Here is a 56,388-nt window from a genome sequence, read left to right as displayed (position 1 = left end):
ACGTTCAGTAACGAGATCACCACGCTATCGGCAGCCACCGACAAAACCCGAAGGGAGGGAGCGCGGATTCCCCCGCCGGCGAAAGCAGGCGGCCCCATCCGCGCGGACCTGATGGCGGGAATGATCAGACAGTCCCCACGGTCTGTTGCCTCGCTTCCCGGGACGCGGTTCCTAGCGGGTGAGGATGCTGATGCCGATCATGCGTGCGCCGGTCTCCGTGCGCGGGCGGTGCGAGCTGCCGGGCGCGAAGACCACATAACTGCCCGGCCCGAGGCGCTGTCCTCGGTCGATGAGCTCCCCCGACACCACGTAATAGCGTTCCTCGCCCTCGTGCACATCCACCTTGGGCCACTCCGTCCCCGGAGCGAAGTCGTACATCCACCCGCGCGCCCACTCCGTGGCCGGCAGGCCCCGCCGAACGATCCCGGGAACGACCTCCACCGGTTCAACCTCGTCAACGTGCAGGACCTGGACATCACTGAACTCGTGCGTCATGTAGCCAATCGTCACGGGAGGTCGCGCTTTGCACCAGTGTCAGGAATGACGCCGGCAGATACTTTTCTGTCATGAGTCTTCACCAGGTGGTCGCCCTGGTGCTGCCGCCGCAGTCCACGTTCGAGCTGGCGTGTGCCGCCGAGGTCTTCGGCATGAGCCGGCCCGGTCTACCCGCCCACTACGCGTTCGACGTGTGCGCGGAGCGCCCGGGCGCCGTACCGACCCTGGCCGGGTACGACATGGCGGTGAGCCACGGGCTGCTGGCCCTCGAGACCGCGGACACGGTGGTGATCCCCGGCTGGCAGCACCGCGAACAATCCGCCCCGCCCGCCGTGATCGACGCGATACGGCAGGCCCACCGGCGCGGCGCCCGCATCGTCGCGATCTGCTCCGGCGCATTCCTCCTCGCCCAGGCGGGACTGCTGAACCACCGCAGGGCGACAACCCACTGGCGGATGGCCGCCGAACTCGCCGCCCGCTTCCCGGATATCCAGGTCGAGCCCGACACCCTCTACATCGACCTGGGCGACATCGCCACCAGCGCGGGCACTGCCGCCGGCATCGACCTGTGTCTGCACCTGGCCCGAACCGATCACGGCGCGGCCCACGCCGCACAGATCGCCCGGCACATGGTCATGCTGCCGCATCGCGAGGGCGGGCAGCTGCAGTACGCCGCTCCACCTCATGCCGACCGCCCGGCGGAGTCTCTGGCCCCCGTCCTCGACTGGGCCACCGAGCGGCTGCACGAGCCCTTGACCGTCAGCGACCTCGCCGCACAGGTCAACACCTCAGCGCGAACCCTCGCCCGGAGATTCGCCGACCAGCTCGGCATCAGCCCCGGCCGATGGCTGCTCCAGCAGCGTGTCATGACGGCTCGCGCCCTCCTGGAAGAGACGGACCTCCCCGTGGAGACGATCGCCACCAGGGTCGGCCTGTCCTCAGCCGCCAACCTGCGCAGGCGCTTCCACGCCATGGTGCACACCACGCCGGCCGCCTACCGACGCTCCTTCGGCCGCCACACCAGCGGCACGCAACCGAGCGGCTGAGGCATGCCGCCGCTGGGCGCGGTCACCGCCATGATCAATGAAGCGGCACGGCTGCGGAGCGAAGGCCGGACGCCGGAACGGCGGAGACGGTTCAGGCGCGGGTGGGCTCGCCGGCCTAGGCGATGGCCGAGGCCAAGCTGGGCCGGTCGGGCAGGTCGCGCTGCCGGCGCAGCGGTCCCGTCAGCAGGATCAGCCCGGTCAGGGCCAGCCCGCTCATGATGATCCACATGGCGGGGCGGACTCCCAACGCGGTGCCGAGCGCCCCGCCCAGCAGCGCGCCGAGCGGGATCGTCCCGTAGCTGACCAGTTGCATGCTCACCGTGGCCCGGCCGAGCAGGGCGTGCGGGCTGTAGGTCTGCCGGAAGCTTCCCTTGAGCACGTTGCCCACCGCGGCCCCGGCACCGACAACGAACCCGCCGGCAATCGTCAGCGCCAGCCCCGGCCCCGGTGCGGTGAGCGGGATCAGTAGCCCGAAAGGCGCCGCGCCCAGCTCGGCGGCGAGCAGGGTGCGGGCCGATCCGAAGCGACGAGCCGGCGCGGTGGCCGAGACGGCGCCGAGCACCCCGCCAAGGCTCGTCGCGGCGGCGAGAACGCCGACCGCACCTGGGCTCACCCCGACCTCGCGGACCAGGAAGACGACCAGGATCGACTGATAACCGATCAGCCCTATGTTGCTTGCGGCCGAGAACACGGTCAGCACACGCAGATAGGGGTCCCGAGCCACAAACCGGAGGCCCTCGCCGATCTCCTGACGCAGTGTGCTGCTTCGCCGGGCGCGTGGGAGGCGAGGCCGGCGGGTCCGGATCGCCAGCAAGCAGAGCGCCGAGATCAGGAAGCTCGCCGCATCGACGAGCAGCCCGTTCACCGCGCCGGCGAGCTGTGTGATCAAGCCAGCCACGCCTGGACCGCCGACCTGGGCGGCGGCCTCGGTCGCCTGTACCTTGGCGTTGCCCTCGGCCACCTCGCCGCGATCCAGCAGGGACGGCAGATAGACCTGGTAGGCCGTCTGGAAGAAGACACTCGCGGTGCCGGCGCCCAGCGCGACGGCCAACAGATGACCGATGGTCAGCCGATCCAGCCAGGCGGCGACCGGGACGCTGAGGAAGAGCAGCAGGCTGGCCAGATCGCAGGTGAGCATCACCGGTCGGCGCGGCAGGCGGTCCACCCAGGCGCCGGCTGGCAAACCGATGATCAGCCAGGGCAACCAGGCCGCCGCGGAGAGCAGCGCCACCTGGAAGGTGCTCGCGTCGAGCGTGGCGACCGCGACCAGCGGCAGGGCCACGCTGGTCACGCTGCTCCCCAGCTTGCTGGCGATCTGGCCGATCCACAGCAGCCGAAAATTCCGATGCCGGAACAGGCCGTCCGGCCGGCGAGGCGCGCGGGGATCGCGCGGCGGTGCGGATTCGACGGCGGTCACGGCTGTGCCGGTACGCCATGGGCAAACAGGAAAACCGGCTCGCGGGTCTGCCCGTCATCGGGCAGGTTCCGCTGCTCCCACCGGTCGAGCACCGCGAGGATCTCCTGCTCCAACTCGCCGAGTTCGGCAGGAGTCAGGTGCAGCCACTTGTCGACGGAGAAGGCCGCCCCGTTCCATGCGGGGCGTTCCTCCCTGGTGGCGTGCCAGGCGCGAACCAGGCTGACCTGCCGGTCGAGACCGAGCGAGACCGCTGCGTTGGCCACCACTTGGCCGGCCGGGTCGTCGTCGAAGTCGCCGGTCACCCAGCGGAGCGTCGGTGCGACCAGCCGCCACCAGCGCTCGCGGCGATCCTTGGCGAGTTCCGGCGCCTCCACGATCAAGCCCGCAACGCCGAGCACCTTCAGGTGGTGGCTGATGTTGGCGACCGCCTGACCGGTCCGGTCGGCCAGAGCGCTCGCGGTGGCCGGGCCGTAAACCTTGAGCATGTCCATGAGGCGCCGGCGGAGCGGGTGCGACATTGCGGCGAGCACTCGGGAGTCGGTCACTTTGGGAAGGTCTGGATCCGTCACAGGATCATGGTGATACCTGCAACAGAAGTTGTGCAACAGATATTGCGCAATGGTTTTAGGGTTGCGGCGATCGGCCGCACGGCCTGACGCATCATCCCCGCGTCGGTAAACTCGCCGCGCAACGCCTCGTTCTCGATGGAGACAGCGACCGACATTCAGCTACCGCCCGCCGTGGAGGTGGTGTGGTGGCGCCGCTCCGGCCGTCCGCGCTAGGGGGGCAGAGGCCCACCGTGCCCCCGAGGCGGATAGGGGTTCCTTTGACGGACAGCACTGTCGCCTATCGAGGCATCCGCCGTTGAGGTGAGTGACTCGTCCGCCGTGCCTGCTCAATCGATGGTGAGGTTGTTCATCGGGGCGGGCATAGGACATCCGGCAGCCCCGGCGGCAGGATGCGGCGCTCGTCTTGGCTGAGGTCGCCTCCGAGGACGTTGCACAGGTGGCGCTGCCAGAGCATGGGGTCGAGCCGGAACATGTCTACGTGCCCTCCGTTCATGGGGTTCCTCAGCAGGGCCTTCCCGCCGTCGGCCGATGCCAAGAAGCCTTGCTTGTCTGCGAAGTCGTAGGACTCGATGTCGATACGACCAGGGTCCGCCGCCGACATGAAACGTACGGAGTTCCCGTTGGCCAGGAAGAATCCGGAATCCCCCCAGCCCCCGATCTGCCACCTGTTCGGCTCCAGCGGCCCGAGCGGGCCCAGCACCCTTTGCGGTCGGCGGCGGTCTTGCACCGACCACAGCTCGATCATGGAGCCTCTGGTCAGCACGAGGGCGAGGCGGCCGCTGCGATTGACCACGGCGGTGAGCATGTCGGGGCCCAGCCGGATCCGCAGGTCCGGGTTCTCTGTTCCCGTGCGCAGATTCACGGCGCGCAGGGTGTGGTCGCCGAGGTTGACGAACTGCACATGCCCCGGCTCGGGAAACAGCGGCTGTGGGAAGAACTCCGTGGGATCCACCCCGTCAATGCGGAGATCGCGTATGTCGAGCGGATTGGACAGGCGCCGGCCATCGCGGGCATTCCAGTGTTCGACCACTCCTCCGGAGGCCGTCACCAGTTCCTCATCACTGATGAAGAAGAAGCTCACCAGTTCTCGCTTCCCGTCCTTGCCCATAGGGGGCATGCGGGTGGTGAACTCGGCCACCGTGCGCAGGTCTGGTAGGTCCCGGATCGTGATCCTGTTGTGGTCGGCCACATCGGCCAGCAGCGTTTCCGAGCCGTTGACGGCCAGTTCCTGCTTGGCGTCCGGGGGCGTGGTGGCGTCATTGCGGACCTCGGCGAGGGTTCTTTCCTGGCCCTCGGTCTCTCTGACCGACAGCCTGTCGCCGTGCTCGCCCAAGCGGACCACCATCGTTTTCCCGTGGTCGAGCAGCTTTGGCGGGCTGAAAGCCACGGCGCCGTCTTCAGCGATCATCCTCCATCCGGTCACCCCGGTTTCGCTGCGGTGGACCACGATGGGATCGCCGGGATTGCCCAGGAGGGGTCCGACCTTGTCACCGTAGCTGATGCTGGAGGCCCCGAAGAACCGTTGCGGGTGCTTGCCCGGCCGGGCATCGAGGAGCGCCCAGTTGCCGTTACCTTCGTTGATCGCGATGTGCTCGCCTGTTTGGTCGATGGCGGGGTGGCGGCATGAGCTGTAGTCGCCGGGGGGCGTGTAGCGGGTCAGTTCCCGTCCGTCTGCCACGCGTGCGGCCCGGTAGGTGGCCTTTCCCCCGCCGGTGGTGCGGCCCCGGCAGACAACCAGCACACCGCCATCGGCTGAGACATCGGCCGCGTCCAGCCGCTGACCCGACGTGCTGTGGCGGTCCTCCAGGTCACGTATCTTCCCGGTGCGGATGTCGAGGGACACCACGGAACTGGAGAGAATATCCACCGTGCTGTCGCGCCGCACGGCCACGAGCGTGTTCTCGTCCGGGCCGAACCACACCTGCTGCAGGGGAGGCAGGCGCTGCGGCAGCGTCCGAAGTTGCTGCGTCGTCACGTCCCACACCCGCAGCTTTCCGTCCAGTGCCACCGCGGCTACCTGGTCGGCGTTGGGGGAGAAGGCGGCGACGCTGAAGGAACCCTGCAGTCCTCCGAGCGTGACTTGCGTGAGTTCGCCGCCGCGCAGGCGGCGCGCCGGGCCCACGATGATGTCGTTCGCCGTGGGGCGCACATCGTGCCAGACCACCGAGCCCTGCCCCTTCAGTATGTAGGCGATGCGCCGGCCGTCTCTGCTGACCAGGGGGGCGAACACGTTGTCGGCGAGGTTGAGATGCTTGCGCAGCACCCTGCCGCTGGCGTGGCGGACGAACAGCGTCGCGCGGCCGAGCCCGGACGTCGCCAGCGTCACCGAGCCGTCTGCGCTCATCGCGACGTCCTGGGTCGGCCCTTGGACACCGGTCAGCGCCCATGCGGCGTCTTTGAACTGGTCGTATCGGCGCAGCAGCGCGCTGCGGGCTTCCTGCGTCGGCGCGGTCTTGTAGGCCGCGATGGCGGCCAGAGCTGCCAGCCCTGGGTCGGTTGTGGCGGTTTCCTGGGTGAGGCTGGCGATTGCACGTGAGCGTCCCTCCGCTGCCCGCTCCGCGCTGACCTGCATCTGGTCACCGAGGAAGGTACCCAGGCCCACGATCAGCGCGGCCACCAGGGCCAGCGCGGTCCACACGGCGCGGGTCCGTCGGCGCCGGGCCCGCTGCCGGCGGCGGGCAAGCTCCAGGAACTCACGTTGCTCTTCGGACAGTTCGCTTTCACGCTTGCCCAGCCACTGATCGAGCGCCGCCAGCTGCGCTGGCGCAGGCAACGCAGATCGTTTGGGGTCCTTCCAGCGCCGTAGGTCATGGTCCAGTTCCGCCCGCGCGGTCAGAAACGTTCGGTCGTCTTCCACCTGCCGCCGCAGCGCGGGCCAGGCCATGATCAGTGCTTCATGGGCCAGTTCGGCGGTTTCCGGTTTGTCTTTGCCGCGGTCCAGCACCAGCAGTCGCCGCCTGGCGAAGGCTTCCGCGATCTGCCAGCCCTGCTCGCCTGCTTCCGCACGAGTGAGTGTGCGCCGCACCGGCATCTGCCGCTCGCCGCCGGGCGGCACTTGCACCAGGCCGGTGAGCAGCCGCTTCGCTGCGGCCTTCACCTCTGCCTGCTCGCCGACGCAGTCCTTCCAGGCCTGGTCGGCGTGCTTTTCCAGTGCTTTGAACACGCCCCCCATATCCTCGTATGCCTTGTTTCGCAGGTAGCCGCCGTCCGCCTTTTCCCACAGCTGCTGCAACACGAAGCCCAGCAGAGGGAGGATTCCCGGCTCGGCGCCCGCGTCGTCCAGGATGCGTCGCACGAGCCCCGGTTCGTATGCCACGGGCGGCTTGACGGGCTTGGTGATCACCTCCTGGAGCTGGTCGCGTGCCATGGGGGTGAGCGGAAGTGTCAATCCGCCGCGCAAGGCGGGCCCCAGGCGGGGGTGCTTCAGAACCGCGTCCATCAAGTCGGACCGCAGCGTGACCAGGACCCGCAGCCCGCCGACCGGATGACGCTGTGGGAACAGCAGGTCGATGAGCTCGTCGATCTCGGTTTGGGTGCGGTTCAGCAGCGCTTCGGCCTGGTCGAGGACGACCAGGAGATTGACCGAGGCTGTGCCCCAGGCGCGGTGGAGCGTGTCCGCTATCCCCTTGTCCTTGAGCCAGCCCTCGACCTGGTCGGCGCTGTGCGCCCGCGCGGGCCCGTGCCGCTCGGACTGGACGGCTTCGAACAGCTCGGTGGCAAGCGCAGACCGCGGAGAGGAGATCCGCCCGGCGTTGACCACCAGCACCTTGTATCCGGCATCCCGCATCCGGGGCACCACACCGGCCAGAGCCAGCGACGACTTGCCGCAGCCTGAAGGCCCGTACACCGTCACGGTGTGAGCACTGCGCAGGGCGGTGACGACTTCTGCGATGTCGCCATCGCGTCCGCAGAAGACGTGGCCGTCGTTTTCCCGGTAGGTTTCCAGGCCGCGGAAGGGTGAGGGCGGGCGTACGGCGGGGCCGAGGGTGGGAATCTCCCGCACGATGGTCTTCGTGCGCAGCGCGTAGGCCTGCTGGGCGTCGCTTTCGGGCTGTGCCGCCACCAGCAGGCCGACCACCGCACGCAGTGCGTTGTCCCAGACGGGACTGCCGCTGAAGCCAGGCTTGACGTGGGCGGCCTGCCCGGTGGCTCTCGACAGCTGCACCCAGCCCTCACCCGTGGCGCCGACGAGCTTGCCCTCAAACCAGATCCCGCCCGGCGCGTCGCGGGTGAATCCCACCGCGCGCACCTGGCCGCCCTCCACCTTGTCGGGGTCGGCCATGGGCAGCGGATGAGTGCCGGGGATGGGCTCCGGCAGCCGCAGGACAGCGATGTCGCCGGTCCGCTCGGCCCTGATCGGCACCCAGTTCTCCACCCGGGCCAGCCATGCCGGGCGTGGCCCACCGCTGACCGGGGGCGGGGCCAGCGGAAGCTCCACCGTGACCGGCGTCCCCGTGGGCACAGGCTCCTGCCGGGGCTTCTCCAGTGCGTCGGAGACCACATGGGCGCAGGTCAGCACCAGGTCCGGTGTGATGAGAAAACCCGCGCCCCCCAGCGCGCCGTGCTGCCCTTTGATCTGGACGATCGCCGCAGCCAGGTCTTCATCCGGGCTGTCTGACCATGTCCGTCCTGTCTCCGCCATCGCGTCCCCTCCGCTCCTCACGGCAGATACAGATCGGATCAAGCCCCCGCTGGCTCGTCAGTTGCGCCTCGGGCGTCGCTACGGTTCCACGTCAAACTCACCGAGAAATTGGCCGCGGTTGCCGTGCTCGCGATGACGACGTCCGCCTCGGCCGACAGCGAGACCCCGAACTCCAACACGATCTCATCCGGCGCGTTGGCCAGTCCTCGCAACCGCGTGACAAAGCTCTCCGCCACAGGGCGGACAGTTTCCAGCATCTGCCCGAGCGACCGCTCGGCCCGCGCTATGGTGCGCCCGCCCCTGCCCACGCGGACAAGAGCCTCATCGACCTCGCGGATCTGGACACGGACAACCTCGTCACTGCCGTCGCCCACGGGCACTTCCACCGTGTGCACAAGACGGTCATTCATAGCATCCTCCAGTGTCATGCGGCCAGATCGATGGCGGTGAAGTCGACCTCTTTGAGGAGCGGGTCGAACGGGTCGGGCTCGCGGCGCAACTCGTCGGTGGCGTAGGCGCCGAAGCGGCTGATGTGGGCGCGTAGATAGGGGGCGATCTGGCCGAGCTGGTCGGCGGCGATCTGCCTGCCTTCGGCGACCAGGTGGCACGCTGGGCCGGTTTTCCTCGCTCGAGGGTGTGAAGACCACATGCAGCACCCGCGCCGACGTCAGCCGCTTGAACTGCGGATAGGCGGTGCGCTCAATCCACGTCACCCCGGGCCGTCCCTCGCCTTCACCCCAGCCTTCAGACGCCGAAACCGTAGCCACGATCAAGACAGAGAACCCGGCAGTTCACCAAACCGCAACAAAACCCGTGCAGAGAGTCACGTCACAGCCGAAAGACGAAGACGCTCCCCACCAGCCTCGCTGCTTCTTTCGGGCTTATCTTGTCTGCCCCCTCGCTAGCCTCCTCCGTCGCATGCCGAACCGCGCGTCGCCGGTAGTAGTGGCGGGCCGGCTCGAGGAACTCGTTGATGATCAAATACTGAGAAAACCCGCAGCGTGTCGAGATTTCCGCCGATAAGGTGCGCTCGTGGACACTCTGGAAAGTCTCGTCATCACCAGGCGGCTACGAGTTCCTATCGGCACCCCCGCCGGCTCCACACCGGGCTGGGGAGAGGTGGCCGCCCGCCAGCTCGACGCCGCGCTGCTGAGCGTCGGCTTCACGTGCTCGGCTGCCCTGCTCGAACGGCTGTCGCGGTTGCCCGGCGAGACCGTGGTCGATCTCGGCGTACGCATCCTGGCTGCCGTCCGCGGCCTGGTCGGCGACCACGTTCAGCACAACGCGTACTTCATCGATTTCCCCGCAAACGTGCCCGACACCCTGGAGTTCTGGGCCGGCCTGCTGCGCGAGGCGCTGCTCGACCCGGTCGCCGCCGCGCGCGTCCAGTCGCCGACGCTCGACCTGCTGACCCTGCCGGGCTACGGCCGCTACCCGCACGCCTACGCCGATCTGCTGGCGGCGCACGCCGAGCTGATCCCGCTGGCCGGGGACCGGGTGACCGTGCTGGAGTTGGGCGGGAGCCTGGAGTCCGAGGCGCGTGAGCTGTACTTCTCGCTGGCAGGCTCTGAGGTGCCGCTGGCCGCCGAGGATCTGGCGGCCCTGCACATCTTGGCTTCGTTCTGCGCCGACGAGCCGGAGTGCGTCCCCGTTCGCGAAAACCGCGCCATCGTCAACGAGGTACGGCTGGCCGCCGGCCGGCCGCTGCTCGTCGACACGGTGACCGACGTGCTCCGGCTCGCCTGCGGCTGCTCCGGAGGCGACGTCACGCTGGCCACTCCTACCAGGTTCCGCTCGTTCCGCCGTGCCGAGCGCCGCGCGTTCCTGCAGGCTCTGGACGCGGTCGCCATCCCGGCCAAGCTCGGCGACGTGCACCGCTACAGGGAGCAGTGGAAGCGGCTCGGCGAGCGGCTGCACCCCCACGAGTACCCGCAGTTCCCGCGTGCCGCCCACGTTTTCGAGGTGGCCAGGGGCGTGCGCGAGGCCGCTAGCTTCGACAGCAGGGTCGAGGCCGCCCTGTCGACGGGCCGTACCGCCGACGCCGTCGAACTGCTGGAGAACGCGCCCGGCGCGCTGCTGCGCCGCCTTGACCACCTGCTGCGGACCGGCCCGTCGGCGTCGGCCGTACTCGACGCCGCGGAAAGAGCGGCGACGGGTGCCTCCGGCCGCGTCCTGGTGTCCCTGCGCGAGCACCTGCAGAACCGGCTCGCCCCCGCCGCCGGTCGCGTCTTCACCAACCGGTACGGCAGGGCGTGGACGGCGCCTGACACCCGCGCGCCGCTTGAGCAGGAGGTCCTGTCGCGGGCGCTCGCCGTCCTGGACGAGGAGATCACCCGCCGCCTCGGCGACCCCGGGGAGCTGATCGTCGATCCTGACGTGCTCGACGTCGCCCTGCCACTGTCCGGCAAGGCCGTCTCGCCCGGGCTCGGCATACTGCCCCGCGGCTCGCTTTCGCGGGTGGACGGCGAGCTGCTCAGGTTCTTCGTCCACTGGCGCCAGGCCGAGCGGCGCACCGACTACGATCTGTCCGCGCTCATGCTCGACGCCTCCTACGACAATCCGACGCACATCTCGTGGACGAACTACACGAACGGCTTCGCCGAGTACTCCGGTGACCTCACCGAGGCGCCCGCGCCCCACGGCGCTTCGGAGTTCATCGACATCCGGCTCGCCGACGCGACCCAGCCGATCATCATCCCCCAGGTCAACGTCTACGCAGGTGAGCAGTTCCACGAGGCCGCCGAGGCGTTCTTCGGCTACATGACGCGGGACGCCGAGCAGAAAGGCCGGCCGTTCGAGCCGCGTACCGTGCGGATGAAGTCCGACCTGCGCGGCTCCGGCCGGGTCGCGCTGCCGCTCGTCTTCCTTCGTGGTGACGACGGCGACTGGCGGGTGAAATGGCTGCACCTCTACCTGAAGGGGCATCCCGGCTTCAACCAGGTGGAGGGCAACCGGGTCACCGCCTCCCTGCTGGTGCGCTCGATCGTGGAGCGCGACTACCTGCGGGTCCGCTATATGGCCGACCTGCTGCGCGCGAAAGCGTCGTCGGCCGGGCACACCACGTACATCGGGCTGGAGGCTCCGGACGATCTGCCCGCGGGGTCTCGGGCGTACACGCCCGCGACGCTGCATGAGCTGATCCCCGCCTGATACGGTGGGGGAACCGTGAGGCCATGGGTGAGCTTCCTTCTCCATTCTTGATTAGAAGCTTCTAGTTCTCCCGCTTTCCTCGCGTTCCGGTCGTGAGGCCATTCGAGGGCTTCCTTCTTACCTGGTTCGATTCCAGGTAGGCCCTGGGGGGCCTACTGGCATATCTAGCTCCCGAGCTTTCCTCACGGCCGGTTGGCTACGACGGGGTGGGCATGGCGGCTGCGCCGCCGCGCCTTCACGTGTGTCGGGCACCCTTGGTGCCGGCACCCCGCGGGGCGCGCCACTCGCCACACATAGCCCTGAAGGCAGGTCTCGGGACCGGGGTCGGAGGTGGCGGCGGACGCGGGCGCGGCGAGGATCGCGGCGGGCCCGTGGTAGGACCGGTGACCTCGCCGTATCAGGACAAGAATCTGGTGACGCAGGATCGTCGTATCGCCCGTACGACCGTCCCGCTGACCCACGAGGAGGCGGACAAGACCGAGGTCAAGCCCCTGGTGGGCCTGGTCAAGAACGCCTCCGGTGACGGCGTGACGCTGGGGCTGGGCGGGCAGAAGGCAGAGAAGGCCGAGACACCCCCGCAGGGTTCGGCCGAGAGCGTGGGCATCGTGGCCGCAGCGGTGATCTTGTTCATCGCCTTCGGGTCACTGGTGGCGATGGGCCTGCCGATCGTGACCGCACTGCTGGCGATCGCCGCCGGCATCGCCCTGATGAAGCTGGTGGGGTACCTGGTCCCCTCACCGGATTTCACTGTGATCCTCGCCGCGATGATAGGGCTCGGTGTCGGCATCGACTACGCACTGTTCATCGTGACCCGCTACAAGGACAGCCTGCAGGCCGGTGACGAGCCCGAGACCGCCACGGTCAAGGCCATCACAACGGCCGGTCACGCGGTCCTGTTCGCCGGCACGACCGTCGTGATCGCGCTGCTGGGCCTGATCGTCATGGAACAGCGGCTGATGACCGGAGTAGCCGTCGCCACGTCGGTGATCGTGCTGGTGACGATGATCGCCGCGGTGACCCTGCTGCCGGCGTTCCTGGGCTTCGCCGGCCACAAGATCAACTCGCTGCGCCTGCCCCGTCGCACGTCCCGCCGCCAGAAGGCCGCCAGTGCCGCGTCCCGGGAGCGCATCAGCGGTTTCGAGGGGCTACCAGGCCGGACTCGTAGGCGAGGACCACGAGGTGGGCGCGGTCACGGGCATGGAGTTTGACCATGGCCCGGTTGATGTGGGTCTTCGCGGTCAGCGGGCTGATCACCATGCGGTCGGCGATCTGGTCGTTGGACAGGCCGTGTGCGACCAGGACGACGGCTTCGCGCTCGCGGTTGGTCAGCTCCTTCAGCACCGTGTCGGCGCCTGGGTGGAGCGGCTGGGTGACGTAGCGGTTGATCAGCTTGCGGGTGATCGACGGTGCGAGCAGGGCGTCGCCGCGTGCGGCGACGCGAACCGAGTGCAGGAAGTCTTCCGGCAGGATGTCCTTGACGAGGAACCCGGCGGCGCCGGCGCGCAGCGCGTTGAAGACGTACTCGTCGAGGCCGTAGTTGGTCAGGATGACGACGTGCACCTGGTCCAGGGTCGGGTCCGCGGCGATGCGCCGGGTCGCCTCGATGCCGTCGACGACCGGCATCTGGATGTCGATGAGCACGATGTCGGGCAGGTGCTGCTTGGCGAGAGCCAGGCCCTCCTTGCCGTCGGCGGCCTCGGCCACCACCTCGATGTCGTCCTCGAGGTCGAGGAGCGCGCGGAATCCGCTGCGAATGAGCGGCTGGTCGTCGACCAGCAGGACACGGATCATGGCGTTCGGTCCACTGGAAGCTCGGCTTGGACGGTGAAGCCGCCCTCGTCGCGGGGTTCGGCGCGCAGGTGGCCGCCGAGGGCGGTGACGCGTTCGCGCATCCCGAGCAGTCCGATGCCGGGCATCGGGGCGGTGCTCGGCGCGGCCTTGCCGTCGTCGTCGACGCGTATGGCGAGGGCGTCCGGGCGGTAGTCGATCCGGACCGAGGCCGTGGCGGCGGCGGCGTGGCGGGCGACGTTGGTGAGCGACTCCTGAACGATGCGATAGGCGGTCCGGTCCACCGCGGCCGGCACGTCGCGTCGTTGTCCTTCGATCGTCAGCGTCGTGTCCAGTCCGCTCGTACGGGCCCGTTTCACCAGTTCCGGTACGTGGTCGAGACCACGCGGCGGGGTCGTGTCGTCCTCGCGCAGCGCCTCCAGGGTCGCTCGCAGCTCCCGGGTCGCCTCCCGAACTGCCTCCTGGATCGCCAGCAGAGCCTCCGGCACCTGCTCGCCGCGCTTGCGGGCCACGTGGACGGCGACTTCGGCCTGCACCTTGATGACCGAGATCTGGTGGGTGAGCGAATCGTGCAGCTCCCGCGCGATGTGCAGCCGCTCCTCGTCGGCGCGGCGCCGCGCGGTCTCCTCCCGGGTGCGCTCGGCCTCGTCCGCCCGCCGCTCGGCCTGCCGCAGCGCTTCCCCCGCGGCACCGGCAGCGATCAGCCAGGCCACCTCGAGAGCGCCTCGAGCCTGCGCGAACGCCTCGCCCGTGTCGTGCAGGCCCGAGGCCAGGGCCGCGAGCGGGAGAGCGGCCAGCACGGTCACGCTCGCCGCCACCGTGACGATGCGGTGTCCCGCCCGCACGGCGGCGTACACCGCGAACAGGTACGCGACGGCAGGCACGTCGAAACCGGCCGCCTGGTAACCCACCGCGCACAGCCCGGTGACGGCCAGGACCGGAACCGGAGCGCGGCGGCGCGCGGCCAGCGCCAGGCCGCCGGCTGTCAGCAGCGCGTAGCCGAGCAGGTCGAGGTTCGTGGCGGAGTGCTGCCCGGACAGCCCGGTGACCAGCAGCGTCGCCGCCACGCAGACGGCGATCGCCCAGTCTCTGACACCGGCCTGGACACCGGACCATCCTGTACTCATGCGCGCACCTTAGCTGGATGTCTGCGCGGACGACTCCTGCGCGCGGATGATCGTCCGGCTACCGCACACGCGGTACCTTCGCGGCTCCTGCGGCGTCCGCGGTAGCCGGCTGCGGCATCGGCGGCAGCGTGAATTGCCTGCGTCCGCTGGACGACCGGCGGTGGGTGCGGCGGACATGATCAGACGACGTCCACTCGCAGGAGGAGAAGGAACACCTCATGTCAGTCCGACTTGTGCTTGCCGTGGCCGGAGCCACCCTCATTGAAGGTTTCCAGCTTGCCGCACCGGCGGCCGCGCACGTCTTGGTCCAGCCGGACCCCGCCAGTGCTTACACCTTGACCGCCGGGCGCCTCTGGTCCTTGGTGGCCGCGCTGCTAGGGCTGGCCGGCGTGGTCATCGGTGGGCTGGCTCTGGCCCGCTCCGCTGGTCGTATCGGCACCGGCAACGGGCGAAGGGGGGCCATCGTGGCCCTGGTGGCGGGGCTGGCCGGCGCGGTCATCGGCGGGCTGGTTGTGGCCGCCGCCGACGGTGGTCCCGGCACCGGCTACGGAATAGTCGGGGGCTTCGTGGCCCTGGTGGTCGGGCTGATCGCCACGGTCCTCGGCGGGCTGGTTCTGGCCCGCTCCCGTCGCACCGGCATACGATCGGGACTCAACTAGCCGAGCGTAGTCGCGGCTCGGTGACCGGCGCTTCTCGGTTCCTGATCGGTCTGGTCACCTGTTTCGCCACGCACGACGGCATCCCCGCCGTCCCACGCGCCGCGTGGTGCCGGTAGGTGCTGGGCGGCATTCCGACCAGCTCGGTGAAGCGAGTGCTGAAGGTGCCCAGCGACGAGCAGCCGACCGCGAAACAGACCTCGGTGACGCTGAGGTCGCCACGACGCAGCAGTGCCATCGCGCGCTCGACGCGCCGCGTCATCAGATAGGAGTACGGCGACTCGCCGTAGGCGAGCCGGAACTGGCGGCTGAGGTGCCCGGCCGACATGTTCACGCCGCGGGCCAGCGCCTCGACGTCCAGCGGCTGCGCGTACTCCCGGTCGATCCGGTCGCGGACGCGGCGCAGCCGCGCGAGGTCGCGCAGGTGCTGCGCCGCGGCGGGTCTGCTGGTCATCTGCGAGATCGTGCCACATACGAAGGATGAATGCGCACTCGACCCTGTTGCACACGCCCCTTTACCGGTCGAGACGAGTCAAAACAGACGAGAGAACTCGTCTCACGGTGTCCGCGAGGACCTCGGTCAGGTGCCAACGTAGGCCGCCAGGTGCTCGCCGGTGAGGGTGGAGCGGGCGGCGACGAGGTCGGCGGGTGTGCCCTCGAAGACGACCCGGCCGCCGTCGTGGCCGGCGCCGGGGCCGAGGTCGATGATCCAGTCGGCGTGCGCCATGACCGCCTGGTGGTGCTCGATGACGATGACTGACTTGCCGGAGTCGACGAGCCGGTCGAGCAGGCCGAGCAGCTGCTCGACGTCGGCGAGGTGGAGGCCGGTGGTCGGCTCGTCGAGGACGTAGACGCCGCCGTTGGCGGCCATGTGGGTGGCCAGCTTCAGCCGCTGCCGCTCGCCGCCGGACAGCGTAGTGAGCGGCTGGCCGAGGCTGAGGTAGCCGAGCCCGACGTCGGCGAGCCGGCCGAGGATGGCGTGCGCGGCCGGCGTACGTGCCTCGCCGGCGCCGAAGAACTCCTCGGCCTCGGTCACCGACATCGCGAGCACCTCGCTGATGTCGCGGCCGCCGAACGTGTACTCGAGCACCTCGGCCTGGAACCGCTTCCCCTCGCACTCCTCGCAGGTGGTGGCGACGCCGGCCATCATCGCCAGGTCGGTGTAGATGACGCCGGCGCCGTTGCAGGTGGGGCAGGCGCCCTCGGAGTTGGCGCTGAACAGCGCCGGCTTCACACCGTTGGCCTTCGCGAACGCCTTGCGGATCGGGTCGAGCAGCCCGGTGTAGGTCGCCGGGTTGCTCCGCCGCGAGCCGCGGATCGCGCCCTGGTCGACCGCCACCACTCCGTCCCGGCCCGACACCGAGCCGTGGATCAGCGAGCTCTTGCCCGAGCCCGCCACCCCGGTGACGACGACAAGCACCCCGAGCGGGATCTCGACGTCGACGTCCTGCAGGTTGTGGGTGTCGGCGCCGCGCACCTCCAGCACCCCCGACGGCGTCCGCACCGACGGCTTCAGACAGGCGCGGTCGTCCAGGTGCCGCCCGGTGAGCGTGCCGCTGGCCCGCAGCCCTTCGACGGTGCCCTCGAACACCACCTCGCCGCCCTCGGTGCCGGCGCGCGGGCCGAGGTCGACGACGTGGTCGGCGATCGCGATCGCCTCCGGCTTGTGCTCCACGACGAGCACGGTGTTGCCCTTGTCGCGCAGCTGCAGCAGCAGGTCGTTCATCCGCTGGATGTCATGGGGGTGCAGCCCGATCGTCGGCTCGTCGAAGACGTAGGTGACGTCGGTGAGCGACGACCCGAGGTGGCGGATCATCTTGGTGCGCTGCGCCTCGCCGCCCGACAGCGTGCCCGACGGCCGGTCGAGGCTGAGATAGCCCAGCCCGATCTCCACGAACGAGTCGAGGGTGTGCCGCAGCGTCGCCAACAGCGGCGCGACCGACGGCTCGTCGAGGCCGCGGACCCATTTGGCCAGGTCGCTGATCTGCATCGCGCAGGCGTCGGCGACGTTGATCCCGCCGATCCGCGACGATCGAGCCGCCTCGTTGAGCCGGGTGCCCGCGCAATCAGGGCAGGTGCTGAAGGTGACCGCCCGCTCCACGAACGCCCGGATGTGCGGCTGCAGCGCGTCGACATCCTTGGACAGGAACGACTTCTGGATCTTCGGGATCAGGCCCTCGTAGGTCAGGTTGATGCCGTCGACCTTGATCTTGGTCGGCTCCTTGTGGAGCAGATCGTGCAGCTCCTTCTTGGTGAACTTGCGGATCGGCTTGTCCGGGTCGAAGAAGCCACAGCCCCTGAAGATGCGGCCGTACCAGCCGTCGACGCTGTAGCCGGGGATCGCGAGCGCGCCCTCGTTCAGCGACTTGCTGTCGTCGTACAGCGCGGACAGGTCGAAGTCGGTGACCGAGCCCATGCCCTCGCAGCGCGGACACATGCCGCCGGTGATGTTGAAGTCGCGCCGCTCCTTCACGGTCTTCCCGCCGCGCTCGAGTGTGACCGCACCCGCTCCGCTGATTGAGGCGACGTTGAAGGAGAACGCTTGGGGCGAGCCGATGTGCGGCTGCCCGAGCCGGCTGAACAGGATGCGCAGCATCGCGTTGGCGTCGGTGACGGTGCCCACCGTGGAGCGGGAGTTCGCGCCCATCCGCTCCTGGTCGACGATGATCGCCGTGGTCAGCCCATCGAGCACGTCGACCTCGGGCCGCGCCAGCGTCGGCATGAAGCCCTGCACGAAGGCGCTGTACGTCTCGTTGATCAGCCGCTGCGACTCCGCGGCGATCGTGCCGAACACCAGCGAGCTCTTACCCGAGCCGGAGACGCCGGTGAACACCGTCAGCCGGCGCTTCGGGAGCTCGACGCTGACGTTCTTGAGGTTGTTCTCGCGCGCGCCGTGCACGCGGATCAGATCGTGGCTGTCGGCAACGTGCAGCTCAGGCGACTGCGTGTCCGTACTTTTGGCCATGCTAATTGTGTCTCCATTAGGGGTCTGTACAGGTCGGGGCTGCGATTGCCGTACGGCTCAGCGGAGCTCGTTGATGCGGATCAGGTTGCCCGCGGGATCGCGGAAGGCGCAGTCACGAATGCCGTACGGCTGCTCGGTCGGCTCCTGGACGACCTCGGCGCCGCCGGCCTGTACCTTCTCGAAGGTGCCGTCGAGGTCGGCGGTGGCCAGAACGATGCGGGCGTAGGTGCCCTTGGCCATCATCTCGGCGATGGTGCGGCGCTCGGCGTCGGTGACGCCGGGGTCGGCGGCCGGGGGCTCCAGGACGATGGACGTGCCGGGCTGGTCGGCGGGACCGACGGTGATCCAGCGCATCTTGCCGTTTCCGACGTCGTTGCGGACCTCGAAGCCGAGGGTGTCGCGATAGAAGGCCAGAGAGGCGTCCGGGTCGTTGTGCGGGAGGAAGGTCCAGTGAATGGCGATGTCCATGCCGGTCAGGCTAGTTGCGGCTCGGGGACCGGCGCTTCTCGATTCCTGATCGGTCTGCTCACCTGTCAGCCGACCGCGAAACGCCGCGCCCGCGTCCACTCCGACCATGTTCTCGATAGGCGCGGCAGCCTGTCACAGCCCCTGGGCAGCTGCTACGTGCTCCCGCCGAAACCCTGATCGGAGGGCCGCCAGGTGCTACGTCGTGCCCGGGATCATCGCCCGGACCGCGATGTTTATCGCTGTCCTCGCGGACGGGTCGTGGTGCGTCTACCGGGTGAAGTGAAGAAGGATGAGTTGCGCTGTCACCGACCGCGGCGGCCGGGGCGCTCCTCGGTCAGCGGTCTTCGCGCTCGCGTGGCCGAGCATCGCCGGCCGCGGCCTTCTTGAGCCGGGCGTTCTCCTCTTCGAGTGCGCGCAACCGCTCCTCGACGGCCGGGGAGCTCGAGGCGAGTTGCGTCTGAGTGGCCGGGGCGACCTGCTCGACCGCGGGAGCGTCGTCCTCGTCGCGGAGCTTGTTGGTCTCCTTCTTGAGAATCCGTAGAGACTGTCCGACGGCCTTCGCGGCGTCCGGCAACTTCTTGGCGCCGAAGAGCATCACGAACACCACAGCCACGATTATCCAGTGCATTGGGCTGAGTGAACCCATGACATCGCTCCCCTTCTGGTCGCTACCGGGTGCTGACCAGAGTATGCCTTCACCCTCTGGACGTACACTCCCGGCCATACCGGACACGGTCTCCGATTGCCTCTCACACGCGTCCGGCGACGTGCGCGCGGGGAAGGCGCACCGGCGCCCACAGCATAGGGGCCCGCGCGCATACCCCGCCCTCGCCTGGCGCGTCGATTGTCATCGAACACGCGTTGATTGCTATATTGCGCAACTGTACAACCAAAGTGGGAGCAGGGTTGAGCACTCGACAGGTTCACAGCCAAGAGAATCTCCGTCTCCCGCCCCCGGACGGCGCGGGAGACGGCACGGTCTGAGGCCCTTCCGACCATAGGGGCGGGTCAGCACACCCGGCGCCGTTCGATCGGCTGAGATCTCTACAGCGTGGCTCTTGGTCAGGCGCGGCGGCCCTGGCCCGATCTCTGGAGTAATACGTGAGCAGCGGGCATGTCGACGCACCGCCTTCCCCTCCCGCTGACACCGCGGCTCCCCGCCGTAGACGCTGGCTGTGGTGGCTGGTGGCGATCGTCGCGACGATCGCACTGGCGGTCGCGGCCGTCACGTACGGCGCCTACCTCAAGCTGAGCAACAATGTCAGGCACATCGACGTCAGCACTGACGATCTGAGCCCCACTCGCCCGCCCAAGGCCCCGACGAGCGCACTGAACGTGCTGATTGTCGGCTCGGACCAGCGGGACGGCAAGAACGCCAAGTATGGTCACCGGATCTCCGGGCAACGCACCGATACGATCATGCTGGCGCACATCTCCCCCAAACGGGACAATGCCATGGTCATCAGCTTCCCCCGGGATTCGCTGGTCCAGCTCCCCGCCTGCCGCGCCAAGGGGAACCTGATGGGCCAGCTCCCCCACGTGGGGATGATCAACGAGTCGTTCGCCTTCGGCGGGATCGCCTGCACCTGGAAGACCGTCGAGGCACTCACCGGCATCCACATCGACCACTTCGCCACGGTCGACTTCACCGGCTTCAAGGACATGGTGAACGCGCTCGGCGGCGTGGAGGTCTGTGTCCCCGAGCCGATCCACGACAAGAAGGCTCTCCTCAACCTGCCCGCCGGACGGCAGACCCTGAAGGGCGAAAAGGCGCTGGGCTACGTCCGGGCCCGCTACAGCCTGGGTGACGGTTCGGACATCGGCCGCATCCAACGCCAGCAGATGTTCATCGCCTCCATGGTCAAGAAGGTCATGAGCGGCCAGACGCTCACCGACCCCGCCAGGCTGTTCGGCTTCCTGGACGCGGCCACCAAGTCCCTCACCACCGACCCGAAGCTCACGGTGGGCGTGATGAAGGACCTGGCCGACAGCGCCCAAGGCCTGACTGCCGGGCAGATCCGCTTCATCACCGTTCCCTGGCGCTACTCGATCAGCCACCCCGGCCGGGTCGAGTGGGTCCAGCCGCAGGCGAAGAGGCTGTTCCAGATCGTCGCGGCGGACAAGAACATCGCCGGTTCCGGAGTGAAGGGCGGGCAGAGCAAGATCCCGCGTTCAAAGGTGCACGTCGAGGTCCGCAACGGCACCAGCCACGGCGGCCTGGGCACTCAGGTGGCCGCGGCGCTCGAACAGCGCGGCTACCATATCGTCAAGGTCGGCGACGCCCGGCGCAAGCCGTATCCGAATACCACGATCCTGTACTCACGCAACGGCGCGTCCGGCGTTCCCACGCTCTCCAAGGACCTGAAGACCAGCACCGCCACGCTGGTCGGCCGCGCGTCGACCTCCCGCCTCATACTGACCGTCGGGGACGACTGGAACGGCCTGCGCACACTGCGCGTCGACGACGACGAAGCGTTGCGCGGCTTCGACGCCACCCAGGACTCCTGCGCCGCCACCAAGGCCAAGTGACCCCGGGTGGCTCCGGTCGGTCAGCACCAGGTGTACAGGTGCTCGGGGCGGCCGGTCGCGCCGTACCTGAGTGTCATGGCGACCCGCCCGGATTCGGTGAGGCCCGCGAGGTACCGCTGCGCGGTGGCCCGCGAGACGCCGATCCGGGCGGCGATCTCCGCCGCCGACAGCGCGTTCTCGCTGGCCTGCAGGATGTCGGCGATCAGGCGGACCGTGACCGGGGAGTGGCCCTTGGGTCCGCGCGCCGCGGCCTGATCGGCGCGGTGCAACGCGCGCATCGCCTCGTCGATGGACGACTGGTTCATGCCCGTCGCCGACCCCAGCAGGCGGCGGTAGCGCGCGTACCCCCTGAGCCGGCTTCCCAGGTCCTGCGCGCCGAAGGGCTTGATCACATAGTGCAGGGCTCCCCTGGACAGGGCGGCGCGCACGGAGGCGGCGTCGTTGGCCGCGGTCAGCACGATGACGTCGGCGGACAGCACGCGGATCAGGTCGAGCCCGGACCCGTCGGGGAGGTAGACGTCCAACAGGACGAGGTCGGGGACGAGCCGGGCGGCCATGTCCGCCGCCGCGGCGGCGGTGTGGGCCTGCCCGGCCACCCGGAACCCGGGGACGAGCTCGACGAACCCCGCATGGACCTGGGCCACACGGAAGTCGTCGTCGACGACGAGCACATCGATCATCTCAGGACCCCCGGTAGACGAGCGAGGAACATGGTGCCATCCCGTCCGGACCGCGGCGTACGGCCGGGCGGCTCGGAGGTCGGCGCCGCCCCGGCGCGCTCCGCCTCGCCCACTGTCACGACGGCTCCGCGACCGAGGACGATGTCTCCGCCGCGGGCCCGGGCGACCTGGCGCGCCAGCGCCAGGCCGAGTCCGCGCGGCCGGTCCCCCGTTTTGGTGGTGAAGCCGTCTTCGAACACCGCCTCGGCGAGCTCCGGCGGGACACCCTGCCCGGAGTCCGTCACCGTGACATGCAGGTCGTCGCCGTCGCGAAGCAGCTCCACCTCGACGTGCGCCGGCCGGTCGGGACCCTGGTGGGCCGCCTCGAGCGCGTTGTCGACCAGGTTCCCGACGACCGTCGTCACGTCCAGAGGGCTGACGATCTCGCCGGGCGCCCAGCTTCCCGGTGCCACGATGAAGCGGATGCCGCGCTCAGCCGCGACGGCGGCCTTGGCCGCGAGGAAGGCCAGCAGGTAGGGGTCGGTGATGACGTCCCCTGCCGCGCCGGGGACCGCGGCGAGCGGCTCCACCGTGAGCATGTGCAGGTAGTCCGCGGCCTGCTCGTGGTGGCCGAGTTGCAGCAGCCCCGCGACGGTGTGCATCCGGTTGGCGTGCTCGTGCCGCTGCGCCCTGAGCGCGTCGAGCAGGTCGCGTTCCGCGTGCAGTTCCCTGGTGAGCTTCTCGAGGTCGGTTCGGTCGCGCAGGGTCAGGACGGTGCCGAGCTCCCGGCCTTCCCTGCGTACCTGCCGCCGCCCCACCACGAGCACGCGATCGTCCGCGACGACGAGCTGGCTGGCGGCCTCGTCGGTGCCGGCGAGCGCGGCCTGCAGCCGGGGCGGCAGCGGCAGGTCGTGAAAGGGCTTGCCCAGGACCCCCGGTGACTCCTCCCCCAGCCCGAGCAGCCTGGCCGCCTCGACGTTGCACACGGTGACCCGGCCTCCGGCGTCCACGGCGAGGACGCCCTCACCGATCCCGTGCAGCACCGCCTCCCGCTGCGAGATGAGCTCTCCGAGCTCGGACGGCTCCAGCCCCAGCGTCTGGCGGCGCAGGCGGTGGCCGATCGCGGCCGAGCCGACCACCCCGAGCAGCAGCGCCGCCCCGGTGAAGAGGGCCGCCAGCACGAGGACCCGCCCCACGCGCAGGTGGATCTGCCGGACGGGGAAGCCCACGCTGACCTCGCCGACGATCCTGTGGTCCGCGGTCCGCAGCGGCACCTTGCCCCGCGCGGACAGGCCGAGCGTCCCCTGCTCGACCGTCACCACGTCGTGCCCGGACAGCGGGCCCGACGGGTCGGTGCTGACCCGCCTGCCGATCAGCTCCGTACGTGGGTGCGACAGGCGGATGCCGCGCCGGTCGGTGACGACCACGAACAGCGCCCCGGTGGCCGCCCGCACCGCCTCCGCCCTCGGCTGGATCAGGTGCGTGGGGTCGTCCCGCGCCGCGGCCGCCGCGACGGAGGGGTCGGCGGCCAACGCCCGGGCGACCGACACCGCGCGCTCGCCGTACTGGACGGTCAGCTCATCGCGCATGAGCCACGCGGCCAGCGCGAAGCCGGATCCCGCGACCAGCATGACGACGACGATCTGCAGCGCGAGCACCTGATGGGCGAAACGGAGCGAGCGCACGCGTGCACGTTAGCCGAGGTGATGCGCGGAAGGACCGTGCGCGTAAAGCGTAAAACCCATGAAATCGCGATTAACAGCGCGAAACACGGCTTGCGCGGCTTAGCTGCGCAAGGGTTCACCGCGCCCCGGCCGCTCCGTACGGTTCCCGGCCATGACATCCGAAACATCTCCAGGTGGGCCGGTGATCGAACTCGTCGGCGCGACGAAACGATTCAGGTCCGCGTCGGGCGGCGTGCACACCGCCGTACGCGATCTGGACCTCACCGTCGCGGCGGGCGAGTTCGTCGCCGTCGTCGGTCCCACCGGGTGCGGCAAGTCCACCACCCTCTCCCTCGTCTCCGGGCTGGAGCCGCCCTCGCACGGCCGCGTCGCCGTGAACGGCCGGGAGGTGACCGGCATCCCCGACGGCGTCGGGTACATGTTCCAGGCCGATGCCGTGCTGCCGTGGCGCACCGTACTGGACAACGTGGCCCTCGGGCCGCGCTACCGCGGCGCTACCACGTCCGACGCCCGCGACCGCGCCCGTGACTGGGTCGGCCGGGTCGGCCTCGGCGGGTTTGAGGACTACTACCCGCACCAGTTGTCCGGCGGCATGCGCAAGCGCGTCGCCCTCGCCCAGACTCTCGTCAACGAACCGCGGATCCTGCTGATGGACGAGCCGTTCTCCGCCCTCGACGTGCAGACGCGCGGGCTGATGCAGGCCGAGTTGCTGCGGCTGTGGTCCGGCACCGGCGCCGCGGTCGTCTTCGTCACACACGACCTGGAGGAGGCGCTGGTCCTCGCCGACCGGGTCGCCGTGATGACCGCGGGGCCCGCGACGGTCAAGCAGGTCTTCGACGTACGGCTGCCGCGCCCGCGCGACGCGGAGGAGATCCGGCTGACCTCCGACTTCCTCGACGTCTACCGCGAGGTCTGGGAGTCCCTCCGCGAAGAGGTCCAGATCACCAGGGAGAGGATGTCCGGCCGTGTCGCATGACGTCGCCCTGCCCGGCGCCGCCGCACCCATCGATGAGGATCTCGCCGTGTCCTCGGCCCGTGCCGCGGTGCGGCGGAGGAAGCTGACCGTCACCGGCGTACGGCTGCTGCTCGTCGCCGTCTGGCTCGGCTCGTGGGAGCTGTCGGCCACATACCTGATCGACCCCTTCTACTACTCGAAGCCGTCGGCGATCTGGGGGAAACTCGTCGCCTGGTTCACGCAGACGACCGCCTTCGGATCCATCTGGACGCAGATCTCGTACACGCTCCAGGAGGCGGTCGCCGGGTTCGCGCTCGGCGGCGTCGCGGGCGTGCTGCTCGGCATCGTCCTCGGGCGCAGCCGGTTCGTGGCCGACGTCCTCGCCCCGTTCATCAAGGCGGCCAACGCGATCCCCCGCATCGTGCTCGCCTCGCTGTTCGTGATCTGGTTCGGGCTCGGCATGTCCTCCAAGATCGCCACCGCGTTCATCCTGGTGTTCTTCGCGGTGTTCTTCAACGCCTTCCAAGGGGCCAGAGAGGTCGACCGGGGCCTGGTCAACAACGCCAGAATCCTCGGCGCGGGCCGCGCGCAGATCCTCTGGACGATCGTGGTGCCGAGCGCCACCTCCTGGATCCTCGCCTCGCTCCACTCGGCGTTCGGGTTCGCCATCATCGGCGCCGTGGTCGGCGAGTACTCGGGCGCGGACAAGGGCCTCGGCCTGCTGATCAACAACGCGCAGGGCACGTTCGACTCGGCCGGCATCTACGCCGGAATGATCATCATCACGGTGATCGCGCTCGTCGCCGAGTGGCTGCTGACGCTGCTCGAACGCCGCCTCCTCCGCTGGCGGCCCGCCGCCTCCGGCTCCCACGACGTACAGATCTGACCTACCTGAAAGGCGACCCCCCACATGAAGAAGTACCTCGTGCTCACCACCGCGGCCCTCGTCGTCGCCGGCGCGGCCGGCTGCGGCGAGTCGGCTCCCGGCACCACCGAGCAGGTCAAGATCATGGTCGGCGGCATCGACAAGGTCATCTACCTGCCGGCCAAGCTGAGCGAGCAGCTCGGCACCTTCACCCAGGAGGGCCTGAACGTCCAGCTGCTCACCGAGCCCGCCGGAGCACAGGCCGAGAACGTGATGCTGTCCGGGGACGTCCACGGCGTCGTCGGCTTTTACGACCACTCCGTCGACCTGCAGGCCAAGGGGAAGTGCGTGAAGAGCGTCGTCCAGTTCGCCGACGTCCCCGGCGAGGTGGAGATCGTCGCCGCGGACAAGGCGGGCGCCATCACCGGCCCCAAGGACTTCGCCGGCAAGAAGCTCGGCATCACCAGCCCCGGATCGTCCACTGACTTCCTGACCCAGTATCTGGCGGTCAAGAACGGCGTGGCGCCCGAGTCGTACACCCGGGTGAAGGCCGGGGCGGGCGCCACCTTCATCTCGGCCATCGAGAACGGCGGCATCGACGCGGGCATGACCACCGACCCCACCGCGGCGCAGCTCGTGACCACCGGCAAGGGCAAGGTGTTCATCGACATGCGTACCAAGGAGGGCACCCGGGCGGCGCTCGGCGGGCTCTACCCGGCGAGCTCGTTGTACATGACCTGCGAGTGGATCGACGGACACAAGGAGACCGCGCAGAAGCTGGCCAACGCCTTCGTGCGCACGCTTCGGTGGATCAACGCGCATTCCGCGCAGGAGATCGCCGACAAGATGCCCGCCGAGTTCAAGGGCGCCGACGAGACGCTGTACGTCAAGGCGGTCAACGACTCCAAGGGCATGTTCACCGCCGACGGCATCATGCCGGACGACGGCCCGAAGAACGTGCTGGAAGTGCTGTCGGCGTTCAATCCCGACGTGAAGGCCAAGAAGGACCAGATCGACCTGTCCAAGACCTTCACCACCGAGTTCACCTCCAAGGTCCCCCAGTCCTGACGAACGCTCTGTGTCACGGCGGCCGGACGCCCACCCGGCCGCCGTGACCAGTGTCAGCCCCTCATCCGCCGCCGTCGCCGGCACATCGAAGAATCGACGAACGCCCGCCGATGCCCGCTTTCACACCGACCTCTGGACCGGCGGTCAGCGGCCTGGGCAGCTGAAGGGTTGTGGGGAGGGCGGAACTGCAGAGCGCGACGGCGCCCGGCCCCCCGCACGCGTGACCTCGCCTACGCCGCCTGGGCGAACCTCGTGGGGAACGCCGTCGTAACCGGCGGGGCGGTGTGCCGGCCGCGGCCGGTGTGAGGGCACACACCGGCGGTCGCGGTGTGTGGAGGTGATGTCGCCGCGACGGTTGACCCTGACGCAGGGGCAATCTCCCAGCATGGTGGCATGACCACGAAAACCAGTGCGGTGGAGGCCGCCGGCCTGCGCAAGTCGTACGGCGACCACGGCGACGATGGGGAGCGGGCCGAGAGAGGCGACAGGACGATGCGGCACTTCACGATCCACCACGACGGCGTCACGATCCCGGTGTCTCGCGGCGGCCGGGGACGACCGCTGGTCCTGTGCCCCGGGCTGAACTCGACGCAGGCCGACCTGTACGAGCTGACCGAGCTGCTGCGGCGCGACCACGATGTGGTGACCTTCGACCTGCGGGGCCATGGCCTCACCTCGGCCGCCGGCCTGTACTCCTTCGAGGCGTTCCTCAGCGATCTGGCCGCCGTGATGGCGGAGCTGGGGCGCCTCGACCTGGATGCGGTGCCCGTGCTGGTGGGCTACTCGCTGGGCGCGGACCTGGCCGTGCACTATGCCTCCGAGCATCCTGGTAGCGTCGCCGGGCTTGTTCTCATCGACGGGGCGAACCCGGTGCCCGAACCGTTCATCACCGAGGCCGTCCTGCCGGAGCTCCGCGCAATGTGGGAGGACATGGCGACACAGCAGGAGGCCGTGCGGGGCACCGCGCGTCAGGTGTTGCTCACCGCCCAGGAGATTCTCGACCTGAATGTCGAGATCGATGCGGTACGGTCCGAGATCTTGGACCGGTACCAGAAGATCGACCGGCCCATCAGCATGATCATGTCGACCTCGATGGCCGGCGACAACGGCGAAGGGCATGCGTCGCGGTTCAATCAGAACTGGCGTGCCGGCGTCGAGCGGCTTGGCCGCGAGCGGCCGCACATCGCCACGTCCTGGCTCGACGCCGACCACGGGCTGGCCTTCACCCACGCCCCGGAGATCGCCCAGATCATCCGGAGTACACATGGCCCTGTCGGCCACACCCGAGGAGACTGGCGGGATGCTGACCATCGGTGAGCTGGCGTCGTACGCCGGAGTGACGGTGCGCGCGGTGCGGCACTATCACGCCAAGGGGCTGCTGCCGGAGCCGGAACGGGACCAATCCGGCTACCGCAGGTACGACGCCGGCTCCGTGATCGAGCTGATCAAGATCCGGACTCTCGCGCAGGCAGGGGTCCCGCTGGCTCGGGTGCGGGAGCTGCTGCGGGCCGATGAGGAGGAGTTCGCCGCGGCGGTCGCGGACATCGACAAGCGGCTGCGGGCCGAGATCCGGCAGCGGCAGCGGCACCGGGAGCAGATCGCCCGGCTCGCCGCCGGGGACAACCTGATGCTGCCACCGGAGGTGGTCGGGTATCTCGACCACCTCCGGGTGCTCGGGGTCGACGAACGGATCGTCCAGGCAGAGCGTGACGGCTGGATCCTGCTGGCCGCGCACTCACCTGAGCGAGTCCCGGAGTGGATGGCACGCAAGCGGGAGCAGATCACCGACCCGCAGCTCATCGACTTCTATCTCACCCTCAGCCGGGTTCTCGACCGGACCGCCGACGGCCCACGGCTCGTCGAGCTGGCCGACGAACTAGCCGTCTACATCACGCGGTTGGCCGACGAACAGGGCGAGAACTACGTTGACGACACCGACATCGAGCCATCGCTGGTCAAGCTGATGGACACACTGGCGTTCGACACTGTGCCGCCGGCCCGTCGGCTGATCGAGCTGCTGAAGAAGGGAGGCTGGACCGGCTGGACCAAGCTCGAGCGCGTGGACCCACACGGGATGCGACAGGAAGACACCGCGGTGCGGCGTTCCGGGCGCTATCGGTGACGGCGGGCGGGCGGTTCACAAGGTCGTGACCACGGTCATCGCCGGCGTCGTGCGAGAACCGCTGGTGCTTCGTCCCGTACGAGCTGGACGGAGGGCATGCCGGGGCTGTGGAACACTTCCCGGATGCTGACGACAGACGACCGGTCATTCGCGGTTTTGCTGCACGCCTACGGCAAGGCCACCGACACTCCCGGCCATTTGACGGCGCTTCTGCACGGAGACGAATCCGCCCGGCGGGCGGCCCTGGACCACCTCAACAGTGCCGTCATTCACCAGGGCACGCCGTGGACGGCCACGGCGTCCGCCGCGTTGGCCGTGGGGCGGATCCTTCGTGACCCGTCGATCGCCGGTCCGGATACGGCCTGGCTGAGACGCGATCTGCTGAGCTGGCTGGCCGAGGTCGGCGAAGCCGCCGTGCCGTACCAGGGCGACCTGGCCGCCGATGCCGCCCCCGGAGGGCGGGACATCAGAAGCGAGATCGCGCGGATCGCCGCCGCCTCCAGCGACGAGGACGTGTACGACGACATCCTCGAGGATCCGCGGCGTGAGCGTGCGATGTGGGCGATGATCCTGCTCGATTGCCGGCAGGCGGCGAGCCGGCTGGCAGACGTCGTCGAGCATTGCCTGGCCGACGCGGATCCACGGGTGCGGGCGTCCGCGGCATCCACGGCGACCCGGCTGGTCCGCGCCGCCGAACTGGCATCCACGGCGCCGTCGCCCCGGCCTCGGCTCGTCGTACGGCTGACCCGGCTCGCGCGAACCGCCGATGCGGCCGAACGGGCCGCGCTGGTTCTCGCGCTCGGCGACCTCGGCGCCGCGCCACGCGACTTCCTCGAGGACCCCCACCTCGGGGTGCGGGCGTGTGCGGCCCTGGCGCCCGCGCTGGCCGACCACCCCGCCGCCGTCGATGTGATCATGGGCGCGTTGCAGGACCCGGAGGCCACCGACCGCTGGTTTCCCGACGGATTGCCACAGATTGTCGGCCGGTTTCGCGGCACGCTGCTCAATGCCGCTCTGGAGCGGGTGACCGGCTTCGCCGAGCTCCTTCCGGTGGCACTCGCATTCGCGCGGCTGACGGACGGGTTCGAGTGGATCCTGTTACTGCTCAAGGCGTTTCCGGAGCCGCCGGTCGAGCTGGACGACGCCCAGCGGGCGTACCTTGCGGCGCTGGCGGACAACGAATCACTGTGGAATCTGTCGCTGGGCGACATCCGTAAGGTGTTCGAGCGGATCCGGCTCCCGTACGACCGGCAGGCGTGCCGGGCTCTCGCCCACGCGAAGGACAGCCGCGCCTGGCTGCGGGACCACGGGGTACGGCTGTCCACCGTGCGCGGCGAATGGCTGGTGACCGCCGAGAAGATCGTGGCCGACCACGGTGGCGCGGAATCAGACGGGCTCGGGCTGGCCAAAGCACTGCTCCGCCTCGCGGGCGCGCATGCCGCGTCGGGGCATCGGGAGCGGGCCGTGGCGGCCGCGGCGGAGGCGGTGCGGATCTCTCTCCGGCTCACCCCGCCCGACGCCCACATGATCCGGGCGTTGACCGAGTACGGCCGACACCTGGGGGAAGCCGGCCGCGGCGGCGACGCGTCGGCCGCAGCGGAGCGCGCCCTCGCGGTCCACGCCCGGATGCCGAGGCCCGCCCCGGCCAATTTCGATCTCGCCCAGGCGTTGACCGGCCTGGGCACACTGGCCGCCGACCTGGGCAGGAGCGACGACGCGCTGACCGTCACCGTCTCCGCGGTGGAGGTGCTTCGGCGTTTGGAAAACCCGGTGTATCTCGCTCCGGCTCTCGCGGACCTCAGCCGACGGCTATGGGAGGCCGGACGTGGAGATGACGCTCTGACGGCCGCCGATGAAGCCGTGCGGACCTTGCGCGAGGTGGCCGGAACCAACCTGTTCGCCCGAGCCGACGCGTTGAAGGACCTCTGCGAGATGCTCAGCGATCTGGGCCGATGGCTGAACCCCGTCGACGCGCTCACCGCCGTTGAGGAGGCCGTCGCGGCGTGCCACGAATACGTGGCCGATCGCCGGGCGGCGGCGAAGGCGAGCGTGACAGAAGAGCCGGATCTCGCCGACGCGCTGACCGGTCTCGGCCTGTGCCTGACACGGCTTGGCCAGGTGGAGCAGGCCGTCGACGCCACCGCGGAAGCCGTGTGGATGCACCGTCGCCTGGCGGACGATCTCCCGGTTGTCTTTCAGCCCCATCTCGCCCGCGCTCTGACCGCGCTCGCCGCCTCTCAGTACGCTCTTGGAGAGCATGAGCATGCGTTGGCGGCCGCGCGGGAGGCCGCGGACCTCTGCATGGCATGGCCCCGGCCGTCGCCGGGGTTCTTCACCACGCGACAGCGACAGGATCTCGATCTCCTCGCCGACGTCTTCGACGATCTCGGCCGAGGTGAGGACGCCGACCGGATACGCCGTCACAACACTCGCGCGTAGTCACGCTGACCTTCCGTGGGTCCAGGTTCCGGGTGGCGGGGATCGCCCCGTCACGGATCCGCACGGGCGGGGGCGGGAGCCGGTCGGCTCGCCGTCCCCCATGGCCACGTGGGTCGTGCCGGCAGGGTAGGCGACCACCGCAGCTCTGCCAGCGCGGGCGACACCACCATCCCACCCGGCTTCGGCAGCGCCGCCACACCCGGCGGCGCGGGAGCGGCGGGACCCTCCGGCTGGAGAGTGACGAGCTCCCCGAATCCGGTCGTCATGGCCATCACAAGCGGCGTGGGCGGCGGACGCGTTTTGAAGAGATTGGGCCGGCCGGACATCTGGCCGAGCCGACCGGCGCGACGACATGTTGACCTCACCTGTCGATGGCTGCCACACTCCACCAAGTGGTTGGTTGAGAATGGAGGTTTGCGGATGAGCAAGCGTGAGGCCCTGATCGTCGCGGCCTATGAGGCGATCGCGCGGGAAGGGTTCGAGGGGCTGCGCTTGAGGGCGGTGGCCGCGCAAGCGGGCATCGATCACTCCACACTGCATCACTACTTCGGCACCAAGCAGGATTTGGTGGACGCGGTCGTCGACCACGCGACCGGCCAGGTGCGGACGGGTACATCCGCGGATGGCAGCCGGGAGGAACGGCTGTGCCGCCACCTGGGCATGGTCGGCGCGATGATCGCTGAACGACCGGAGCTGCACATCGTGCTCAGGGAGTTGGACCTGCGATCCCTGCGCGATCCGCGGACCCGTGCCACGGTCGCCGCTCACGAGGAGGGCTGGCGGTCCAGCCTCGCCGGGTTCGCCGGAGACGAGGTCGAACTGATCATCGCGACTGTGAAGGGGGCCAGCTTGTGTCCCGAGGAGGCTCCTGCCGTACTCAAGAGTCTGTGTGAGCTGCTTTGCGGAGGCCGGCCGTGCACGTTCTGATCATCGGAGGTGGGATCGGCGGACTGTGCCTGGCGCAGGGCCTCAAGCGGGCAGGGGTCAGCGCGACCGTGTACGAGCGGGACGCCGCCCCTGACGCGCGGCTGCAGGGCTACCGCCTCAACATCGAACCCGTCGGCAGCCGGTCGCTTCACTCCTGCCTGCCGCCTGAGCTGTGGGACCGCCTGATCGCCGCCTCGGGCGATCCCGGACCGGGCATGGGCGTTTTCGACGAACGGCTTCGCGAGCTGATGCAGGAGCGCAGCAACGCCGGCCGTACCTCCCCGGTGGAGTCGGCGCACGCCGTCAGCCGGGTGGCGCTGCGCGAGATCCTGCTCGACGGGGTCGATGTCAGGTTCGGCAAGGAGTTCGTGCGTTACGAGCAACTCCGGGGCGAGGTCGTCGCGCATTTCGCCGATGGGAGTACGGCAAGCGGCACACTGCTCGTCGGCGCCGACGGCTCGCGATCGCGGGTGAAGCGCCAACTGCTCCCCGGTGCCGGCCAGCGCGACCCGGCCGCCTTCGGAGTCGGCGGCAAGCTGCCGCTGACCCCGGAGGCCGACACGTGGCTGCCAGAAGTCCTGACCACGAACAAGAACATGATCCTCCCGCGGCGGGACTTCCTGTTCACGGCCGCGTTCCGGCCTCGGGTGGGCGAGGGGTATCTCATGTGGGCGTTCGTCGCCCACAGTGCGACGTATGCGGGCCAGGAGCCGCACGGGTTCGTTCTGGAGCGGAGCCGCCAATGGCATCCGGATCTGCGTCGGCTGATCGCGGAGTCGGGCAGCGTGGAGCTCTTCGACTTCCGCGCGGCGGCCAAGGTCAAGCCCTGGGTGACGACGAACGTCACGCTGCTCGGCGACGCCATTCACAACATGCCGCCGGTCGGCGGGCTCGGCGGCAACACCGCACTGCGTGACGCCAGCACCTTGCGTGACGCGCTGACCAGCGGGACACCGCTGATCGAGGCGGTGCGCGGCTACGAGGCCGAGATGATCTCCTACGGTTTCGCGACCGTGGGGGAGGCCCTGATGTACCTGCGGCTGGCCACCGTCCGTAGCCGCCTGGTGCGTGGCGCTGCGCGCGGCTTCTTCCGCCTCTGCAGTGCCATGCCCCCGCTTCGCCGGGCCATCTTCGACGGCTAGCGCCGTGACCGGCAAGGGTTTGAACGTGGCGGCAGCGATCACCGACCCGCCACAGGCAGTCAAGCTCCTGCGTCAGCCGTGGCCGGCCGGGCGGGAACGCGGGCGACCCTGGAACGACGAAGGGGCACGGCCGCCGGGCGGCCGTGCCCCTCCAGTAGCGGCAGTCCTCAGGCCAGGGCAGGCTCGGAGGAACCGCCCGCCTTCCTGACGGGTGCGTCGTCGAGGGGCTGCGGCGGAGCCGTGAAGACGGCCTCGTCAAGGCGGTTCTCGGACCGGCCGACGAGGACCGGGACGACCATCTGGCCCGCGACGTTGGTGGCGGTGCGGATCATGTCGAGGATCGGGTCGATGGCCAGCAGCAGGCCGACGCCCTCCAGGGGCAGGCCGAGCGTGCTCAAGGTGAGGGTCAGCATCACGATCGCGCCGGTCAGGCCCGCGGTGGCGGCGGAGCCCACCACCGAGACGAACGCGATCAGCAGGTAGTCGCCGACGCCGAGCGGGACACCGAACACCTGCGCCACGAAGATCGCAGCGAGCGCCGGGTAGACCGCCGCGCAGCCGTCCATCTTGGTGGTGGCGCCGAACGGCACCGCGAAAGAGGCGTAGTCACGGTCGACGCCGAGCCGGTCGGTGGTGACGCGCTGGGTGAGCGGCATGGTGCCGACGGAGGAGCGGGAGACGAAGGCCAGTTCGATGGCGGGCCACGCGTTGCGGTAGAAGGTGAGCGGGCTGACCTTGCCCACGAACGCGAGCAGCACCGGGTAGATCACCAGCAGCACGATGAAGCAGCCGACATAGACGGCCACGCTGAACTTCGCCAGCGGGGCCAGCAGGTCCCAGCCGTAGGTGGCGACGGACTTCCCGATCAGGCCCGCGGTGCCGATCGGAGCCAGACGGATGACCCACCACAGGGCCTTCTGGACCAGTTCGAGGACCGAGCGGCTGACATTCAGGAACGGCTCGGCCTTCTCGCCGACGGCCATGGCCGCGGCACCGAAGACGACTCCGAGGAAGACGATCTGGAGAACCTTGAGCTCGGTGAACGCGGTGACGATGTTCGTCGGGACGATGCCGGTCAGGAAGTCGAGCCAGGTGCCGGCGCCTTCGAGGTCGACGGCCTTGGCGCCGTCGGTGGCGAGGGTGACGCCCTGGCCGGGGTTGACCAGCAGGCCGAGGCCGATGGCGGCGGCCACCGCGACCAGCGAAGTGATCATGAACCAGAGAAGCGTCTTGCCGGCCAGCCGGGCCGCTCCGTTGACGTTGCGCAGGTTGGCCACGCTGACGACGACCGCGGTGAAGACCAGCGGCGGCACCGCGAGCTTCAGGAGCTGGACGAAGATCTTGCCGACCTCGGTCAGGGTGTCGGTGAGCCACGCGACCTCGCCGGCGCGGGCGACAAGCCCGAGGGCGACACCGACGAGGAGACCCAGCAGCAACTGCAGGGAGAAGGAGAACTTCTTCACGAAAGAGACTCCGGAAAAAGGGGCACGCCGAAAGGCGACACGGCATGCGGGTGAGGAAGGGGAGGGTCGAAGGCGTGTTTCAGCAACACAGATCGCCGTCGAGGCGGCACAGATCGACATGCAACCGCTCGACAAGCCACACGATGACCACCGAGAACCTCACGAGCCGCTACAACATCTCGCCCAGAAGCCCCTATTCCAGATCTTTGGTGTGATCTAAGTCACAGCACGCCGCCCAGCGGAGATGGCTATTCGATCCTGGAGTGGGCGTCCCTTCTCGTGGCGCGGTACGCCAGGTACTCCTCCCTGACGCTGGAGCGCGACAGCTTGCCGGTGGGGGTGCGCGGCAGCTCCTCCCGGAACTCGATCATCCTGGGGTGCTTGAACCTGGCGATCCTGGGCTCGCAGTGCTTGAGCAGCTCCTCGGCGGTGACATCGGCGCCCTCGACTGCCTGGACCAGGGCCACCGCGACCTGGCCCCACTCCTCGTCGGGAACACCGATCACCGCGACGTCGGCCACAGCGGGGTGCTCCAGCAGAGCCGCCTCGATCTCAGCTGGATAGATGTTGACCCCGCCGGAGACGATCAGGTCCGTACGGCGGTCGCAGAGGAACAGGAAGCCGTCCTCGTCCAGATAGCCGATGTCGCCGGGGGTGTACCACTCGCCGCGCATGCTGGCGGCGGTCTTGGCCGGGTCCTTCCGGTACTCGAATCCGCCGAGCGAGGACTTCACGTAGATCAGCCCCGGCTCCCCCGGCGGCAGCTCCACGCCGTTCTCGTCGAGGATCCGCGCCTCGAAGCCGGGCGCGGGGCGGCCGACGGTGCCGGGGTGGGCCAGCCAGTCCTGCGGCTTGACCGCGAAGGCGACCGTCGACTCGGTGGAGCCGTAGTACTCATAGAGCACCGGCCCCCACCACTCCATGATCGCCCGCTTGACCGCGACCGGGCAGGCGGCCCCGGTGTGGACGACCTGACGCAGCGAGGACACGTCGTACCGCTCCCGCACCTCGGCCGGGAGCTTGAGCATCCGATGGAACATCGTCGGCACCATCATCGCGTTGGTCACCCGGTACCGGGCGATCAGCGCCAGGATCTCGGCCGGGTCGAAGCGCGGCGCGATCACCACCGTGTGCCCGAGGTGCAGCGCGAACTGCGTGTGCGCGCACGGCGACGCGTGGTACATCGGCGCGGTCACCAGGTGGACGGCAGGGCCGGGCCGCAGGTCGCAGACCTCGCCGAGGAACCAGACGGAGATCGGGACGAGATCCTCGGGCGGGGCGCCGGACAGCGGCCGCTGCACGCCCTTGGGGAAGCCCGTGGTGCCCGAGGTGTACCACATGACGCTCCCGGCGGTGCGGTCGCCGGGAGGCGCGGACGGCTGCCCGGCGGCGAGCTCCGCCAACCCGATGTGGACCTCGGCCGTGCCGGCCGCCTGCCGTACGGCCTGTTCGTGGGCCGCAGTGGTGATCACGATCTTCGCGTCGCAGTCGCCGAGGATGTAGCCGATCTCGCCCGCGGTGAGATGCCAGTTGATCGGGACGTGGTAGAGGCCGAGCTGCGCGGTCGCCATCAGGACGGCGACCGCGTCCAGGCCGTTGGGCAGCACCCCGGCGACCACGTCGCCCCGGCCGAGCCCGCGGGCCCGCAGGCCGTGGGAGACCCGGTTGACCACGGCGTGCAGGTCGCCGTAGCTCGTCACGGCGCCGTCCACGTCGATCACCGCGCGCCGGTCCGGGTCGGCTTCGGCGATCCGGTAGAAACCGGCGAGTGCGCTGTCGTCGGGCATGTCAGAGCTCCAGCAGGTCCGCGAGCCGAGTCCGTGGACGCAGGCCGGGCCGAGCAGTACATCGTCGGTTTTGGCCCGCTTGTAGTAGAAATGCACCTCCCGCTCCTCGGTGAAACCGATCCCGCCATGTCGGCAGGAGGCTGTCGCGGGCGGTCATAATGCACGCCCGGCCGATGTACGCCTGGACCGCGGCCGCAGAGCGCCTGCCCGGTGGGGCGGTCGCTCGGCCGTCTCGGCGGTGTCAGGCCGATCCGGGGACGCCCCGGGCTGCTCCTGGTGACGGCCTTGAGACCATGGAAGGGAACCGCGACCGGAGGAGCCCTGTGATTCCTTTCGCCCAGTGGCGCGCGACCGCAAGCGACCCCGTCTTCAGCGGATGGCTGCGCTCGTCCAGCGAGCCCGACTGGACGGCCGTGGTGACCCACGCCTTCGCCGCCGCCATCACCCGTGGCGAGGCCGACATGCGGCACTACCTTGAGCAGGATTTCCAGTTCGTCGACGCCTTCACCGCGCTGCTCGGGGCCGCCGTGGCGAGCGCCGACTCGTTCGAGGCCCGGGTCCCCATCGGCCGGTTCCTCGGCCTGGCCGTGACCGACACCGAACGCGGCTACTTCCAGCGCGCACTGGCCGCGCTCGGCGCGGATCCGGTCCCGGAGACGCTGGAGCCGGTGACGGTGGACTTCCGCGCCCTCATGGACGAGACGCGCTCCAGTCAGCGATATCCGCTGATCATCGCGGTGCTCTGCGTGGCCGAGTGGACCTACCTCGGCTGGGCGAGCCGGGCTGTCGTGCCGTTCCCGGAGAACTTCGTCCACCGCGAGTGGATCGAGTTGCACGACGGGCCTGAGTTCCGTGCCTGGGTGGACTTCCTCCGCGGTGAACTGGACCGTCTCGGCCCCGGCCTCACGGAGGCGGAACAGCGGCAGGTCCTCGACGTCTTCCGGCGCACCGTCCACCTGGAGCGCCGCTTCTTCGACATGGCCGAGGATTCCTCGGGCCCGGCCCAGGAGTAGTGGGCGCCCGAACCCGCCCCCAGCTCTCCGCTGCCGACATCCCTCCAGTTGCCGATTCGGCAACAAAGGTTGTCAACATTCAGGGCGCGGCCGGAACATCTCCCTGAACGGAGGGACGCGGAGGGAACACGCGTGACCGCACGGACAGACCAGGCGGTGACCGCCGCCCCCACGCCGGCGTCGTCACCGAGACGAAGAAGAAGGAAGAAGATACGGCAATGACCGATGACCTGAGCGGCCTGTCGGCCGAGCAGTACTGGGACACCCGCTACGCGGAGAGCGACCGGATCTGGAGCGGGAACCCCAACGCCGCCCTGGTCCGTGAGGTCACCGGCCTGGTACCAGGCAGAGCCTTGGACCTGGGCTGCGGTGAGGGGGCCGACGCCATCTGGCTCGCGCAGCAGGGATGGCATGTCACCGCCGTCGACATCTCCCAGGTCGCCCTCGATCGCGCGGGCCGGCAGGCAGCGGCCGCCGACGTGGCCGATCGCGTCGACTGGCAACGGCACGACCTGGGCACGACCTTCCCCGCCGGCGTCTTCGACCTGGTATCCGCCCATTTCCTGCACTCCAACGTCGAGTTGCCGCGCGAGAAGATCCTGCGGACCGCCGCCTCGGCGGTCGCGCCCGGCGGGATGCTTCTCATCGTGGGACACGCGGGGCTTCCGCCCTGGGGGCACAGCCACCATGCCGACATGCGCTTTCCCACGCCTGACGAGGTTCTCGCCGACCTCGACCTCCCGGACGTGGAGTGGGAGGTGCTGCGCAGCGAGGAGTACGAGCGCGTCCAGAACGACCCCGACGGGCAGCCGGCCGCCCGTACGGACAACGTCCTCAAGGTCCGGCGTCTGACCGGCTGAGCCGGCCGGCGGTGGTGATCCGCTGACGCCCGGGAACCGGCGGCCTGTCGCCGACCCGGGCGTCGGCTTTTTCTGAGATCGGAAGCCGGCCGCCGCGCCGGTCGAAGGCCGCGCGGCCGAGCCGGCCGAGGACTCCTTCGCGCATACCCTGCCCGGCTATGGTATTAACTCGTACAGCAGTGTTCGAGTTAATGAGGATGCCATGGTCCACAGCTCCCCCGCCGTCCATCACGCGCCGCCGGACCCGCGCCGGTGGCAGGCGCTGACGCTGATCAGCGTCGCCCAGTTCATGCTGATTCTCGACGTCACCGTGGTGAACGTCGCCCTGCCCGACATCGGCGCCGACCTCGGCCTCGGCCGCGCCACCCTCACGTGGGTGGTCACCGCGTACACGCTGTTCTTCGGCGGCCTCATGCTGCTCGGCGGGCGGCTGGCCGACCTGTTCGGCACCCGCCGTCTGATGCTCACCGGTCTCGGCGTCTTCGTGCTCGCCTCGCTGACCTCAGGTCTCGCGAGCGATGCCGCCCTGCTGGTCGGCGGCCGGATCGGTCAGGGCGTCGGCGCCGCGTTGCTGTCGCCGGCCGCACTGGCGACCGTCACCACCACCTTCCACGGCGCGGAGCGCAACCGGGCGCTCGGCGTGTGGGCCGCCATCGGCGGCGCGGGATCGGCCATCGGCGTGCTCCTCGGCGGAGCGCTCACCGCCGGACCCGGATGGCGCTGGATCTTCTTCATCAACGTCCCGGTCGGCCTGACCGTCCTCGTGGCGCTGCCGCTGGCCGTCCGTGCCCGCACCGCACCGCCCGAGCGGCAGCGCGTCGACCTGCCCGGGGCGCTGCTCGTCACCGCCGCCACCGCGTCCCTGATCTACGGCCTGGTCAACGCTGGGGACGCCGGCTGGGGTGACGTGCTCACGGTGGCGGCTCTGGCGGCCGCGGTGATCCTCTACACGGTGTTCACGATGATCGAGCGATCCGTACGCAGCCCGCTCATGCGCGTACGGCTGCTCGCCCAACGGCCGGTCCTGTCCGGCGCGTTCCTGATGCTGGTCGCCACCGGGCTGTTGATCGGGCTGTTCTTCCTCGGCTCGTTCTACCTGCAGCGCCACCAGGGATTCAGCGCGCTGCTCACCGGCCTGCTGTTCCTGCCGGTCGCGATCGGCACCGGGGTGGGAGCGCACCTGGGCGGCCATCTGGTGGGGCGCCTGGACGGGCGCGTCCCCGCGGTGACCGGCCTGGCCTTGGCCGCGATCGGCACCGGGCTGGTCGCCCTGTTCGGCATGTCCCCCGGCGTCCTGGTGACGGGCCTGGTCATCGCCTCGATCGGGCTCGGAGCGGTGTTCGTCTCGGCGACCACCACCGCGCTCGCGCTGGTGGCCCACCACGAGTCGGGGCTGGCCTCCGGCGTCGTCAACACCTTCCACGAGCTCGGCGGGGCGATCGGCGTCGCGGTGGTCTCCAGCCTCGCTGCGCCCAGCCTGACCGGCCATGGCCTCACCGGATTCACATCCGCGTTCACGGCCTGGGCCGTCACCGGGGTCGTCGCCGCGCTCGTCGCCATCGCGCTGGTGCCCTCGGGCAGGCTGCCCGTCCTCGACGGACCGCACGTCCACTGAGAGGGGTCGCGTCCCGACATCGCGTACGGTGATCTCCGGGCAGGGCACGACGTCCACCTGCCCGAAGACCCGTAACGATCAGGAGCCAGGTCCATGACGCCTCCACGGCAGCGGCCCACGCCGCCCGCGCGAGCCGCGCGGCGCGCCGACGCCGAGCGGAACATCGCGGCGATCGTCGCGGCGGGACTCGACCTGCTGACCAAGGATCCGGACGCGAGCACCGCCGACATCGCCAAGGCCGCCGGGGTCGGCCGGGTCACGCTGTACGGGCACTTCCCCACCCGGGAGGCCCTCCTCGAAGCCGTGCTCGACCGCGCGGTCGCCGTGGCGAACACCGCCCTCGACGATCCCGCGTACGACGAGCTCCCCGCTCAGGAAGCGATCAGCAGGCTGATCGTGTCCTCCTGGGAGCTCCTCGACGGAAACCGTCGCCTGCTGGCCGCCGCCGACCGCGTCCTGCCCACGGAACGCATCCGCCACTATCACGACGAGGCGCTCGCCCGCGTCGAGCGGCTCATCCTCCGCGGCCAGGACGAGGGCGTCTTCCGTACGGACCTGCCCTTGACCTGGCTGGTCGCGCACTTCTACGCCACCCTGCACAGCGCGGCCCAGGAGGTCGACGCGGGCCGCCTCGACCTCGCCGACGCGGCTCAGGTGCTGAACGCGACCCTCCGCTCCGTCCTGATGGCCGACCGGTAGGCGCCTACTGGTGCCCCTCCCGCCCATCTTTGCCCCATCGCGTCGCCCAGGGCGGCGGCTTCACCTGGGGAACAGCGCGGGGTGGGCCGCCACGAAGTCCCGCACGCTCGACGCCGGCCTTCCTGTGATCTTTTCGATGTCACGCGTCGCGCGGTCGTAGCGCCCTTCCGAGTGAAGGCGCGCCATGGTGGCGAGGTGCTCGAAGACGTGGTCGGGCAGCCCCAGAGCGCTCAGTTCCCGATCGACCCATTGCCGATAGGGCACATCGACGTACGTGACCGGTCGGCCAAGCGCTTCGGAGAACTCCGCCGCCATGGCGTTCATGTCCTGCGATCGCGGCCCGGTCAGCTCGTACACCTTCCCGATGTGCGGGAACGGGTACGCGAGGACGGTCGCGGCCACATGGGCGACGTCCCCGGCGGCGACGGGCGAGGTACGGCCGGAGCCGAAGGGCAGCCGGATCGTGCCGTCCTTCGCGATCGAGGACACGGCGAAGGTCATGAAGAGCGGGTTCTCCATGAACACGGTCGGCCGCAGGTGCACAACCGGCAGTCCGGACCAGTCGAGGACCTGTTCGGCCAGCCAGTGCAGCCGCTGCTGCGTCGACTCCGCGGTGCTCGTCAGATTCATCTGGGAGACGGTCATCTGCGAGATGTTGACAAGCACCTCCACGTCCCCTTGCTCGCGTGCTGCAGCCGCAGCGGTGACCGTCGCGTCCACGTACGCGGCGGACACGCTCATGCCGAAATAGACACGGCGACAGCCGGCCATGGCAGGGGCTACGTCCGCGCCCCGGGTGAGATCGCCGACCACAACCTCGGCCCCCATCGCGCGCAGCGCCTGGGCCCGGTCGTCCTCGCGACGGACGAGCGCGCGTACGGGCAGGTCGTGCCGCCGCAGGATCTCGACCACAGTCCGGCCTACCGCTCCGACGCTCCCCGCCGCGCCGGTTACGAGAATCGGCCGCGCATCGGACATCGCCCTCTCCTCACCGGGATCACCGATTCAGCGGGATCAGCGGTCCGCTACCCACGCTCGGCCATCCGGATCCTCGCCCCGCGGCCGGCGGGACGCCGACATCGGGCAGCGGCGGAGCCGCTCCCGGTGAGCGCCGAAAGGGGTGTGGGCGGCCCGCCCCGCCTCGCCGGACGGGCACCGGCCAGGGCTGGTGCTATGGCTGGTAAAGGTACGGCGTGGTGGTGCTCAGGGGGACGAACCCCAGCCGCTGCAGGATGGGCCGGCTCTGGTCGGACGCATCGACCTGCAGGTAGCGGTAGCCGCGCTCGGCCGCGATGCGGGCGCGGAAGGCGACCAGCGCGCGATAGATACCCCGCCCTCGCCAGGCCGGCGCGGTGCCCCCACCCCAGAGACTGGCGAACTGGGTGCCCGGGTGCATCTCCATCCGCGCCGCGCTCACCGGCACGTCACCGGCCATGGCGACGGCCGCGGCGACCGTATCCGGCTCCTCGGCCAGTTGCTCGAGGAATCGCTGCATGAACTCGGGCCGCGCCGTGCCGAAAGCCTGCTCGTGGACATCCGTCATGAGCTCCGCCCCAGCGGCGTCGGTGACCGGAAGGAGGCGGATCTCGTCAGGGAGTTCGACGGCGGTCGGCAGGTCGCTGACCTCGGCCACCATCAGCGTCTCTTCCGGCTCGGGAACGAAACCGGCCGCCCGCAGCCGCCCGGGAAGGTCATCGGGGCGGTCGTGCGCGTACAACTTCCACTCGAACTCCCGCCCGATCGAGGTGAAGTAGCGCACCTGGGCCGCGATCGCCGCATCGGCGGTGGTGTGGTCCAGATTCGACCAGACGACGCCGTTCCAGCCGTGGTCCGGGCCGACCTGCCGCACCACGCCTTCGACTCGCTCGACCCGCCCCTCAGGGCCGTCAGGTCGAACATCCTGCCTCATCTGGCGGTCGAAGGCCGCCAGCACAATGTCATGATTCATGCGCACACCCAACCACCCGGCTTGCGGACATCACAATCGGATTTCCCGCGCGCCCGGCCTGCCCAGCATTCTCCCGAATCTGACAGATTGGCGCCATGGTTGATCTCGCCTACTCCGACCCCGATCTCGCCGAACTGTACGACCTGCTCAACCCGTGGGGGCCGGGCGACGACTTCTATCTCGGCCTGGTGATGTCAGCGGATGCCGTGCTCGACATCGGTTGCGGAACGGGGACGCTGTTGCGCCGGGCCAGGGAAGCCGGTCACCGTGGACGGCTGTGCGGGCTCGACCCCGCCGGCGCGATGCTCGATCGGGCGCGTACGCGCTCCGACGTCGAATGGACCCTCGGCGACCTGTCTTCGGCCGGCTGGACCCAAGAGTTCGACCTGATCGTGATGACCGGTCACGCTTTCCAGGTGCTTGTCAGGAACGAGGAGGTGCGGACCGCGCTCAGCGCGATCCGGTCGGCCCTCACCAACGGCGGCCGCTTCGCGTTCGAGACCCGGAACCCGCTGGTTCGTCCCTGGGAACGGTGGACTCCGGACCGGGCGATCGAGGTCACCGACGTCGCCGGTGCGGTGGTGCGAGTCGAGCACGAGGTTGAGACACCTGTCGAAGGGGACATCGTCCGTTTCACCGAGACGTTCACCCATACCGGTTGGAACAGTCCGAGGGTGAGCCAAAGCACTCTGCGTTTCCTCGACGTCGAGTCGCTGTCCGCGTTTCTGACCGATGCAGGTTTGGTGATCGAGGACCAGTTCGGCGACTGGAACCGGGGCCCGCTGACCGGGACGAGCCCCGAGATCATCACCATCGCGCGGCGCGCCTGAACCCACCCCCGGCATGCCTGGCACTCCGCCGTTGGGCGGCATTGCATGGGCATGCCTGAGGACTCGCGCGCGTACGGCAGGGCATGTTTCCGCCTGTCGACTCGGACCCGTGCCTTATCCATTGACGGAGTGAGCACTCACTCCGTACGATCCACAACCATGACGGAAACGCCTCCCCGGCGTCGCGCGCCGGGAATGACCCCCGAACACCGCAGAGCGATGATCGTGGCGGCGGCGCTGCCGCTGGTCGCCGAGTACGGCGCCGCCATCACCACGAGCCAGATCGCCCGGGCCGCTGGCATCGGCGAGGCCACCATCTTCCGGGCCTTCAAGGACAAGGACGAGGTTCTTGACGCGTGCGTGACCGAGGCGGTGAACCCCGACCACGTGCTACGCGAGTTGGCCTCGATCCCCCTCGACCAGCCGCTTCCCGTACGGCTCTCCGACGCGGCCGAGGCGATACGCGCCCACCTGGAGCGCATGGGCACGGTAGTTGGGAGCCTGCACGCCTCCGGACACCGCCGCGACCGCTCCCCCGCCGACCGGCCGCCGCCAGGCAGCCGGGAGCAGTCGATGAGAGTGGTCCGCGAGGCCGTGACCGACCTGATCGAGCCCGACCGCGCGGCTCTGCGGTTGGAGCCGGAGAAACTCGCCTCGATCTTCCTCGGGATGCTCTTCACCCGGCTCCACTTCGCTTCGGCCGACACGGAGCCGACCTCGGAGGACCTCGTCGACGTCCTCCTGCACGGTTCCCTCGACGATTCACGGAGCGCAACGTGACCATCACCCTGAACCACACCATCGTGCCCGCGGTCGATCACCGCCAGGAGGCGCGGTTCTTCGCTTCGATCATGGGTCTGGAGGAGCTGCCTCCCGGCGGCCGGAACGGGCACTTCGCCCCCATACGCGTGAACGAGACGCTGACCCTCGACTTCATGACCGTGGAGCATCCGCAAGGCCTCCATCTGGCCTTCGACGTGGACCCGGAGACATTCGACCGGATCCTCGATCGCATCCGCGCGGCAGGCGTGCCGTACGGCGACGACCCGGCCCACCCGGACAACGGGCGGATTAATCATCCGCTGTGCCCCCGCGGCCTGTTCTTCGTCGATGCCGCGCGGAACCTCTACGAGGTGATGTCCCCGGCATGACCGACCGGCGCCCGGTCACTGTGAACACGTAAACCCATGGCGATCATGGAGAAGGCCCTTCGTTGAAACCCGGGGATCAGGGTCATTCGATACGAACCACGTACACCTCAGGCTGCTCGTCCAGAACCGTCCCGAGGCCACGCTCGTGGGAGAGCGGTGTCGGGCAGCCGCAGTGATCATCGGTCATCCGCCGGCGCATCGTGAACCGGCGGTCCGGATGGCACTTGGCGACTCCTGGAAGAGTCGCCCGGGAATCAGATGCCCCCAGGTGTGGCGGCGGACCGCATTTCGGCACACTGCGCTCGTGAGCGCTGACACACCCCGATCACCACAGGAGCAAGCCCTCCGCCATGTCGCGTCCCTGTCGTCAGGAGGGCTGCTCGACCCCGAGCTGCGCGTGACCTTGAACTTCCACCCCGACCGCATGGCGAGCGGGACGCCGATCCTCCTCAAGCTGGCCGAAGACGGCGTCTACCACTCGCAGTTCGTCACCGGCACGAGCAACGGCGGCCTGACCGCCCATCTCGGCGGTGACCGGTGGCGCTGGGAGAGCCGGATCTTCGGCGGCGCGTACGACCAGGCACCCGCGCACGAGCGCCCGGTCTACGGCGCGCTGGACTTCCGGCGCAAGCCCGTCGGCGCGGCGCCGCGGTTCGGCTCCGCGCACTTCAGGCTCACCGACGAAACGATTCCGCGTGCGACGTTCTGTTATCCGGACAGTTTCTTCGAACCGTCGGCCTTCGGCGTCGCCACCGGCATGTCGCTCATCGAGCTGGCCGAGACCGACGACCAGGACGCCCTCGACGACTACATCGAGGCCCAGGTCCACGGCCAGGTCAGGCTCGACCGCCATGTGGAGGCGCTGGTGCTGGATCCGAGCCATCGCGGCACTGCCGTCGAAGACGCGGCCGGCCACCTTCCATGCCCCCTCGAATGGCATGCCGGATTCCGGCTGACCGTCGAGGAACTGCGACTCCACCCGGACTACCGCGGGCAGGAGCATGTGGACCTGGGGGCCGAGATCGCGGTGGACGGGCACCTCGATCCGCGGATCATCGGGGATGCCGCCCGCACGGGCCGCTACGACCCGCAGGCGCTCAAGAAAGTCTGGCACTGTCTGGCCCGGTTCGGCTCGCCGTCCCATCCCGGCGGCCGGGCGGAGTGAGCGCGACAGGGCCGCCGCTTCGACGCCCTCACGGGGCCAGGTCCCTCCCCCAGCCCGAGCCCGAGCCCGAGCCCAGTGAGTGTGCTCCGCGGTGTTCGCCGTCGTCACCTCGCTACACCGACGTTAGATTGGCGTCCGCGACGTGCGTGTTGGTGTCGACCTGCTGGGATGCGCGCAGACACCGCCGTCGTGGGGAGCGCGTGCTGGCCGCCCTGCCCGATCTCCGGCGGATCGCCGTGACCCTCGTGCCGCCGGATATACGACATGAGGTGTCGGGTATCCACGACATCATCGCTGTACCGGTGGCGGTGGGGCACCGGTTCCACGACGAAAACGAACGTGAGGACGCGTATGTCAGTAGCACTTGACGGCAAGGTCGCCCTGGTTGCGGGGGCGACGCGAGGCGCCGGGCGAGGGATCGCGGTCGAGCTCGGAGCGGCCGGGGCGACCGTCTACGTGACCGGCCGCAGCACCCGCGAGCGGCGCTCGGAGTACGACCGCCCAGAAACCATCGAGGACACCGCCGATCTGGTCACCGCCGCCGGAGGCAAGGGCATCGCCGTCCCGACCGACCACCTGGCCGCCGACGAGGTCCGATCCCTGGTCGAGCGCATCGACGCGGAGCAGGGCCGGCTGGACGTGCTGGTCAACGACATCTGGGGCGGCGAGCTGCTGTTCGAATGGGACACCCCGGTGTGGGAGCACGACCTCGACAAGGGGCTGCGGCTGCTCCGGCTCGCGGTGGACACTCATGCGATCACCAGCCACTTCGCGCTGCCGCTGCTGCTGCGCCGACCGGGCGGGTTGGTGGTGGAGGTGACCGACGGGACCGCCGAGTACAACCGCGAGAACTACCGGGTCTCGCTCTTCTACGACCTCGCCAAGGCCGCCGTGCTCCGCATGGCGTTCGCCCTCGGCCACGAGCTGGGCTCGCGCGGGGCGACCGCGGTAGCGCTGACACCGGGGTGGATGCGCTCGGAGATCATGCTCGAACACTTCGGCGTCACCGAGGAGACCTGGCGGGACGCGCTCGAGCGGGTGCCGCACTTCTGCATCTCCGAGACGCCGTTGTTCGTCGGGCGCGCCGTCGCCGCGTTGGCCGCAGACCCGGATGTCGCGCGCTGGAACGGGCAGTCGCTGTCGAGCGGCGGACTCGCCGGCGTCTACGGATTCACCGACCTCGACGGCAGCCGACCGGACGCCTGGCGATACATCGTGGAGGTCCAGGACGCGGGCAAGCCGGCCGACCCGACCGGCTACCGCTGATAGAGGGTGGCCGTGCGCTGAGCGGCCAGCGCCATCCGTTCCCGCAGCTCGGGCGGGTCGAGCACCTCGGCCTCCGGTCCCAGCCGCAGCATCTGGTCGTAGGCGACCTCCTGGGACTCCGCCGGTAGCCGCACCGTGACCCATCCGTGCTCGTCCGGATCGCCCGCCGTGGCGAGCGCCTCCGCCGCCGCGGTGGGCTCCAGCGCCCGGCGCAGGCCCGCCACGCCCCGCGGGCTCAGCCGTACGGTGACGTGCTCGCGGAGCAGCGATCGGGCGAACTCGGCGGACTTCGCCTCCCAGAAGGCCGCGAGGTCGAAGTCCGTGTCCCGGGTGAAGCGCTCCTCGCCGACCTCGGCCGCCTCGAACCGGTCCACCCGGTAGGCGCGGAACCGCCCGTCGGTCGCGCGGGCGACGAGGTACCAGTGCCCTGCTTTGAGGACGAGCCCGTACGGCTCCACCGTGCGCTCGCGGGCGACGCCGTCGCGTGCGTATCGCGCCCGCAGGACGCGGTCCTCCCACACCGCGCGGGCCACGGCCCCGAGGAGCGCGGGCGGGTGCGCGGTGCGGAACCACGCGGGTGCGTCCAGGTGGAACCGCTGAGTGACCGTCCCCGGAGCGTCGCCCAGGACGGCGGCCACCTTCAACCGCGCGGCGAGCGCCCTCCCGGCCAGCCCCATCTCGTGCAGCGGGCCGGGCAGGCCGGCGAGGAGCAGCACCTCGGCCTCGGCCCGCTCCAGCCCGGTCAGCCGGGTCCGGTAGCCGCCCAGCAGGCGGTAGCCCCCGGCCCTTCCCCGCTCCGCGTACACGGGCACGCCGGCTTCGGCCAGCGCGGCCACGTCACGCTGCACGGTCCGTTCGGAGACCTCCAGCTCGGCCGCCAGCTCGGCGGCCGTCATCGCCCGCCGCGTCTGGAGCAACAGCAGCAGGGACAGGACCCGTGCGGCGCGCACCGCTCACCCCTCGCGCCCGGCGTAGCGCCGGGTGAGTTCGGCGCCGAGGCGTGCGAGTTCGGCCCGGACCTGGGCCGGCTCCACGACATCGACGAGCATGCCCCACCCGGCCAGATGCTGGGCGATCATCAACGCCGTCGGCGCCGCCACCCGGGCGCGGACGCGCCCGCCGTCGAGCGTTGCGTCGACGTCGCAGTGACGCCCGAACTGCGTGCGCAGGACCGGCAGATGTCTGCCGTCGATGAGCACGGTCGCCGAGAGGTGCGAGCGTTCTCGCTCCACCTCGTCGACGACCCGCCGCCACGCCTCCGACAGCTCGAAGTCGGCGGGCCGCTCGGCCGGGAGGTCCGTCACGACGGCCTCGGCGATCCGGTCGACGCGGAACGTCCGCTGCCCCTTCTCCGTCCCGGCCACCAGGTACCAGACGTCGTCCTTGTCGACCAGGCCCCACGGATCGACGAGCCGATCCGTCCGCTCGCGGGCCCGGCTGGCGTACACCAGGCGGACCTTGCGCCGCCGGACGGTGGCGGCCTGCAGGCTCTTCACCAGGTCGGGGCGCTCCCGGCCGCGCTCGCCCCAGCGCGCCGGATCGATCACGACGGCGTCCGCAGCGGCCTCCGCGTCGGCCCTGAACGTGTCGGGCAGGGCCCGTACGAGTTTGCGCAGGGCCGACTTGGCCTCCGGCACGATGGACGCCGCCGGGCCGACGAGCAGGAACAGCGCCTGGGCCTCGGCCGCGGTGAGCCCGCTGAGGTCGGTGCGGGCGCCGCCCACCAGCGACCACCCGCCACCTCTCCCGGGTTGCGGGTAGACGGGGATGCCGGCCGTGGACAGGGCTTCGAGATCGCGGCGGGCGGTGGCCACGGACACCTCGAGCTCGCGGGCCAGCTCGGACGCGGTCACCCGGCCGCGCGCCTGCATCAGCAACAGGGTCGCCACCAGGCGGTCGGCACGCATGACCACATTCTGGCAAACAAACTGCTCATTTGATGATCACTTTGAACCGAAGAATGGTCACTGTCATCCACCACGGCGGATCCCGCCACGGAACAAAGGACAACAAATGTTGCGAGGACTCAGCACCGTCAGCTTCTGGGCCACGGACGTGACGGCGGCGAAGGAGTGGTACACCGAGCTGCTGGGTGTCGAGCCGTACTTCAACCGGTCGGGACCGGACGGGCGACCGGCGTACGTCGAGTTCCGCATCGGCGACTACCAGCATGAGCTGGGCATCATCGACGCCCGATACTCGCCCGGCGTCCCGGCGACCGGCCCGGGCGGTGCCGTCGTGTACTGGCACGTGGACGATGTGACGGCGACTCTCGAGAAGCTGCTGTCCATGGGAGCCAAGGAGTACGAGGCGCGCACGGAGCGCGGCGAGGGGTTCGTCACCGCTTCCGTGGTCGATCCCTTCGGGAACATCCTCGGCATCATGAGCAATGCGCACTATCTCGACATTCTGCGCTCGACCGGGAGGGCGTGACCCGCCGATCTGGACGTCTCTCCCAAGGGCGACGTCGTCCGACCTCCGCGACATCCGATATGAACCGGCCGTTCGGCGGGCGGCGCGACGCGGCGGTGCCCGCGAGCGCCGCCGCGGGCGACTAGCCTACGCATCTCGGGGCAGCCGAGCCCTCCCGGGGCGAGGCGGACAAGGAGCGGCGTGCTGAGGCGGGCGATCATCGTGCTGGCGGGGGCGCTTGCCCTGCTTCTCGGAGGGCACAGCCTTCTGCCGGATCTGAACAGATTTACGCCCATAGTGGAGAGCCTCCTCCCCTGGCTGGGTCTCGGCGTTCCCGTCCTGCTGATCGGCGCGCTCTTCAGCCGATCGTGGCAGGCGGTCGCCGCCGTGATGCTCCCGGCGCTCGTATGGGCCGTCATGTTCGGCCCGGACCTGCTGCGCACCCCGCCGGGCGGGACGAGCGACCTGTCGGTCGCCACGCTCAACGTCGGTGTGGTCAACTCCAGCTCGGGACGCGCCGTACGCGCCGTGGCGAAGGGCCGCGACCTGTTCGCGGCGCAGGAACTGACCCCGGGCGGCCCCGCGGCCAAGGAGCTTGACCAGATCTTCCCGCACAAGGTGCAGGTCAGCACGATCGGGCTGTGGAGCCGCTATCCCATCGTCGAGCAGCGCCGGGTGGACATCGGCCTGGCGTGGACCCGCGCGCTGCGTGCCGTGGTGAAGACGCCCAAGGGGAAGCTGACTGTCTACGTCATGCACCTCGCCTCGGCCCGGCCCGGCGCGACGGCCCGGCGTGACGAGACGCTCTCCCACGCCCGGCGGCTCATCGACCGCGACCCCAGCGAGCACCTGCTGCTGCTCGGCGACCTCAACACCGCGACCACCGACCGCCAGCGCTCCGGCCTGGTGCCGCCGCTCACCGACGCCCAGCAGGAGGCGGGCGGAGGCTTCGGCTTCACCTGGCCGTCGTCGTTCCCGATCACCCGGCCCGATCACATCCTCTACCGCGGCCTCACCGCGACCAGCGCGGGCGTCGAGGAGGCCACCGGAAGCGACCACCGCGCCGCCGTCGCCACACTGCGGCTGAACTGACGGCGGCACCGCACCGCGAAAGCGCTCAGTCCTGGTGCAGAAGAGCCAGCGTCCGCGTCAGCGACCCGCCTGCCGGCCGACGTCGGCTCGGCACCGAGCGGCACCGAGCGGCGGCGGGCGTGATCGGCGGTTGACCGGTCCTTGACCGGCTTCTACGGTCCATTAGTAGGGCAATGAACCAACGGAGCCGGCACCATGTTCGACGACCGCAGCCCGATCTACCGCCAGATCGCCGACCGGATCAAGGCGGACGTGCTCAGCCAGACGCTCAAGGGCGACGAGCAGGTCATGTCCACCAACCGGTACGCCGCCTTCTACCGGATCAACCCGGCCACCGCGGCGAAGGCGTTCCAGCAACTGGTGGACGAGGGCGTTCTCTACAAGAAGCGGGGCATCGGCATGTTCGTCAGCCCGCACGCGCGGGACGCACTCAGGGCCGTGCGCAGGAAGAGCTTCTTCGCCGACGTGGTCGATCCGATGGTCGCCGACGCCAAGGCCATCGGAATCCCGCTCAGCGAGGTCATCGGGCGCATCGAGGAGCTGGAGGGGTGATGAGGGTCGAGGTCGAGGACCTGGTACTGCGCTACGACGACGTCACGGCGCTCGACCGGCTGACGTTCAGCCTGGAGGAGAGCAAGATCTACGGGCTGCTCGGCCGGAACGGATCCGGCAAGACCAGTCTGCTGTCGATCCTGGCCGCGGTCCGCCGGCAGTCCGCCGGGCGTGTACGAATCGACGGGCAGCCAGTGTTCGAGAACGCGGCCCTCACCCCGCGGATCAGCCTCGTCCGCGACACGGGCGAGGCGATCACCATCGGCACCGTCGAGGACGCCCTGTACTTCGCCGAGTGGCTACGCCCGAACTGGGACGCCGACTATGCCGCCGAGCTGCTGGAGCTGTTCGGGATCACGCCGAAGATGTCCATCGGTTCCATGTCCACCGGGCAGCGCTCGGCGATGGGTGTCGTCGTGGGCCTGGCCGGCCGGGCGCCGCTGACCATGTTCGACGAGGCGTACCTCGGCATGGACGCGCCTTCACGGCAGGCGTTCTATGACGCGCTGCTGGCCGACTACATCGCGCACCCCCGCACGATCATCCTGTCGACGCATCTCATCCAGGAGGTCGGCCCGCTGTTCGAGGAGGTTCTGATCATCGACAGGGGCCGGTTACTCGTACAGGAGGACACCCAGACACTGCTGTCGAGGGGTGCGACCGTGATCGGACCCACCGCGCAGGTGGACGCGTTCACCGCCGACCTGACCGTGCTCGGCACCCGGCGGCTCGGCCCGACCACGTCCGCGACGGTGTACGGCGAGGTCGACGAGGGCCGGCGCAGGCAGGCGACCGAGGCAGGCCTCGAACTCGGGCCGATCGACCTGCAGGACCTGTTCGTCCACCTGACCGGAGAGAACCGTTGAGCCTGGCGCAGGCGTCGAGGGTCCGTACGACCCGTTCGATCGCGTCGACGACGGTGTAGGTCATCGGCGGGCCCGCATCCACTGCGAGAAGGCGGCCAGGCCCGCTTCCGGGTCGGTGCGGCCGATGCCGATACGGAACCGGTCGGTGGGCGTGGGGGTGAGTTCGGAGCGGTAGATGCTCGCGGGCAGGAGCAGGACGCCTGCTTCCTCCACCAGCCGGGTACAGAATTCCTCCACCCCGTCCGGGCCGAGGTAGCGGGGGAAGGCGACGCAGCCACCGTCCGGTGCCTGCCACTCGAAGACGTCCGCGAACTCGGCGAAGAACGCGTCGAAGAACGGCAGGTTCCGCGCGATCAGGGCCCGGTTGCGGTCCAGGATCGTCGCGCGGGACTTGAGCGCGATGCGGGCCAGGACCTCGCTCGGGGCCGAGTTGCAGATGGTGGTGTAATGCTTGGCCCGCTCCAGCCGGGAGAGCAGGGCCCGGTCGCGGCAGGCGATCCAGCCGATCCGCAGGCCCGGCAGGCCCAGGGATTTGGAAGTCACGTTCAGCGACAGGGCACGCTCGGACAGGTCCGCGGCCTGCGGCAGGATGCGGGCCGGATCACGCTCCAGGCCGCGGTAGACCTCGTCGCTGAACAGGTGGATGCCGCGCTCGTCGCAGATCCGCGCCAGTTCGGTGAAGTCGGCGGCGTCGATGACCTTGCCGGTGGGGTTGTTGGGGAAGTTCACCGACACCACCCGGGTGTTCGGCCGGATCGCCGCCCTGATCTGGTCGAGGTCCAGGGCCCAGTCGCGGTTCGGGTCGAGGGCGACGCCGGTGACCTCGCACAGCGCCAGCGGCACGGTCTCGGCCGACTGGTAGTTCGGAGTCACGACGACCGCGTGGTCACCGGCGTCGAGCAGGACGTTCATCGCCAGATACAGGGCCTCCTCGGCGCCCGCGAAGCAGATGACGTCAGCAGCGTCCGCCCGCTCGTACATCTGGGCGATCACCTCGCGCAAGGCGGGATCGCCGTAGGTCTCGGTGTAACCCAGGGGCAGGTTCTCGAACGTGGCCCGGTCGTGCTCGTCGGCCAGAGCGAGTAGTTCGCCGAGTGTCATGGTCTGGACGTCGGACGCGGTCATGTGGTGGCGCGCGGTGAACTCCCACCGGGAGAAGTGGGTTTCCAGGCGGAAGTCGGGAAGCCGGGTCATGACGTCTTGTCCTTCGCGTTCGATGCTCTGAGCTCGGCCAGCAGGCCGTACAGGGTGGATCGGGAGACCCGCAGAACACCGGCGACGACGGGTGCGGCACGGCGCACGGCGAACACCTTGGCCTCATCCAACCGGTCGAGGACGGTCAGGCGGTCCTGGCGGGTCAACCGCTCCACCGGGCGGCCGCACTCGCGCACGTACGCGCCGACGATGTGCTGGATCCGCTCGCTCCAGTCCTGTTCGAACAGCGGCTCCGGACGGGCCACGGTCGGGGCACCGAACGCGGACAGTACGGCGGCGGCCTGCTCCAGCGGCGTGCGGTCAAGGTTGACGCACAGCACCGCCGACGCCTTCCCGTCCGCGTCGCGTAGCACCGCGCTGACCGACGACAGCCGCCGGCCGTCCGCGAGCAGCTTCTCGTACGGGCCGAACACGTCCAGCGCGGACGGGTCGAGCGCGTCCAGCTCGCCGAGCCGCGACGGATCCCCCGGGCCGCGGGAGGTCATCGGATTCCAGATGGCCAGGACCTTGTCGGCGTCCGGATCGTGCAGGACCACCTCGGCGTATGGGCCGAGCAGCAGCGCGACGGCCTGGCACGCCGGTGCCCACATCCGCACACGAGGGTCGGCGCCCTCCCCCACGACTTCCACGGCTGGACTCTACGTCCAGGTTGGAGAGAGTGTCCAATCGAAAGAGATCGCCTTGCGGGCGACTCTCATGGGTGAGTGGTTCTGAGGGATCGCGTGCCGCCGTCGAGGTGGCCGGGTCGGACGGGCCTTTCAGGAAGGCGGTGACCACCGTCGTTGGCCGACTTCTGTAGGCCACCCTGTCAGTGACAGCCCGCAGGTCGTGTGCGGGGTTCGCGGCAAATCTTGCCCTTCCGAGGCATAAACCGATGCCCGCTGGGTGACCAGTCCGATGAGGTCGATCCCGGCGCCCTCGGCGTGATCGGTGCGACCGGCACGGACAGATCATCGGGGGGCGCAGTGAACCGACTCGACCAGAAGGTGGCGATCATCACCGGGGCGGGGAGCGGCATCGGCGAGGCCGCGGCGGAGCTGATGAGCGCCGAGGGCGCCCGGGTCGTTGTGGCCGACCACAACGGCGAGGCGCCCGACCGCCCGGCGATGCCCTGGCGCCGACCGCTATGCGGTGGGAGCGCCCGCCACGCGCCGCTCGCCGCCGTTGCGCTCCTGCCAGAGGCGGTAGACGTCGACGGCGGCCTCGTGCGGCTCGTAGCGCATCGGCAGGCGCCGCTCGTCCCAGTTCTTGGCGAACTCGGCGTAGAAGGTGTCGAGTTCGAAGTACTTGCGGTCGTCCACGTAGTGGGGCTCATAGGTCTCGCGTGTGGTGAGGAAGACGACCTTGTCCGGGGAGCAGTAGTACAGCGATCCCAGGCATATCGGGCAGGGGTGAGCCAGGACGTAGATGGTGGTGCCGGTCAGGTGCTCGGTGCCCAGCTTCACGCACGCCTCGCGGATGGCGAGGATCTCGGCGTGCGCGGTCGGGTCGGAGGTCTGGGCGACCTTGTTCGCGCTCTCGGCCAGGATCTCGCCGTCCTTGACGATGACGGTCGCGAACGGACGGCCGCCCTCGGCGACGTTCCGGCGGGCGAGGTCGATGGTGCGCCGTGCGAAGTCCATGAGATGTCCTCCATGAGGGAAACGAGACCCGCCGGCGGGCGGCGGAGAACGAACGACGGGGCGGGCCGGAGAGGTGTGAAGGAGACCTGTCCGGCCCGCACCGGTCTCGAAGATCGGGTCAGAAGGGCTTGGTGGGCAGGTATTTGCCGTCGAGGGTGATGACGGCGCGCTCGCCGCCCTCGGGATCGGCGACCTTCTTCACGTCGAGCGTGAAGTTGATCGCGCTGATGATCCCGTCACCGAACTGCTCATGGACGAGGGCCTTCAGTGTGGTGCCGTAGACCTGGAGCATCTCGTAGAAGCGGTAGATCGTCGGGTCGGTGGGGACGGCGCCGCCGATGGAGCCGCGGGTCGGGATGGTCTGCAGCAGCATCACCGCCTCGTCGTCCAGGCCGAGCAGCCCTGCGACCGCCTTCGCCGCGTCCGCGGGCAGGGCGTGCTGGCCGAGCACGGCGGCGGTGACGAAGGCGACCGACAGGCCGGCGGCGTCGGCGATCTGCTGCCAGGTCAGGTCATTGCGCGTCTTGGCCTCGACGGCGACGGCCGCCAGAGCCTGACGGGCGCCGGGGTCCAACTGGGCGTGTGCCATGGGAGTGGTTCCTTCCGTGTACGGGTGGTGGGTGTCGATCCCGAGGCGCCGGACGGCGGCGGGACCTCATGCGTGGGGCGGGTCAGACCGCGAGAGCGGAGGGGCGGCCGGTGGCGTCGAGTTCCGCCACGGTCCCGGTGCCGATGTCGTAGATCCAGCCGCGCAGAGTGACCGTCTCGCCGGCCAGGGCGCGCGCCACCGAGGGGTGGGTGGCCAGGTTCGCCAGTTGCGTGAGCACGTTCTGGCGGACCAGAGCGGCCACCGTGCCCGCGCCGCCCTCAGCGGTCGTGCGGGCCTGGGAGGCGTCCGCGTGCCGCAACCACCCGGCGACCGCCGGCAGCGAGGCAGGGTCGAGGCCGTCGGCCACGGCGGTCATCGCACCGCAGCCGGAGTGCCCGCACACCACGATGTCCGAGATGCCCAGCACGGCGACGGCGTACTCGATGCCGGCGGCGACGCCGTCGGCGGAACCGGGAGCGTAGGCGGGCACGAGGTTGCCGGCGGTACGGATGACGAACAGTTCACCGGGCTCGCTCTGGGTGATCAGCTCGGGCACCACGCGGGCGTCGGAGCAACTGATGAACAGGGTCGCGGGTCGGTGGGTGGTCGCCAGGCGCGTGAAGAGCTCCGTCTTGGCGGGGAAGACGTTCCGCCGGAAACGGGCGACCCCCTGTTCGAGGTCCTGCACGGTCACTCCCTTCGGTTGGGGCCGGCCTCCTTGGCTGACGTCATCCACCATGCATGACGTGCATCGATAGCGTCCAAGACGAATCAACCATGATCTCTATAGGTCCCGCCTATAGTTGGTGTCGTGGCCCCGGAACTGCGTCATCTGCGCTATCTGATCGCCGTGGCTGAGCACGGCAACTTCACCCGCGCCGCCGAGGATCTGCGGGTCTCCCAGCCCACTCTTTCTCAGCAGATCAGGCAGCTTGAGCGCGTCGTGGGGGTGCAACTGCTGGACCGGAGCGGCCGCAGCGTACGGCTCACCGACGCCGGCGAGGCGTACGTCCACTATGCCCGGCGCGCCCTGCGGGACCTGAGCGCGGCCGAACGCGCCGTCATCGACATGGCCGACCTCTCCCGTGGCAGCCTGCGGCTGGCGGTGACCCCGACGTTCACCGCCTATCTGGTCGGGCCGCTGATCGCAGAGATGCACGCCCGCCACCCAGGCATCACCCTGGACGTCAAGGAGATGACGCAGGACCGCATCGAATCGGGATTGCTGGCCGACGAGCTCGATCTCGGGATCGCGTTCGACGACCAGCACCTGCCCGGCGTCAGCGGCACGGCCCTGTTCACGGAGACGCTCAGTCTCGTGGTCGGCGCCGACCACTCCGACGGCGAGCACGTCCGGCCGATGCCCGCCCATGATCTCGCCGAGAGCCGGCTCGCGCTCCTTAGTGGTCATGTCCGTAAATCCCTCGGGGGTTACGCCGCGACGTCGAGCACGTCAGGCTGTTGCTCGCAGTGATCGTGCTGCTGGGAGTCGAACTCTTTCTGTTCGTGTCGCTCGATCCGGGCCAGCA

54 protein-coding genes and 1 pseudogene are annotated in these 56,388 nt (G+C 69.7%); 29 read left to right on the top strand and 26 right to left on the bottom strand.

Annotated features, from left to right (window positions below; genetic code table 11):
- Positions 1-171: 171 nt before the first annotated feature.
- Positions 172-495, bottom strand: a complete 324-nt coding sequence (locus QSK17_RS30445) for a cupin domain-containing protein (RefSeq protein WP_285708965.1) — start codon at positions 493-495, stop codon at positions 172-174.
- Between the two features lie 71 nt (positions 496-566).
- Between QSK17_RS30445 and QSK17_RS30440 the strand changes: the two genes are divergently transcribed.
- Positions 567-1,541: a helix-turn-helix domain-containing protein gene (locus QSK17_RS30440; protein ID WP_285708964.1), complete on the top strand. Its 975-nt coding sequence runs from the start codon at positions 567-569 to the stop codon at positions 1,539-1,541.
- A 115-nt stretch (positions 1,542-1,656) separates the two neighbouring features.
- On the opposite strand, the gene QSK17_RS30435 is transcribed toward QSK17_RS30440, so the two are convergent.
- The 6 genes from QSK17_RS30435 to QSK17_RS30410 form a co-directional block, all read right to left on the bottom strand.
- The gene (locus QSK17_RS30435; RefSeq protein WP_285708962.1) at positions 1,657-2,958 is read right to left on the bottom strand and encodes an MFS transporter; all 1,302 of its coding nucleotides are present in this window, start codon (positions 2,956-2,958) and stop codon (positions 1,657-1,659) included.
- Positions 2,955-3,527, bottom strand: a complete 573-nt coding sequence (locus QSK17_RS30430; RefSeq protein ID WP_285708961.1) for an ArsR/SmtB family transcription factor — start codon at positions 3,525-3,527, stop codon at positions 2,955-2,957. The genes QSK17_RS30435 and QSK17_RS30430 overlap by 4 nt, the downstream gene beginning before the upstream one ends.
- Positions 3,524-3,682 carry a hypothetical protein gene (locus tag QSK17_RS30425; RefSeq protein ID WP_285708960.1) on the bottom strand — a complete coding sequence of 53 codons (159 nt, stop codon included), beginning with the start codon at positions 3,680-3,682 and terminating at the stop codon, positions 3,524-3,526. The genes QSK17_RS30430 and QSK17_RS30425 overlap by 4 nt, the downstream gene beginning before the upstream one ends.
- Positions 3,683-3,873: 191 nt before the next feature.
- Positions 3,874-8,169 carry an nSTAND1 domain-containing NTPase gene (locus QSK17_RS30420; RefSeq protein ID WP_285708959.1) on the bottom strand — a complete coding sequence of 1,432 codons (4,296 nt, stop codon included), beginning with the start codon at positions 8,167-8,169 and terminating at the stop codon, positions 3,874-3,876.
- A gap of 38 nt (positions 8,170-8,207) precedes the next feature.
- Positions 8,208-8,579, bottom strand: a complete 372-nt coding sequence (locus QSK17_RS30415; RefSeq protein ID WP_285708957.1) for a CU044_2847 family protein — start codon at positions 8,577-8,579, stop codon at positions 8,208-8,210.
- A gap of 14 nt (positions 8,580-8,593) precedes the next feature.
- On the bottom strand, positions 8,594-8,818 hold the full coding sequence (locus tag QSK17_RS30410; protein WP_285708955.1) for a hypothetical protein: 225 nt from the start codon (positions 8,816-8,818) through the stop codon (positions 8,594-8,596).
- 383 nt (positions 8,819-9,201) lie between these two features.
- On the opposite strand from QSK17_RS30410, the gene QSK17_RS30405 reads away from it, so the two are divergent.
- Complete coding sequence (locus QSK17_RS30405; RefSeq protein ID WP_285708954.1) at positions 9,202-11,319, top strand: TerD family protein; 2,118 nt, start codon at positions 9,202-9,204, stop codon at positions 11,317-11,319.
- A gap of 383 nt (positions 11,320-11,702) precedes the next feature.
- Positions 11,703-12,527 (top strand): MMPL family transporter, encoded by an 825-nt coding sequence (locus QSK17_RS30400; RefSeq protein WP_285708953.1) that lies wholly within the window; start codon positions 11,703-11,705, stop codon positions 12,525-12,527.
- Here the strand turns inward: QSK17_RS30400 and QSK17_RS30395 are convergent.
- Complete coding sequence (locus QSK17_RS30395) at positions 12,448-13,110, bottom strand: response regulator (RefSeq protein WP_285708952.1); 663 nt, start codon at positions 13,108-13,110, stop codon at positions 12,448-12,450. The genes QSK17_RS30400 and QSK17_RS30395 overlap by 80 nt on opposite strands.
- A complete protein-coding gene (locus tag QSK17_RS30390; RefSeq protein WP_285708951.1) occupies positions 13,107-14,234 on the bottom strand; it encodes a sensor histidine kinase in 1,128 nt (375 codons plus the stop codon). The genes QSK17_RS30395 and QSK17_RS30390 overlap by 4 nt, the downstream gene beginning before the upstream one ends.
- 218 nt (positions 14,235-14,452) lie before the next feature.
- Between QSK17_RS30390 and QSK17_RS30385 the strand changes: the two genes are divergently transcribed.
- Positions 14,453-14,893, top strand: coding sequence for a DUF6223 family protein (locus tag QSK17_RS30385; RefSeq protein ID WP_285708949.1), 441 nt, complete (start codon positions 14,453-14,455; stop codon positions 14,891-14,893).
- On the opposite strand, the gene QSK17_RS30380 is transcribed toward QSK17_RS30385, so the two are convergent.
- The 4 genes from QSK17_RS30380 to tatA all read right to left on the bottom strand — a co-directional run bounded on the left by QSK17_RS30380 (position 14,886) and on the right by tatA (position 18,969).
- Positions 14,886-15,344, bottom strand: coding sequence for a helix-turn-helix transcriptional regulator (locus tag QSK17_RS30380; protein WP_285708948.1), 459 nt, complete (start codon positions 15,342-15,344; stop codon positions 14,886-14,888). The genes QSK17_RS30385 and QSK17_RS30380 overlap by 8 nt on opposite strands.
- A gap of 126 nt (positions 15,345-15,470) precedes the next feature.
- Entirely contained in the window at positions 15,471-17,855 is a 2,385-nt protein-coding gene (locus QSK17_RS30375) for an ATP-binding cassette domain-containing protein (protein ID WP_285708947.1), read from the bottom strand.
- A 57-nt stretch (positions 17,856-17,912) separates the two neighbouring features.
- Entirely contained in the window at positions 17,913-18,323 is a 411-nt protein-coding gene (locus tag QSK17_RS30370) for a VOC family protein (protein WP_285708946.1), read from the bottom strand.
- Positions 18,324-18,657: 334 nt separating this feature from the next.
- Positions 18,658-18,969: a Sec-independent protein translocase subunit TatA gene (gene tatA, locus QSK17_RS30365; protein WP_285708945.1), complete on the bottom strand. Its 312-nt coding sequence runs from the start codon at positions 18,967-18,969 to the stop codon at positions 18,658-18,660.
- A gap of 455 nt (positions 18,970-19,424) precedes the next feature.
- On the opposite strand from tatA, the gene QSK17_RS30360 reads away from it, so the two are divergent.
- Positions 19,425-20,852: an LCP family protein gene (locus QSK17_RS30360; protein WP_285708944.1), complete on the top strand. Its 1,428-nt coding sequence runs from the start codon at positions 19,425-19,427 to the stop codon at positions 20,850-20,852.
- A 20-nt stretch (positions 20,853-20,872) separates the two neighbouring features.
- Here the strand turns inward: QSK17_RS30360 and QSK17_RS30355 are convergent, their stop codons facing one another.
- Together QSK17_RS30355 and QSK17_RS30350 are read right to left on the bottom strand one after the other, a co-directional pair.
- Positions 20,873-21,532: a response regulator gene (locus QSK17_RS30355; RefSeq protein WP_285708943.1), complete on the bottom strand. Its 660-nt coding sequence runs from the start codon at positions 21,530-21,532 to the stop codon at positions 20,873-20,875.
- A complete protein-coding gene (locus tag QSK17_RS30350; protein WP_285708942.1) occupies positions 21,529-23,196 on the bottom strand; it encodes a sensor histidine kinase in 1,668 nt (555 codons plus the stop codon). The genes QSK17_RS30355 and QSK17_RS30350 overlap by 4 nt, the downstream gene beginning before the upstream one ends.
- A gap of 181 nt (positions 23,197-23,377) precedes the next feature.
- Here QSK17_RS30350 and QSK17_RS30345 point away from each other — a divergent pair, with 181 nt between their 5' ends.
- The 8 genes from QSK17_RS30345 (at position 23,378) to QSK17_RS30310 (ending at position 32,714) form a co-directional block, all read left to right on the top strand.
- Positions 23,378-24,172 (top strand): ABC transporter ATP-binding protein, encoded by a 795-nt coding sequence (locus tag QSK17_RS30345; RefSeq protein ID WP_285708941.1) that lies wholly within the window; start codon positions 23,378-23,380, stop codon positions 24,170-24,172.
- Positions 24,162-25,037, top strand: a complete 876-nt coding sequence (locus QSK17_RS30340) for an ABC transporter permease (RefSeq protein ID WP_285708940.1) — start codon at positions 24,162-24,164, stop codon at positions 25,035-25,037. The genes QSK17_RS30345 and QSK17_RS30340 overlap by 11 nt, the downstream gene beginning before the upstream one ends.
- Positions 25,038-25,061: 24 nt before the next feature.
- On the top strand, positions 25,062-26,084 hold the full coding sequence (locus QSK17_RS30335) for an ABC transporter substrate-binding protein (RefSeq protein ID WP_285708939.1): 1,023 nt from the start codon (positions 25,062-25,064) through the stop codon (positions 26,082-26,084).
- A gap of 393 nt (positions 26,085-26,477) precedes the next feature.
- Positions 26,478-27,401: an alpha/beta fold hydrolase gene (locus tag QSK17_RS30330; RefSeq protein WP_285708937.1), complete on the top strand. Its 924-nt coding sequence runs from the start codon at positions 26,478-26,480 to the stop codon at positions 27,399-27,401.
- Positions 27,385-28,206: a MerR family transcriptional regulator gene (locus QSK17_RS30325; protein WP_285708936.1), complete on the top strand. Its 822-nt coding sequence runs from the start codon at positions 27,385-27,387 to the stop codon at positions 28,204-28,206. Before QSK17_RS30330 ends, QSK17_RS30325 begins: the two co-directional genes overlap by 17 nt.
- 123 nt (positions 28,207-28,329) lie before the next feature.
- Complete coding sequence (locus tag QSK17_RS30320; protein WP_285708935.1) at positions 28,330-30,645, top strand: hypothetical protein; 2,316 nt, start codon at positions 28,330-28,332, stop codon at positions 30,643-30,645.
- Positions 30,646-31,065: 420 nt separating this feature from the next.
- The gene (locus QSK17_RS30315) at positions 31,066-31,572 is read left to right on the top strand and encodes a TetR/AcrR family transcriptional regulator (RefSeq protein WP_285708934.1); all 507 of its coding nucleotides are present in this window, start codon (positions 31,066-31,068) and stop codon (positions 31,570-31,572) included.
- Positions 31,560-32,714, top strand: a complete 1,155-nt coding sequence (locus QSK17_RS30310) for an FAD-dependent oxidoreductase (protein ID WP_285708932.1) — start codon at positions 31,560-31,562, stop codon at positions 32,712-32,714. Before QSK17_RS30315 ends, QSK17_RS30310 begins: the two co-directional genes overlap by 13 nt.
- 167 nt (positions 32,715-32,881) lie before the next feature.
- On the opposite strand, the gene QSK17_RS30305 is transcribed toward QSK17_RS30310, so the two are convergent.
- Positions 32,882-34,177 carry a dicarboxylate/amino acid:cation symporter gene (locus QSK17_RS30305; protein ID WP_285708931.1) on the bottom strand — a complete coding sequence of 432 codons (1,296 nt, stop codon included), beginning with the start codon at positions 34,175-34,177 and terminating at the stop codon, positions 32,882-32,884.
- Between the two features lie 248 nt (positions 34,178-34,425).
- Positions 34,426-36,060, bottom strand: coding sequence for an AMP-binding protein (locus QSK17_RS30300; protein WP_352231865.1), 1,635 nt, complete (start codon positions 36,058-36,060; stop codon positions 34,426-34,428).
- Between the two features lie 227 nt (positions 36,061-36,287).
- Here QSK17_RS30300 and QSK17_RS30295 point away from each other — a divergent pair, with 227 nt between their 5' ends.
- From QSK17_RS30295 to QSK17_RS30280, 4 genes are all read left to right on the top strand, one after another.
- Positions 36,288-36,977, top strand: coding sequence for a TenA family protein (locus QSK17_RS30295; RefSeq protein ID WP_285708930.1), 690 nt, complete (start codon positions 36,288-36,290; stop codon positions 36,975-36,977).
- A gap of 218 nt (positions 36,978-37,195) precedes the next feature.
- Entirely contained in the window at positions 37,196-37,837 is a 642-nt protein-coding gene (locus tag QSK17_RS30290) for a class I SAM-dependent methyltransferase (protein ID WP_285708929.1), read from the top strand.
- 202 nt (positions 37,838-38,039) lie between these two features.
- The gene (locus QSK17_RS30285; RefSeq protein ID WP_285708928.1) at positions 38,040-39,452 is read left to right on the top strand and encodes an MFS transporter; all 1,413 of its coding nucleotides are present in this window, start codon (positions 38,040-38,042) and stop codon (positions 39,450-39,452) included.
- A 93-nt stretch (positions 39,453-39,545) separates the two neighbouring features.
- The gene (locus QSK17_RS30280; protein ID WP_285708926.1) at positions 39,546-40,151 is read left to right on the top strand and encodes a TetR/AcrR family transcriptional regulator; all 606 of its coding nucleotides are present in this window, start codon (positions 39,546-39,548) and stop codon (positions 40,149-40,151) included.
- A gap of 60 nt (positions 40,152-40,211) precedes the next feature.
- On the opposite strand, the gene QSK17_RS30275 is transcribed toward QSK17_RS30280, so the two are convergent.
- Both QSK17_RS30275 and QSK17_RS30270 read right to left on the bottom strand, forming a co-directional pair.
- The gene (locus QSK17_RS30275; protein ID WP_285708925.1) at positions 40,212-41,129 is read right to left on the bottom strand and encodes an NAD(P)H-binding protein; all 918 of its coding nucleotides are present in this window, start codon (positions 41,127-41,129) and stop codon (positions 40,212-40,214) included.
- 193 nt (positions 41,130-41,322) lie between these two features.
- Positions 41,323-42,099 (bottom strand): GNAT family N-acetyltransferase, encoded by a 777-nt coding sequence (locus tag QSK17_RS30270; RefSeq protein ID WP_285708924.1) that lies wholly within the window; start codon positions 42,097-42,099, stop codon positions 41,323-41,325.
- A 95-nt stretch (positions 42,100-42,194) separates the two neighbouring features.
- On the opposite strand from QSK17_RS30270, the gene QSK17_RS30265 reads away from it, so the two are divergent.
- From QSK17_RS30265 to QSK17_RS30240, 6 genes are all read left to right on the top strand, one after another.
- Positions 42,195-42,929 carry a class I SAM-dependent methyltransferase gene (locus QSK17_RS30265; RefSeq protein ID WP_285708923.1) on the top strand — a complete coding sequence of 245 codons (735 nt, stop codon included), beginning with the start codon at positions 42,195-42,197 and terminating at the stop codon, positions 42,927-42,929.
- A 159-nt stretch (positions 42,930-43,088) separates the two neighbouring features.
- Complete coding sequence (locus tag QSK17_RS30260; RefSeq protein ID WP_285708921.1) at positions 43,089-43,709, top strand: TetR/AcrR family transcriptional regulator; 621 nt, start codon at positions 43,089-43,091, stop codon at positions 43,707-43,709.
- Positions 43,706-44,080: a VOC family protein gene (locus tag QSK17_RS30255; protein ID WP_285708920.1), complete on the top strand. Its 375-nt coding sequence runs from the start codon at positions 43,706-43,708 to the stop codon at positions 44,078-44,080. Before QSK17_RS30260 ends, QSK17_RS30255 begins: the two co-directional genes overlap by 4 nt.
- Positions 44,081-44,384: 304 nt before the next feature.
- A complete protein-coding gene (locus tag QSK17_RS30250) occupies positions 44,385-45,245 on the top strand; it encodes a DUF3626 domain-containing protein (protein ID WP_285708919.1) in 861 nt (286 codons plus the stop codon).
- A gap of 200 nt (positions 45,246-45,445) precedes the next feature.
- Positions 45,446-45,613: a hypothetical protein gene (locus QSK17_RS30245; RefSeq protein WP_285708918.1), complete on the top strand. Its 168-nt coding sequence runs from the start codon at positions 45,446-45,448 to the stop codon at positions 45,611-45,613.
- Positions 45,597-46,511 (top strand): SDR family oxidoreductase, encoded by a 915-nt coding sequence (locus QSK17_RS30240; protein WP_285708917.1) that lies wholly within the window; start codon positions 45,597-45,599, stop codon positions 46,509-46,511. Before QSK17_RS30245 ends, QSK17_RS30240 begins: the two co-directional genes overlap by 17 nt.
- Here the strand turns inward: QSK17_RS30240 and QSK17_RS30235 are convergent.
- Positions 46,502-47,461: a helix-turn-helix transcriptional regulator gene (locus tag QSK17_RS30235; RefSeq protein WP_285708916.1), complete on the bottom strand. Its 960-nt coding sequence runs from the start codon at positions 47,459-47,461 to the stop codon at positions 46,502-46,504. The two genes, QSK17_RS30240 and QSK17_RS30235, sit on opposite strands and share 10 nt — an antisense overlap.
- Before the next feature lie 3 nt (positions 47,462-47,464).
- Positions 47,465-48,418: a helix-turn-helix transcriptional regulator gene (locus QSK17_RS30230; protein ID WP_285708915.1), complete on the bottom strand. Its 954-nt coding sequence runs from the start codon at positions 48,416-48,418 to the stop codon at positions 47,465-47,467.
- Positions 48,419-48,524: 106 nt separating this feature from the next.
- Between QSK17_RS30230 and QSK17_RS30225 the strand changes: the two genes are divergently transcribed.
- From QSK17_RS30225 to QSK17_RS30210, 4 genes are all read left to right on the top strand, one after another.
- Positions 48,525-48,944, top strand: coding sequence for a VOC family protein (locus QSK17_RS30225; protein WP_285708914.1), 420 nt, complete (start codon positions 48,525-48,527; stop codon positions 48,942-48,944).
- A gap of 180 nt (positions 48,945-49,124) precedes the next feature.
- Positions 49,125-50,015: an endonuclease/exonuclease/phosphatase family protein gene (locus tag QSK17_RS30220; protein WP_285708912.1), complete on the top strand. Its 891-nt coding sequence runs from the start codon at positions 49,125-49,127 to the stop codon at positions 50,013-50,015.
- A 195-nt stretch (positions 50,016-50,210) separates the two neighbouring features.
- Positions 50,211-50,567 (top strand): GntR family transcriptional regulator, encoded by a 357-nt coding sequence (locus QSK17_RS30215; RefSeq protein ID WP_285708911.1) that lies wholly within the window; start codon positions 50,211-50,213, stop codon positions 50,565-50,567.
- The gene (locus QSK17_RS30210; protein ID WP_285708910.1) at positions 50,567-51,433 is read left to right on the top strand and encodes an ATP-binding cassette domain-containing protein; all 867 of its coding nucleotides are present in this window, start codon (positions 50,567-50,569) and stop codon (positions 51,431-51,433) included. The genes QSK17_RS30215 and QSK17_RS30210 overlap by 1 nt, the downstream gene beginning before the upstream one ends.
- Positions 51,434-51,493: 60 nt before the next feature.
- On the opposite strand, the gene QSK17_RS30205 is transcribed toward QSK17_RS30210, so the two are convergent.
- Both QSK17_RS30205 and QSK17_RS30200 read right to left on the bottom strand, forming a co-directional pair.
- Entirely contained in the window at positions 51,494-52,627 is a 1,134-nt protein-coding gene (locus QSK17_RS30205; RefSeq protein ID WP_285708909.1) for an aminotransferase class I/II-fold pyridoxal phosphate-dependent enzyme, read from the bottom strand.
- On the bottom strand, positions 52,624-53,277 hold the full coding sequence (locus QSK17_RS30200) for a helix-turn-helix transcriptional regulator (protein ID WP_285708908.1): 654 nt from the start codon (positions 53,275-53,277) through the stop codon (positions 52,624-52,626). The genes QSK17_RS30205 and QSK17_RS30200 overlap by 4 nt, the downstream gene beginning before the upstream one ends.
- 201 nt (positions 53,278-53,478) lie before the next feature.
- Between QSK17_RS30200 and QSK17_RS36285 the strand changes: the two are divergent.
- Positions 53,479-53,730 (top strand): annotated as a pseudogene (locus tag QSK17_RS36285) (SDR family NAD(P)-dependent oxidoreductase); the annotation flags it as partial.
- A 42-nt stretch (positions 53,731-53,772) separates the two neighbouring features.
- Here the strand turns inward: QSK17_RS36285 and QSK17_RS30190 are convergent.
- The 3 genes from QSK17_RS30190 to QSK17_RS30180 form a co-directional block, all read right to left on the bottom strand.
- Entirely contained in the window at positions 53,773-54,270 is a 498-nt protein-coding gene (locus tag QSK17_RS30190) for a nucleoside deaminase (protein WP_285708907.1), read from the bottom strand.
- A 118-nt stretch (positions 54,271-54,388) separates the two neighbouring features.
- On the bottom strand, positions 54,389-54,859 hold the full coding sequence (gene cynS / locus QSK17_RS30185) for a cyanase (RefSeq protein WP_285708906.1): 471 nt from the start codon (positions 54,857-54,859) through the stop codon (positions 54,389-54,391).
- Positions 54,860-54,941: 82 nt separating this feature from the next.
- The gene (locus tag QSK17_RS30180) at positions 54,942-55,547 is read right to left on the bottom strand and encodes a carbonic anhydrase (RefSeq protein ID WP_285708905.1); all 606 of its coding nucleotides are present in this window, start codon (positions 55,545-55,547) and stop codon (positions 54,942-54,944) included.
- Positions 55,548-55,670: 123 nt separating this feature from the next.
- On the opposite strand from QSK17_RS30180, the gene cynR reads away from it, so the two are divergent.
- Entirely contained in the window at positions 55,671-56,333 is a 663-nt protein-coding gene (cynR, locus tag QSK17_RS30175) for a transcriptional regulator CynR (protein ID WP_285708904.1), read from the top strand.
- The last annotated feature ends 55 nt before the right edge of the window (positions 56,334-56,388 follow it).

Source organism: Microtetraspora sp. NBRC 16547 (assembly GCF_030268965.1).
Taxonomy (GTDB): Bacteria; Actinomycetota; Actinomycetes; order Streptosporangiales; family Streptosporangiaceae; genus Microtetraspora.
Note: the sequence above shows the minus strand (reverse complement) of the source record. Positions and strands in the feature narration are given on the sequence as shown.

Coding starts and splice junctions, on each gene's coding strand:
- QSK17_RS30445 (WP_285708965.1), bottom strand. CDS start 495: ATGACGCACGAGTTCAGTGATGTCCAGGTCCTGCACGTTGACGAGGTT.
- QSK17_RS30440 (WP_285708964.1), top strand. CDS start 567: ATGAGTCTTCACCAGGTGGTCGCCCTGGTGCTGCCGCCGCAGTCCACG.
- QSK17_RS30425 (WP_285708960.1), bottom strand. CDS start 3,682: ATGTCGGTCGCTGTCTCCATCGAGAACGAGGCGTTGCGCGGCGAGTTT.
- QSK17_RS30420 (WP_285708959.1), bottom strand. CDS start 8,169: ATGGCGGAGACAGGACGGACATGGTCAGACAGCCCGGATGAAGACCTG.
- QSK17_RS30415 (WP_285708957.1), bottom strand. CDS start 8,579: ATGAATGACCGTCTTGTGCACACGGTGGAAGTGCCCGTGGGCGACGGC.
- QSK17_RS30410 (WP_285708955.1), bottom strand. CDS start 8,818: ATGTGGTCTTCACACCCTCGAGCGAGGAAAACCGGCCCAGCGTGCCAC.
- QSK17_RS30395 (WP_285708952.1), bottom strand. CDS start 13,110: ATGATCCGTGTCCTGCTGGTCGACGACCAGCCGCTCATTCGCAGCGGA.
- QSK17_RS30390 (WP_285708951.1), bottom strand. CDS start 14,234: ATGAGTACAGGATGGTCCGGTGTCCAGGCCGGTGTCAGAGACTGGGCG.
- QSK17_RS30385 (WP_285708949.1), top strand. CDS start 14,453: ATGTCAGTCCGACTTGTGCTTGCCGTGGCCGGAGCCACCCTCATTGAA.
- QSK17_RS30380 (WP_285708948.1), bottom strand. CDS start 15,344: ATGACCAGCAGACCCGCCGCGGCGCAGCACCTGCGCGACCTCGCGCGG.
- QSK17_RS30375 (WP_285708947.1), bottom strand. CDS start 17,855: ATGGCCAAAAGTACGGACACGCAGTCGCCTGAGCTGCACGTTGCCGAC.
- QSK17_RS30370 (WP_285708946.1), bottom strand. CDS start 18,323: ATGGACATCGCCATTCACTGGACCTTCCTCCCGCACAACGACCCGGAC.
- tatA (WP_285708945.1), bottom strand. CDS start 18,969: ATGGGTTCACTCAGCCCAATGCACTGGATAATCGTGGCTGTGGTGTTC.
- QSK17_RS30355 (WP_285708943.1), bottom strand. CDS start 21,532: ATGATCGATGTGCTCGTCGTCGACGACGACTTCCGTGTGGCCCAGGTC.
- QSK17_RS30335 (WP_285708939.1), top strand. CDS start 25,062: ATGAAGAAGTACCTCGTGCTCACCACCGCGGCCCTCGTCGTCGCCGGC.
- QSK17_RS30330 (WP_285708937.1), top strand. CDS start 26,478: ATGACCACGAAAACCAGTGCGGTGGAGGCCGCCGGCCTGCGCAAGTCG.
- QSK17_RS30325 (WP_285708936.1), top strand. CDS start 27,385: ATGCTGACCATCGGTGAGCTGGCGTCGTACGCCGGAGTGACGGTGCGC.
- QSK17_RS30320 (WP_285708935.1), top strand. CDS start 28,330: ATGCTGACGACAGACGACCGGTCATTCGCGGTTTTGCTGCACGCCTAC.
- QSK17_RS30315 (WP_285708934.1), top strand. CDS start 31,066: ATGAGCAAGCGTGAGGCCCTGATCGTCGCGGCCTATGAGGCGATCGCG.
- QSK17_RS30290 (WP_285708929.1), top strand. CDS start 37,196: ATGACCGATGACCTGAGCGGCCTGTCGGCCGAGCAGTACTGGGACACC.
- QSK17_RS30285 (WP_285708928.1), top strand. CDS start 38,040: ATGGTCCACAGCTCCCCCGCCGTCCATCACGCGCCGCCGGACCCGCGC.
- QSK17_RS30280 (WP_285708926.1), top strand. CDS start 39,546: ATGACGCCTCCACGGCAGCGGCCCACGCCGCCCGCGCGAGCCGCGCGG.
- QSK17_RS30275 (WP_285708925.1), bottom strand. CDS start 41,129: ATGTCCGATGCGCGGCCGATTCTCGTAACCGGCGCGGCGGGGAGCGTC.
- QSK17_RS30270 (WP_285708924.1), bottom strand. CDS start 42,099: ATGAATCATGACATTGTGCTGGCGGCCTTCGACCGCCAGATGAGGCAG.
- QSK17_RS30265 (WP_285708923.1), top strand. CDS start 42,195: ATGGTTGATCTCGCCTACTCCGACCCCGATCTCGCCGAACTGTACGAC.
- QSK17_RS30260 (WP_285708921.1), top strand. CDS start 43,089: ATGACGGAAACGCCTCCCCGGCGTCGCGCGCCGGGAATGACCCCCGAA.
- QSK17_RS30240 (WP_285708917.1), top strand. CDS start 45,597: ATGTCAGTAGCACTTGACGGCAAGGTCGCCCTGGTTGCGGGGGCGACG.
- QSK17_RS30230 (WP_285708915.1), bottom strand. CDS start 48,418: ATGCGTGCCGACCGCCTGGTGGCGACCCTGTTGCTGATGCAGGCGCGC.
- QSK17_RS30225 (WP_285708914.1), top strand. CDS start 48,525: ATGTTGCGAGGACTCAGCACCGTCAGCTTCTGGGCCACGGACGTGACG.
- QSK17_RS30215 (WP_285708911.1), top strand. CDS start 50,211: ATGTTCGACGACCGCAGCCCGATCTACCGCCAGATCGCCGACCGGATC.
- QSK17_RS30210 (WP_285708910.1), top strand. CDS start 50,567: ATGAGGGTCGAGGTCGAGGACCTGGTACTGCGCTACGACGACGTCACG.
- QSK17_RS30205 (WP_285708909.1), bottom strand. CDS start 52,627: ATGACCCGGCTTCCCGACTTCCGCCTGGAAACCCACTTCTCCCGGTGG.
- QSK17_RS30190 (WP_285708907.1), bottom strand. CDS start 54,270: ATGGACTTCGCACGGCGCACCATCGACCTCGCCCGCCGGAACGTCGCC.
- cynS (WP_285708906.1), bottom strand. CDS start 54,859: ATGGCACACGCCCAGTTGGACCCCGGCGCCCGTCAGGCTCTGGCGGCC.